This window comes from Erwinia sp. Eh17-17 (assembly GCF_039675725.1).
In the GTDB taxonomy this organism is placed as follows: Bacteria; Pseudomonadota; Gammaproteobacteria; order Enterobacterales; family Enterobacteriaceae; genus Erwinia.
In genome coordinates this window covers 856,335-911,154 of sequence record NZ_JBDFQT010000002.1, presented here as the reverse complement: position 1 = coordinate 911,154, position 54,820 = coordinate 856,335, and the positions used below count along the sequence as shown (strand labels likewise).

Annotated in this window: 58 protein-coding genes, 1 pseudogene and 1 riboswitch (2 of these 60 only partly in view); of the genes and pseudogenes, 27 read left to right on the top strand and 32 right to left on the bottom strand. The window is 56.0% G+C overall.

Annotation, left to right across the window (positions count from 1 at the left end):
• On the top strand, positions 1–263 hold the 3' portion of the coding sequence (uraH, locus tag ABEH87_RS09765) for a hydroxyisourate hydrolase (protein WP_346576088.1). Its footprint begins 70 nt before the window's first position; only the last 263 of its 333 coding nucleotides appear in the window; its start codon lies beyond the left edge, outside the window; the stop codon is at positions 261–263.
• Positions 264–284: 21 nt separating this feature from the next.
• On the opposite strand, the gene ABEH87_RS09760 is transcribed toward uraH, so the two are convergent.
• Positions 285–1,055, bottom strand: a complete 771-nt coding sequence (locus ABEH87_RS09760) for an amidohydrolase (RefSeq protein WP_346576086.1) — start codon at positions 1,053–1,055, stop codon at positions 285–287.
• Positions 1,043–2,203 carry a pyridoxal phosphate-dependent aminotransferase gene (locus tag ABEH87_RS09755; RefSeq protein WP_346576084.1) on the bottom strand — a complete coding sequence of 387 codons (1,161 nt, stop codon included), beginning with the start codon at positions 2,201–2,203 and terminating at the stop codon, positions 1,043–1,045. The genes ABEH87_RS09760 and ABEH87_RS09755 overlap by 13 nt, the downstream gene beginning before the upstream one ends.
• Before the next feature lie 139 nt (positions 2,204–2,342).
• On the opposite strand from ABEH87_RS09755, the gene ABEH87_RS09750 reads away from it, so the two are divergent.
• From ABEH87_RS09750 to ABEH87_RS09740, 3 genes are read left to right on the top strand one after another with little or no spacing between them, the layout of a single operon-like run.
• Complete coding sequence (locus tag ABEH87_RS09750) at positions 2,343–2,957, top strand: methylthioribulose 1-phosphate dehydratase (protein WP_346576082.1); 615 nt, start codon at positions 2,343–2,345, stop codon at positions 2,955–2,957.
• Entirely contained in the window at positions 2,954–3,643 is a 690-nt protein-coding gene (gene mtnC, locus ABEH87_RS09745) for an acireductone synthase (RefSeq protein ID WP_346576081.1), read from the top strand. Before ABEH87_RS09750 ends, mtnC begins: the two co-directional genes overlap by 4 nt.
• Positions 3,640–4,182, top strand: a complete 543-nt coding sequence (locus ABEH87_RS09740) for an acireductone dioxygenase (protein WP_346576080.1) — start codon at positions 3,640–3,642, stop codon at positions 4,180–4,182. The genes mtnC and ABEH87_RS09740 overlap by 4 nt, the downstream gene beginning before the upstream one ends.
• Before the next feature lie 94 nt (positions 4,183–4,276).
• Here ABEH87_RS09740 and mtnA read toward each other — a convergent pair whose 3' ends face one another.
• Positions 4,277–5,302, bottom strand: coding sequence for an S-methyl-5-thioribose-1-phosphate isomerase (gene mtnA, locus ABEH87_RS09735; protein ID WP_346576078.1), 1,026 nt, complete (start codon positions 5,300–5,302; stop codon positions 4,277–4,279).
• A gap of 114 nt (positions 5,303–5,416) precedes the next feature.
• Here mtnA and mtnK point away from each other — a divergent pair, with 114 nt between their 5' ends.
• Positions 5,417–6,616 (top strand): S-methyl-5-thioribose kinase, encoded by a 1,200-nt coding sequence (mtnK, locus tag ABEH87_RS09730; protein ID WP_346576076.1) that lies wholly within the window; start codon positions 5,417–5,419, stop codon positions 6,614–6,616.
• A 38-nt stretch (positions 6,617–6,654) separates the two neighbouring features.
• Here the strand turns inward: mtnK and fadE are convergent, their stop codons facing one another.
• Positions 6,655–9,099, bottom strand: coding sequence for an acyl-CoA dehydrogenase FadE (gene fadE / locus ABEH87_RS09725; protein ID WP_346576074.1), 2,445 nt, complete (start codon positions 9,097–9,099; stop codon positions 6,655–6,657).
• Positions 9,100–9,317: 218 nt separating this feature from the next.
• On the opposite strand from fadE, the gene lpcA reads away from it, so the two are divergent.
• Together lpcA and ABEH87_RS09715 are read left to right on the top strand one after the other, a co-directional pair.
• The gene (gene lpcA, locus ABEH87_RS09720) at positions 9,318–9,899 is read left to right on the top strand and encodes a D-sedoheptulose 7-phosphate isomerase (RefSeq protein WP_346576073.1); all 582 of its coding nucleotides are present in this window, start codon (positions 9,318–9,320) and stop codon (positions 9,897–9,899) included.
• Positions 9,900–9,943: 44 nt separating this feature from the next.
• Positions 9,944–10,711 (top strand): class II glutamine amidotransferase, encoded by a 768-nt coding sequence (locus tag ABEH87_RS09715; protein WP_346576071.1) that lies wholly within the window; start codon positions 9,944–9,946, stop codon positions 10,709–10,711.
• Here the strand turns inward: ABEH87_RS09715 and dpaA are convergent.
• Entirely contained in the window at positions 10,682–11,416 is a 735-nt protein-coding gene (gene dpaA / locus ABEH87_RS09710) for a peptidoglycan meso-diaminopimelic acid protein amidase (protein WP_346576070.1), read from the bottom strand. The genes ABEH87_RS09715 and dpaA overlap by 30 nt on opposite strands.
• 213 nt (positions 11,417–11,629) lie before the next feature.
• Here dpaA and dinB point away from each other — a divergent pair, with 213 nt between their 5' ends.
• Positions 11,630–12,685, top strand: a complete 1,056-nt coding sequence (dinB, locus tag ABEH87_RS09705) for a DNA polymerase IV (protein ID WP_346576068.1) — start codon at positions 11,630–11,632, stop codon at positions 12,683–12,685.
• Between the two features lie 71 nt (positions 12,686–12,756).
• Here the strand turns inward: dinB and pepD are convergent, their stop codons facing one another.
• Positions 12,757–14,214, bottom strand: a complete 1,458-nt coding sequence (pepD, locus tag ABEH87_RS09700) for a beta-Ala-His dipeptidase (protein ID WP_346576066.1) — start codon at positions 14,212–14,214, stop codon at positions 12,757–12,759.
• Between the two features lie 263 nt (positions 14,215–14,477).
• On the opposite strand from pepD, the gene gpt reads away from it, so the two are divergent.
• The 3 genes from gpt to crl all read left to right on the top strand — a co-directional run bounded on the left by gpt (position 14,478) and on the right by crl (position 16,792).
• Positions 14,478–14,936 (top strand): xanthine phosphoribosyltransferase, encoded by a 459-nt coding sequence (gene gpt / locus ABEH87_RS09695; RefSeq protein ID WP_346576064.1) that lies wholly within the window; start codon positions 14,478–14,480, stop codon positions 14,934–14,936.
• Between the two features lie 147 nt (positions 14,937–15,083).
• Positions 15,084–16,334 carry an esterase FrsA gene (gene frsA / locus ABEH87_RS09690; protein WP_346576062.1) on the top strand — a complete coding sequence of 417 codons (1,251 nt, stop codon included), beginning with the start codon at positions 15,084–15,086 and terminating at the stop codon, positions 16,332–16,334.
• Positions 16,335–16,390: 56 nt separating this feature from the next.
• The gene (gene crl / locus ABEH87_RS09685; RefSeq protein WP_346576060.1) at positions 16,391–16,792 is read left to right on the top strand and encodes a sigma factor-binding protein Crl; all 402 of its coding nucleotides are present in this window, start codon (positions 16,391–16,393) and stop codon (positions 16,790–16,792) included.
• A gap of 115 nt (positions 16,793–16,907) precedes the next feature.
• Here the strand turns inward: crl and ABEH87_RS09680 are convergent, their stop codons facing one another.
• Positions 16,908–18,032, bottom strand: coding sequence for a porin (locus ABEH87_RS09680; protein WP_346576058.1), 1,125 nt, complete (start codon positions 18,030–18,032; stop codon positions 16,908–16,910).
• A gap of 246 nt (positions 18,033–18,278) precedes the next feature.
• Between ABEH87_RS09680 and proB the strand changes: the two genes are divergently transcribed.
• From proB to ABEH87_RS09665, 3 genes are read left to right on the top strand one after another with little or no spacing between them, the layout of a single operon-like run.
• A complete protein-coding gene (gene proB, locus ABEH87_RS09675; RefSeq protein ID WP_346576056.1) occupies positions 18,279–19,382 on the top strand; it encodes a glutamate 5-kinase in 1,104 nt (367 codons plus the stop codon).
• A gap of 11 nt (positions 19,383–19,393) precedes the next feature.
• Positions 19,394–20,647, top strand: a complete 1,254-nt coding sequence (gene proA, locus ABEH87_RS09670; protein WP_346576054.1) for a glutamate-5-semialdehyde dehydrogenase — start codon at positions 19,394–19,396, stop codon at positions 20,645–20,647.
• A 20-nt stretch (positions 20,648–20,667) separates the two neighbouring features.
• Positions 20,668–21,294 carry a LysE family translocator gene (locus tag ABEH87_RS09665; RefSeq protein WP_346576052.1) on the top strand — a complete coding sequence of 209 codons (627 nt, stop codon included), beginning with the start codon at positions 20,668–20,670 and terminating at the stop codon, positions 21,292–21,294.
• 41 nt (positions 21,295–21,335) lie between these two features.
• On the opposite strand, the gene hisS is transcribed toward ABEH87_RS09665, so the two are convergent.
• From hisS to hdcC, 3 genes are all read right to left on the bottom strand, one after another.
• Positions 21,336–22,592, bottom strand: a complete 1,257-nt coding sequence (hisS, locus tag ABEH87_RS09660; protein WP_346576050.1) for a histidine--tRNA ligase — start codon at positions 22,590–22,592, stop codon at positions 21,336–21,338.
• Between the two features lie 77 nt (positions 22,593–22,669).
• Entirely contained in the window at positions 22,670–23,806 is a 1,137-nt protein-coding gene (locus ABEH87_RS09655) for a histidine decarboxylase (protein WP_346576048.1), read from the bottom strand.
• Positions 23,807–23,847: 41 nt separating this feature from the next.
• Entirely contained in the window at positions 23,848–25,197 is a 1,350-nt protein-coding gene (gene hdcC, locus ABEH87_RS09650) for a histidine-histamine antiporter (protein WP_346576046.1), read from the bottom strand.
• Positions 25,198–25,604: 407 nt separating this feature from the next.
• On the opposite strand from hdcC, the gene ABEH87_RS09645 reads away from it, so the two are divergent.
• Positions 25,605–27,491 carry an ATP phosphoribosyltransferase regulatory subunit gene (locus ABEH87_RS09645; protein ID WP_346576044.1) on the top strand — a complete coding sequence of 629 codons (1,887 nt, stop codon included), beginning with the start codon at positions 25,605–25,607 and terminating at the stop codon, positions 27,489–27,491.
• A 41-nt stretch (positions 27,492–27,532) separates the two neighbouring features.
• Here the strand turns inward: ABEH87_RS09645 and ABEH87_RS09640 are convergent, their stop codons facing one another.
• The 3 genes from ABEH87_RS09640 to ABEH87_RS09630 all read right to left on the bottom strand — a co-directional run bounded on the left by ABEH87_RS09640 (position 27,533) and on the right by ABEH87_RS09630 (position 30,100).
• Positions 27,533–28,351 carry a shikimate 5-dehydrogenase gene (locus ABEH87_RS09640; RefSeq protein WP_346576042.1) on the bottom strand — a complete coding sequence of 273 codons (819 nt, stop codon included), beginning with the start codon at positions 28,349–28,351 and terminating at the stop codon, positions 27,533–27,535.
• 115 nt (positions 28,352–28,466) lie between these two features.
• Positions 28,467–29,390, bottom strand: a complete 924-nt coding sequence (locus tag ABEH87_RS09635) for a pyridoxal-phosphate dependent enzyme (protein WP_346576040.1) — start codon at positions 29,388–29,390, stop codon at positions 28,467–28,469.
• On the bottom strand, positions 29,387–30,100 hold the full coding sequence (locus tag ABEH87_RS09630) for a PAS domain-containing protein (protein ID WP_346576038.1): 714 nt from the start codon (positions 30,098–30,100) through the stop codon (positions 29,387–29,389). The genes ABEH87_RS09635 and ABEH87_RS09630 overlap by 4 nt, the downstream gene beginning before the upstream one ends.
• Positions 30,101–30,236: 136 nt before the next feature.
• A riboswitch (Fluoride riboswitch) is annotated at positions 30,237–30,309 on the top strand.
• Between the two features lie 81 nt (positions 30,310–30,390).
• On the opposite strand from ABEH87_RS09630, the gene crcB reads away from it, so the two are divergent.
• Positions 30,391–30,768 carry a fluoride efflux transporter CrcB gene (crcB, locus tag ABEH87_RS09625; protein ID WP_346576037.1) on the top strand — a complete coding sequence of 126 codons (378 nt, stop codon included), beginning with the start codon at positions 30,391–30,393 and terminating at the stop codon, positions 30,766–30,768.
• 2 nt (positions 30,769–30,770) lie between these two features.
• Here crcB and ABEH87_RS09620 read toward each other — a convergent pair whose 3' ends face one another.
• Positions 30,771–31,520, bottom strand: coding sequence for a hypothetical protein (locus ABEH87_RS09620; protein WP_346576036.1), 750 nt, complete (start codon positions 31,518–31,520; stop codon positions 30,771–30,773).
• A gap of 1 nt (position 31,521) precedes the next feature.
• Positions 31,522–31,719, bottom strand: coding sequence for a hypothetical protein (locus ABEH87_RS09615; RefSeq protein WP_346576034.1), 198 nt, complete (start codon positions 31,717–31,719; stop codon positions 31,522–31,524).
• A gap of 281 nt (positions 31,720–32,000) precedes the next feature.
• Between ABEH87_RS09615 and iraP (ABEH87_RS09610) the strand changes: the two genes are divergently transcribed.
• Complete coding sequence (gene iraP / locus ABEH87_RS09610) at positions 32,001–32,294, top strand: anti-adapter protein IraP (RefSeq protein ID WP_346576032.1); 294 nt, start codon at positions 32,001–32,003, stop codon at positions 32,292–32,294.
• Here the strand turns inward: iraP (ABEH87_RS09610) and ABEH87_RS09605 are convergent.
• Positions 32,291–32,461: a hypothetical protein gene (locus ABEH87_RS09605; RefSeq protein WP_346576030.1), complete on the bottom strand. Its 171-nt coding sequence runs from the start codon at positions 32,459–32,461 to the stop codon at positions 32,291–32,293. The two genes, iraP (ABEH87_RS09610) and ABEH87_RS09605, sit on opposite strands and share 4 nt — an antisense overlap.
• A gap of 140 nt (positions 32,462–32,601) precedes the next feature.
• Between ABEH87_RS09605 and ABEH87_RS09600 the strand changes: the two genes are divergently transcribed.
• On the top strand, positions 32,602–33,492 hold the full coding sequence (locus tag ABEH87_RS09600; protein WP_346576028.1) for a dihydrodipicolinate synthase family protein: 891 nt from the start codon (positions 32,602–32,604) through the stop codon (positions 33,490–33,492).
• 63 nt (positions 33,493–33,555) lie between these two features.
• Here ABEH87_RS09600 and yjbE read toward each other — a convergent pair whose 3' ends face one another.
• A complete protein-coding gene (gene yjbE / locus ABEH87_RS09595) occupies positions 33,556–33,798 on the bottom strand; it encodes an exopolysaccharide production protein YjbE (RefSeq protein WP_346576026.1) in 243 nt (80 codons plus the stop codon).
• 426 nt (positions 33,799–34,224) lie between these two features.
• Between yjbE and ABEH87_RS09590 the strand changes: the two genes are divergently transcribed.
• Complete coding sequence (locus tag ABEH87_RS09590) at positions 34,225–34,809, top strand: methyltransferase (RefSeq protein ID WP_346576024.1); 585 nt, start codon at positions 34,225–34,227, stop codon at positions 34,807–34,809.
• A gap of 75 nt (positions 34,810–34,884) precedes the next feature.
• Positions 34,885–35,115 (top strand): hypothetical protein, encoded by a 231-nt coding sequence (locus ABEH87_RS09585; protein WP_346576022.1) that lies wholly within the window; start codon positions 34,885–34,887, stop codon positions 35,113–35,115.
• Positions 35,116–35,189: 74 nt separating this feature from the next.
• Here ABEH87_RS09585 and ABEH87_RS09580 read toward each other — a convergent pair whose 3' ends face one another.
• The 3 genes from ABEH87_RS09580 to ABEH87_RS09570 form a co-directional block, all read right to left on the bottom strand.
• Entirely contained in the window at positions 35,190–36,242 is a 1,053-nt protein-coding gene (locus tag ABEH87_RS09580; RefSeq protein WP_346576020.1) for an acyltransferase family protein, read from the bottom strand.
• A 77-nt stretch (positions 36,243–36,319) separates the two neighbouring features.
• A complete protein-coding gene (locus ABEH87_RS09575) occupies positions 36,320–36,565 on the bottom strand; it encodes a hypothetical protein (RefSeq protein WP_346576019.1) in 246 nt (81 codons plus the stop codon).
• 196 nt (positions 36,566–36,761) lie between these two features.
• Entirely contained in the window at positions 36,762–36,965 is a 204-nt protein-coding gene (locus ABEH87_RS09570) for a KTSC domain-containing protein (protein ID WP_346576017.1), read from the bottom strand.
• Positions 36,966–37,308: 343 nt separating this feature from the next.
• Here ABEH87_RS09570 and ABEH87_RS09565 point away from each other — a divergent pair, with 343 nt between their 5' ends.
• Positions 37,309–37,503 (top strand): hypothetical protein, encoded by a 195-nt coding sequence (locus tag ABEH87_RS09565; RefSeq protein WP_346576015.1) that lies wholly within the window; start codon positions 37,309–37,311, stop codon positions 37,501–37,503.
• A 58-nt stretch (positions 37,504–37,561) separates the two neighbouring features.
• Here the strand turns inward: ABEH87_RS09565 and ABEH87_RS09560 are convergent, their stop codons facing one another.
• From ABEH87_RS09560 to ABEH87_RS09530, 7 genes are all read right to left on the bottom strand, one after another.
• The gene (locus ABEH87_RS09560) at positions 37,562–39,139 is read right to left on the bottom strand and encodes an ABC transporter substrate-binding protein (protein WP_346576013.1); all 1,578 of its coding nucleotides are present in this window, start codon (positions 39,137–39,139) and stop codon (positions 37,562–37,564) included.
• 135 nt (positions 39,140–39,274) lie between these two features.
• Positions 39,275–39,940: an ATP-binding cassette domain-containing protein gene (locus ABEH87_RS09555; RefSeq protein WP_346576011.1), complete on the bottom strand. Its 666-nt coding sequence runs from the start codon at positions 39,938–39,940 to the stop codon at positions 39,275–39,277.
• Positions 39,933–40,781, bottom strand: a complete 849-nt coding sequence (locus tag ABEH87_RS09550) for an ABC transporter ATP-binding protein (RefSeq protein ID WP_346576010.1) — start codon at positions 40,779–40,781, stop codon at positions 39,933–39,935. The genes ABEH87_RS09555 and ABEH87_RS09550 overlap by 8 nt, the downstream gene beginning before the upstream one ends.
• Complete coding sequence (locus tag ABEH87_RS09545) at positions 40,771–41,631, bottom strand: ABC transporter permease (protein ID WP_346576008.1); 861 nt, start codon at positions 41,629–41,631, stop codon at positions 40,771–40,773. The genes ABEH87_RS09550 and ABEH87_RS09545 overlap by 11 nt, the downstream gene beginning before the upstream one ends.
• Positions 41,628–42,683, bottom strand: coding sequence for an ABC transporter permease (locus ABEH87_RS09540; RefSeq protein ID WP_346576006.1), 1,056 nt, complete (start codon positions 42,681–42,683; stop codon positions 41,628–41,630). The genes ABEH87_RS09545 and ABEH87_RS09540 overlap by 4 nt, the downstream gene beginning before the upstream one ends.
• Positions 42,683–44,251, bottom strand: coding sequence for an ABC transporter substrate-binding protein (locus ABEH87_RS09535; protein ID WP_346576004.1), 1,569 nt, complete (start codon positions 44,249–44,251; stop codon positions 42,683–42,685). Before ABEH87_RS09535 ends, ABEH87_RS09540 begins: the two co-directional genes overlap by 1 nt.
• Positions 44,252–44,371: 120 nt before the next feature.
• Positions 44,372–45,046 carry a CPBP family intramembrane glutamic endopeptidase gene (locus ABEH87_RS09530; protein WP_346576002.1) on the bottom strand — a complete coding sequence of 225 codons (675 nt, stop codon included), beginning with the start codon at positions 45,044–45,046 and terminating at the stop codon, positions 44,372–44,374.
• 391 nt (positions 45,047–45,437) lie between these two features.
• Here ABEH87_RS09530 and ABEH87_RS09525 point away from each other — a divergent pair, with 391 nt between their 5' ends.
• Positions 45,438–45,734 carry an I78 family peptidase inhibitor gene (locus ABEH87_RS09525; protein ID WP_346576000.1) on the top strand — a complete coding sequence of 99 codons (297 nt, stop codon included), beginning with the start codon at positions 45,438–45,440 and terminating at the stop codon, positions 45,732–45,734.
• 53 nt (positions 45,735–45,787) lie between these two features.
• On the opposite strand, the gene ABEH87_RS09520 is transcribed toward ABEH87_RS09525, so the two are convergent.
• The 3 genes from ABEH87_RS09520 to ABEH87_RS09510 all read right to left on the bottom strand — a co-directional run bounded on the left by ABEH87_RS09520 (position 45,788) and on the right by ABEH87_RS09510 (position 47,706).
• Positions 45,788–46,321 carry a thioredoxin domain-containing protein gene (locus tag ABEH87_RS09520; protein ID WP_346575998.1) on the bottom strand — a complete coding sequence of 178 codons (534 nt, stop codon included), beginning with the start codon at positions 46,319–46,321 and terminating at the stop codon, positions 45,788–45,790.
• A gap of 258 nt (positions 46,322–46,579) precedes the next feature.
• Positions 46,580–46,825: a biofilm development regulator YmgB/AriR family protein gene (locus ABEH87_RS09515; RefSeq protein ID WP_346575996.1), complete on the bottom strand. Its 246-nt coding sequence runs from the start codon at positions 46,823–46,825 to the stop codon at positions 46,580–46,582.
• A gap of 212 nt (positions 46,826–47,037) precedes the next feature.
• Positions 47,038–47,706, bottom strand: a complete 669-nt coding sequence (locus ABEH87_RS09510; RefSeq protein WP_346575995.1) for a MarC family NAAT transporter — start codon at positions 47,704–47,706, stop codon at positions 47,038–47,040.
• A gap of 433 nt (positions 47,707–48,139) precedes the next feature.
• Here ABEH87_RS09510 and cspA point away from each other — a divergent pair, with 433 nt between their 5' ends.
• On the top strand, positions 48,140–48,346 hold the full coding sequence (gene cspA / locus ABEH87_RS09505; protein ID WP_062747873.1) for an RNA chaperone/antiterminator CspA: 207 nt from the start codon (positions 48,140–48,142) through the stop codon (positions 48,344–48,346).
• Between the two features lie 209 nt (positions 48,347–48,555).
• The gene (locus tag ABEH87_RS09500; RefSeq protein WP_346575993.1) at positions 48,556–49,776 is read left to right on the top strand and encodes a multidrug efflux MFS transporter; all 1,221 of its coding nucleotides are present in this window, start codon (positions 48,556–48,558) and stop codon (positions 49,774–49,776) included.
• Here ABEH87_RS09500 and ABEH87_RS09495 read toward each other — a convergent pair.
• Positions 49,767–52,856: a beta-galactosidase gene (locus ABEH87_RS09495; protein ID WP_346575991.1), complete on the bottom strand. Its 3,090-nt coding sequence runs from the start codon at positions 52,854–52,856 to the stop codon at positions 49,767–49,769. The genes ABEH87_RS09500 and ABEH87_RS09495 overlap by 10 nt on opposite strands.
• 361 nt (positions 52,857–53,217) lie before the next feature.
• Between ABEH87_RS09495 and iraP (ABEH87_RS09490) the strand changes: the two genes are divergently transcribed.
• The 3 genes and pseudogenes from iraP (ABEH87_RS09490) to ABEH87_RS09480 form a co-directional block, all read left to right on the top strand.
• Positions 53,218–53,481 (top strand): anti-adapter protein IraP, encoded by a 264-nt coding sequence (gene iraP / locus ABEH87_RS09490; RefSeq protein WP_346575989.1) that lies wholly within the window; start codon positions 53,218–53,220, stop codon positions 53,479–53,481.
• Between the two features lie 152 nt (positions 53,482–53,633).
• Positions 53,634–53,939, top strand: a complete 306-nt coding sequence (locus ABEH87_RS09485; RefSeq protein WP_346575987.1) for a PsiF family protein — start codon at positions 53,634–53,636, stop codon at positions 53,937–53,939.
• A gap of 43 nt (positions 53,940–53,982) precedes the next feature.
• A pseudogene (locus tag ABEH87_RS09480) lies at positions 53,983–54,078 on the top strand (lipid A hydroxylase LpxO); the annotation flags it as partial.
• Between the two features lie 82 nt (positions 54,079–54,160).
• On the opposite strand, the gene proC reads toward ABEH87_RS09480, so the two are convergent.
• A protein-coding gene (gene proC / locus ABEH87_RS09475; RefSeq protein ID WP_346575985.1) for a pyrroline-5-carboxylate reductase crosses the window boundary here: on the bottom strand, positions 54,161–54,820 show its 3' portion. The gene runs 150 nt beyond the window's last position; only the last 660 of its 810 coding nucleotides appear in the window; the start codon falls outside the window, past its right edge; its stop codon occupies positions 54,161–54,163.

Genomic DNA, 54,820 nt, shown 5'->3' with positions numbered 1-54,820 from the left:
TTGAGCAGAATGACGGCCAGGGCTGGCAGCCGCTGGCCTCCGGCGTGACCAATGGCGATGGCCGTATCAGCGACCTGACGTCACAGCCGCTGGCCGCCGGGCACTACCGCCTGACGGCAGCCATCGGCAACTATTTTGCCGCTGACGGGCGCGAAACCCTGTACGTTAACGCGCAGATCGACGTCCGGATTGCCGCCAGTGGCCACTATCATCTTCCCTTTTTGATTACCCCGTGGTCGTGGTCGACCTATCGCGGTTCATAACCGGTAGCGCTAACGCCTGCGCTAGCAAAAATGAAAACGGTCCGCATCACGCCACGCCGGGAACTTGTCGCGATACTCGCGCAGGCTTTCCAGCGACAGTGCGGCATCAAGGCGCGCAGGCTGGTAAGGTTCAGCCTCTGCCAGAATCTCACCCTGTGGGCTGATTATCAGGCTGTTACCGCTGTACTGATGGCCGTTGCCGTCGCTGCCTGTGCGGTTGCATCCGGCGACATACGCCTGGTTCTCAATGGCGCGCGCCTGTAACAGCGTCTGCCAGTGCAGCGCCCGCGGCGCAGGCCAGTTCGCCACGTAAAGTGCCAGGTCATAATCATTCTGATTGCGGGAGAACACCGGGAAGCGCAGGTCATAGCAGACCTGTGGCAGGATACGCCAGCCGCGCCACTCAATCACCTCACGACGCTCGCCTGCCAGATAGTGTTGATGCTCCCCGGCCATGCGGAACAGGTGGCGCTTGTCATAGAAGTGTACTTTGCCCTCCGGTTCGACGAGAAAGAAGCGGTTCACCGCCCCTTTCTCGACCTGAATCGCGGCGCTGCCGGCGACCATCGCCTGCGCCGCCCTGGCTTTCGCCTGTAGCCAGGCAATCACGTCACTTTCTGGCAGCGAACGGGTTGCCGCCTCCATGGCGAATCCGGTGGTAAACATTTCCGGCAGAATAATCAGATCGCGGCCCCGCACGTCGCCCAGCAGGTCGTCGAAAAATTGCAGGTTAGCCGGGCCATCCATCCACACCAGCGGCTGCTGAAGAACAGTCATGTTTAAAGTTGACACAGGCGCTCCGCAGCAGCGTCCAGCGTGGCTTCCTGTTTGGCGAAGCACAGGCGGATCAGTTTATGGGGGAAGGCGTCAGCGCAGAACACCGACAGCGGGATAGCCGCGACGCCGACTTCTCTGGTCAGCCACTGGCAGAATGCCACGTCATCAAGATCGGAGATGGCGCTGTAATCGGCCAGCAGGAAATAGGTGCCTTCACACGGCAAAATTTCAAAGCGGCTGTCGGACAGCGCATTGACGAAGCGGTCGCGGCGCGCCCGGTAGAATTCCGGCAGTGCGCGGTAGTGCTGCGGTTCCTGCTCCAGCATATCGGCCATCGCCAGCTGCGCCGGGGTATTGACTGAGAAGGTCAGATACTGATGCACCTTACGCACTTCGGCGCTCAGCGCGGGCGGTGCCACGCAGTAGCCCACCTTCCAGCCGGTCATATGGAAAGTCTTACCGAATGAAGAGACGGCAATCGCACGCGCACGCAGCTGTGGGTGGGCCAGTACGCTGGCATGGCCGCTGGCGTCGAAGCAGATGTGTTCATACACTTCGTCGCTCAGCACATAGATCTCCTGCCGGGCAATCGCCTGCCACAGTTGGGCGAAGTCACTCTGCTGCCAGACGGTGGCCGTCGGGTTGTGTGGCGTATTGAGGATCACCAGCCGGGTGCGCGGTGACAGCAGGGCAGAAAAGGCCTGCCAGTCGGGGCGGAAGCCCGGCGGCTGCAAGGCAATTCGTTTCAGCACCCCACCCGCCAGCGTAACCGCCGGGGCGTAGCTGTCGTAGCTCGGGTCGAAGCAGATCACTTCATCACCGGGACGCACCAGCGCAGTAATGGCCGCAAACAGGGCTTCGGTGGCGCCCGAAGTGATGGTGACCTCGGTGTTGGCATCGGGGGCGTAGCCGTAAAGTTCAGCTGTTTTTTTCGCAATCGCCTCGCGCAGCGGGGCCACGCCGGTCATCGGGGCATACTGGTTCGCGCCCTGGCTGACGTGATGGGCCAGACGCTGTTGCAGATACTGCGGGCCGTCAAAGTCAGGAAAACCCTGTGACAGATTAATGGCGTTGTGCTGCTGTGCCAGCGCGCTCATCTGGGTAAAAATAGTGGTGCCCAGGGCGGGCAGTTTGCTCTCTGGGGTGAACGACGTCTGGCTCATAAATCTCAACCCTTGCGAATGCGGTTTTATGATGTTGGACTCTGAATATAACACGGTGATAGTATTTGGCAATCAAGACGCTTAGACGTCTATACCCTTCATCTTTTGGGTATACCTCCCTATGGATAAAAGGAAAGAGATGACGCAACGCTCTCAGTTAGACCAATTAGTTGAAGCCTGTCACTGGATTGGTGCCCGCGGCTGGGCACCTGCCACCGGTGGCAATATGTCGGTACGCCAGGATGGACAGTTCTGCCTGCTGAGCGAATCTGGCAAAGATAAAGGCGGCCTGACGCGTGACGACTTTATCCAGGTTGAGATTGCCAGTAACCGCGTACCTTCCGGCCGTAAACCGTCGGCGGAAACCGGGCTGCACACGCTGATTTACCGTCTGTTCCCGGAGGCCGGAGCCGTGCTTCATACCCACACGGTGAACTCCACCGTGCTGTCGCGGGTGGAGAAAAGCGCGGTGCTGTCGCTGCAGGGCTATGAGATGCAGAAGACGCTGGCCGGGCAGACCTCGCACCTGGACAGCGTGGCGATTGCGCTGTTTGATAACGATCAGGATATTGACGGACTGGCGCAGCGTATTGAACAGTTTGCCGGGCATACGCCCCTGCGTTATGGTTTTCTGCTGCGCGGCCACGGGCTGACCTGCTGGGGTCAGGATGTCAGTGAGGCGCGCCGCCATCTTGAAGGGCTGGAATTCCTCTTCCAGTGTGAATTACAACGCCGCGTTCTGGAGAAATCATGATCCGCGCTATCGTCACCGATATTGAAGGGACTACCAGCGATATTCGCTTTGTCCATAACGTCCTGTTCCCGTATGCGCGTCAGCATCTGCCGGGCTTTATTGCTGAACATCAGCGGCAACCCGCCGTGGCGCAGGCCCTCGACGATCTGCGCGCGGAGATTAATCACCCGCAGGCAACGCCAGACGAGCTGGTGGATGTCCTGTTCGGGTTTATGGATCAGGACCGCAAATCCACCGCCCTGAAGGCGCTGCAGGGCATGATCTGGCGCGCGGGCTATGAGCAGGGCAACTTTACCGGCCATCTTTATGCCGACGTGCTGCCGGCGTTAAAACAGTGGCAGCAGCAGGGGCTGGCGCTGTATGTTTATTCATCTGGCTCCGTAGCTGCGCAGAAATTGTTATTTGGCTACAGCGACGCCGGTGATATCACTGAACTGTTTAGTGGCTACTTTGACACCCACGTCGGGGCCAAGCGCGAAGTGGAAGCTTACCGCACCATTGCCAGCCAGATTGGTTTACCCGCAGAGGAACTGCTGTTCTTATCCGATATTCATCAGGAGCTGGACGCGGCACAGGATGCTGGCTGGAACACCGTGCAGTTAATACGCGGCGAAGCGGATACTGAAAGCCGTCATCGCCAGGTGTCAGGTTTTGATCAGATTAACCAGGAACTGTTGAACTCATGAGTGCACTGACGATTTTTACCGATAGCGAAGCAACCACCCCGGTCTGGCACAGCACCGATGCCTCAGAGATTGCTGACAAACTGAAGGCGAAAGAGGTGCGCTTCGAGCGCTGGGAAGCGGACCGCGAACTGGGGGAAAACCCGGATGCTGACACGGTAATCAAAGCCTACCAGCACGCGATTGACCGCCTGGTGGCAGAGAAGGGCTATCAGAGCTGGGATGTCATCAGCATGCGTGCTGACAATCCGCAGAAAGAGGTGCTGCGCAGCAAATTTCTCTCTGAACATACTCACGGTGAAGATGAAGTGCGTTTCTTTGTCGAAGGCGCGGGGCTGTTCTGTCTGCATCTGGACGGGCATATCTTCCAGATCCTGTGCGAGAAGAACGACCTGATTTCTGTCCCGGCGGGCACCCCGCACTGGTTCGATATGGGGTCGTCGCCGAACTTTACCGCCATCCGTATTTTCGACAACCAGGAAGGTTGGGTGGCGAAGTTTACCGGCGATACCATCGCCGATGCCTATCCGCGTTTGCCATAATCGCCGTTATTCTTGCGGGCTGACCGAAAAGAAGGTCAGCCCCTACAATACCTGTAGGGGGCGACCCTTTTTTACGGTCGACCCGTGTCGTAAATTAACGCCGTGGCTGGAAAACGCCCGCTATCACATCCTCCGGTGTCACCACGCCGGTATCCAGTACCCAACCGCTAATCAGTGACGCTGGCGTGACGTCAAACGCCGGGTTATACACCTGCGCCTCTTCCGGTGCCCACTGCACGTCACCGAAGCTACCGGCCACGCCCATCACTTCCCGGGCGGCGCGCTGTTCAATCGGGATGGCGTCGCCGTCCGGGCATTCGCGATCCAGAGTGGTGTGAGGTGCCGCCACGTAGAAAGGAATGTGGTGATGCTTCGCCAGCACCGCCAGACTGTAAGTGCCAATTTTGTTTGCCACGTCACCGTTGGCCGCAATGCGGTCGGCACCGACCCATACAGCGTCCACCTCTCCTCTGGCCATCAGACTGGCGGCCATCGAATCGCAGATCAGCTGATAAGGAACACCCAGTTCTCCCAGCTCCCATGCCGTCAGACGGCCACCCTGCAACAGTGGGCGGGTTTCACCGACCCAGACGCTGCTGACCGTGCCCTCCGTCCAGCCGCGAGCGATCGCGCCCAGCGCGGTGCCGACGCCTGCGGTGGCCAGCCCGCCGGTATTGCAATGGGTCAGCAGACGACTGCCGGGGGCGATTAGCGCACTTCCGGCGGCGGCAATGCTGTCGCACAGGGCTTTATCTTCGTCGATTAACCGCAGCGCTTCCGCACCCAGCGCGCTGACGAAATCCTCCTGCGCCAGCGCCAGCTTCATACGGTCCAGATTATTCATCAGGTTAACCGCTGTCGGTCGTGAAGCCCGCAGCACCTCCAGCGCCTCTGCCAGCGCGGGTTTTGCCATGCCGTTTTCAGCCAGCAGCGCCAGCAGCAGGCTGGCTGACAGCCCAATCAGCGGCGCACCGCGCACGCGCAGCGCTTTGATGTGACCCACCAGTTCGGCAACGTCCGGCGTCGGGCACCAGATTTTCTGCTGCGGCAGGGCCTGCTGGTCGAGGATCCAGAGCTGATTGTCACGAACCTGTAAGCTGGTGGTGCTGAGTGTTTGCATAAGTTAAATCCTGGTTGCTTTAATGCGTCATATTGTGCCAACATGGCTGACGGATGTATAGACGTCTGAACGGCTTATTATATCGAAACATGTCTTATTTTGGGGGGCAGGTCAATGTCGCAATACCGTACGTTCACCGCAGCGGATGCCGTGGAATATGCTCGCCAGTTTGGCGGCGTGGATAATCCCGAGACGCTGGTTGATTCGCAGGAAGTGGGCGATGGTAACCTCAACCTGGTGTTCAAAATTTTCGATACCTCAGGCGTCAGCCGGATTATTGTGAAACAGGCGCTGCCCTACGTTCGCTGTGTGGGCGAGTCCTGGCCTCTGACCCTCGACCGTGCGCGGCTGGAAGCAGAAGTGCTGATCGAACACGGCAAAGTCTGCCCGCAGCATACGGTTAATATCCTGCACTATGATCCGGAACTGGCGGTGATGGTGATGGAAGACCTCTCCGATCATGCTATCTGGCGCAGCGAGCTGGTGCGCGGCGTTGAATATCCACAGGCGGCAGCCCAGTTGGGTGAATACCTGGCCCAGACCCTGTTTCATACCTCCGACTTCTTCCAGCATCCGTACCAGAAAAAAGCGGATGTGATCCGTTTTACCAATCCGGAGCTGTGCGATATCACCGAAGAGCTGTTCTTCAATGAGCCGTATGAAATCCACGAGCGTAATGCCTATCCGCGCGATCTGGAACCGCTGGCGGCCTCTCTGCGCGATGACGCTGAGCTGCGTGTGGCCGTGGGAGGGCTGAAGCACCGTTTCTACTCTCACGCCGAAGCGCTGCTGCATGGTGACGTCCACAGCGGTTCGATCTTTGTGGCGGAAAATCGTCTGAAGGTGATTGATGCGGAATTCGGTTTCTACGGTCCGATAGGCTTTGATATCGGCAGTGCGCTGGGCAATCTGCTGATCGGCTACTGCGCGGCACCGGGGCTGCTGCCTCCGCGTGAGGCGGCGGCCGCGCGCGAAAATCGGCTTAACGATGTGCGTGAAGTGTGGTTGAGCTTCAGCCAGCGTTTTCTGGCGCTGGCGGCAGAAAAGAGCCGCGATCGGGCCCTGGCGGTATCCGGTTATTCGCATGAGTTTCTGCGTAAGGTGTGGCGCGATACCATCGGCTACTGCGGCACCGAACTGATTCGCCGTACCGTGGGCATGTCGCAGGTGGCGGATATCAAGACGATTGCAGATGAAGCGATGCGTATTGAATGCGTGCGTCAGGCCATCACGCTGGGGCGCAGTCTGATCCTGCTGGCTGACCATATCCCGGATAGTGACGCGCTGATTGCGCGTATCCGCCAGAACGGCTGAATGTAAAACGGGGCGACCAGATGGTCGCCCCGTTTGTTTTAGGCCGCTTCAACCTTTCGCTGCGGCGGCTGCTCTTTTACCGGCTGAGTCGCCAGCGCATCGGCAGCAAATTCATCGACGTTAATAGAGCGCAGACGACTGGCTTCGGCACGGATCAGCACGTCGGCCTCTTCCTGTGTCACCCAGCCTTCCTGTAACCCTTCGACGGCCAGTGCATCCAGGCGGGTAAAGGACAGATGTTTTTTCTGCTGCTTACACAGGCGATCGTGAATCGCCTCTGCGGCCATCACATGCTGTAATGCCTCCTCCATCTGACCTGCCGGGTTATGCTCGCTCGGTGTCAGATACTGGCCGCGTCCCAGGCGGGTACGCGTTGCCGACGGCACCTGCAGAATATGCGCCAGCTGATGGTCGAGTCTGTCGGACGGCGCGCGGCTGTGACGACCGGTCGGGAACACCATGACGCGTACCAGACCCGCCACCAGGCGATTCGGGAAGTTACGCAGCAGATCGTCCATCGCCGTTTCTGCCTGATTCAGTGCGTCCTGCACGCCCCAGTGCAGCAGCGGCAGATCGGCTTCGTTACGGCCTTCATCTTCGTAGCGTTTCAGCGCAGCCGACGCCAGATAGAGCTGGCTGAGGATGTCACCCAGACGCGCAGAGATGCGCTCACGGCGTTTCAGACTGCCGCCCAGCACCGACATCGAGACGTCCGACAGTAGCGCAAGGTTGGCACTGATACGGTTGAGATGCTGGTAGTAACGACGGGTAGCATCGCGGGTTGGCGAGGCGCTGGTCAGCCCGCCGGTTAACCCCAGCCACAGGCTGCGCATGGTATTGCTGCCGACATGGCCAATATGGCTGAACAGTGCCTTGTCAAAGGCCGCCAGATTATTACTCTGCGCCGCCGCCATCTCCTCCAGTACGTAAGGATGGCAACGGATTGCCCCCTGACCGAAGATAATCATGCTACGGGTGAGAATGTTTGCCCCTTCCACGGTAATAGCAATGGGTGCGCCCTGATAAGCACGGGCGAGGAAGTTGCTGTTACCGAGCATAATGCCTTTACCCCCGGCAATATCCATGGCATCGACAATCGCCCGCTGGCCGCGATGGGTACAGTGATATTTCACGATAGCCGACAGCACCGCCGGTTTTTCACCGAGCATAATGCCGCTGGTGATAAGCGTGGCGGCGGCATCCATGACGTAGGCATTACCGGCAATACGCGCCAGCGGCTCCTCAATACCTTCCATTTTGCCAATTGGCAGGCGGAACTGACGGCGAATATGAGCATAGGCGCCAATCGCCAGCGCGATGCTTTTCAGGCTGCCGGTAGAGTTGGACGGCAGGGTGATCCCGCGGCCAACAGACAGGCACTCAACCAGCATGCGCCAGCCCTGACCGGCCATTTCCGGACCGCCGATGATATAGTCAATCGGTACAAAGATATCCTTGCCGCGCGTCGGGCCGTTCTGGAACGGTACGTTGAGCGGGAAGTGGCGCTGACCAATTTCGACGCCCGGCGTCTGCGTAGGGATCAGCGCACAGGTAATACCCAGCTCTTCGGTGTCACCCAGCAGGTGGTCAGGATCGGAGAGTTTAAACGCCAGGCCGAGCACGGTAGCGATAGGCGCCAGGGTAATATAGCGTTTGTTCCAGGTGAGACGCATACCCAGCACCTGCTGACCCTGCCACTCGCCCATACAGACGACGCCGACATCCGGAATAGCCCCCGCATCCGAGCCTGCTTCCGGGCTGGTCAGTGCAAAGCAGGGGATCTCCTGACCTCTGGCCAGACGCGGCAGGTAGTGATTTTTCTGCGCTTCGGTGCCGTAGTGTTGTAACAGCTCACCGGGGCCGAGGGAGTTAGGTACGCCCACGGTGATAGCCAGAATACCGGAAACACCCGCCAGTTTTTGCAACACGCGCGCCTGAGCGTAAGCCGAGAACTCCAGGCCACCGTACTCTTTCTTAATGATCATAGCGAAGAAGCGATGCTGTTTCAGATACGCCCACAGCTCCGGCGGCAGATCGGCCATTTCATGGGTGATCTGGAAATCATTTGCCATGCGGCAGGCTTCTTCGACCGGACCGTCAATAAACGCCTGTTCTTCCGGCGTCAGGCGCGGCTGCGGATAGGCGTGCAGTTTTTTCCAGTCCGGGGTGCCGCGGAACAGATCGCCTTCCCACCAGGTGGTCCCGGCGTCGATGGCTTCTTTCTCCGTGCGTGACATCGGCGGCATCACCTTGCGGAAGGTGGCCAGCGTCGGTTTTGACATCAGCGAACGACGCAGCGAGGTCAGCGTAAACGGCAGCAGGATAAGCACCAGCGGCACCAGCATCCATAACGTCCACAGCCCGGCAACGCCGAGAGCAGCCGTCCAGATTAACAGCACTGCGCTGGAGGCCAGCAGGTTTACGCGGTGATAAAACAGGGCGCCGATCAGCACGATCGTCGCCACAATACTGAGAACCATCATAACGTGTGCTCCGTAAGTAGTAAGAGGTCCGACCTGTTGGTATATGTTTAGATTACCACAGCGTTTGGTGCAATCTGTTTACATAATAATTACAACCTGGCTCACAAAGCGGGGGCACCAGGCGTTAATCCCTCTGTCCCTCCGGGAGATCGCTTCCCGGCTCTGCGGCAAGTTGATAAACTCCGTCGGTAACTCTTTCCTACAAAGGACATCCCTCTATGTATCAGGACATCATTCGCGCCGAGCTGAACGAAGCGGCAGACACGCTGAATAAATTTCTAAGTGAAGAGGCAAACATCGACGCTATCCAGCGTGCGGCTGTTTTACTGGCTGATTCATTCAAAGCGGGCGGGAAGGTACTCTCCTGTGGTAATGGCGGATCACACTGCGATGCGATGCATTTTGCTGAAGAGCTGACCGGCCGTTACCGTGAAAACCGTCCGGGCTACCCGGCGATTGCTATTTCCGATGTCAGCCACCTGTCCTGCGTCAGCAACGACTTCGGCTACGATTTCGTGTTCTCACGCTATATTGAAGCCGTGGGCAGTGCCGGGGATGTTCTGCTGGGGATCTCCACCTCAGGCAACTCCGCCAACATCATTAAAGCCGTGGAAGCCGCGCGCGCGAAAGGGATGAAAGTGATCACCCTGACCGGTAAAGACGGTGGGAAAATGGACGGCGTGGCCGACGTGGAAATCCGCGTACCGCACTTTGGCTATGCAGACCGCATTCAGGAAATTCACATTAAAGTCATCCATATCTTAATGTTGCTCATCGAAAAAGAGATGATTAAAGCCTAATCCTGCCGGGCCATCATACGGTGGCCCCCTAATGAGGTAATCCTGTGTGCGAACTACTGGGGATGAGCGCGAACGTCCCGACGGATATCTGTTTTAGCTTTACCGGGCTGGTGCAGCGCGGTGGCGGAACGGGCCCGCATAAAGATGGCTGGGGTATTACCTTTTACGAAGGGAAGGGCTGCCGTACTTTTAAAGATCCGCAACCCAGTTATCAGTCTCCGATTGCCCGTCTGGTGCAGGAATACCCGATCAAATCCTGTTCGGTGGTGGCGCATATCCGCCAGGCGAACCGGGGCGAAGTGTCGCTGGAAAATACCCATCCCTTTACCCGCGAACTGTGGGGGCGTAACTGGACTTACGCGCATAATGGTCAGCTGAAAGGCTATAAAAATCTTGATACCGGCCCGTTCCGGCCAATTGGTGAAACCGACAGTGAACTGGCGTTCTGCTGGCTGTTACATAAGCTGACAACGCGTTACCCGCGCACGCCCGGTAACTGGCCTGCGGTGTTCCGCTATATTGCTGAACTGGCGTCAGAGATGCGTGAGAAAGGGGTGTTTAACATGCTGCTGTCAGACGGTCGTTATCTGATGGCGTTCTGTTCGACCAATCTGTTCTGGATCACCCGGCGCGCGCCGTTCGGCAAAGCCAAGCTGCTGGATCAGGATGTGGAAATTGATTTTCAGAAACAGACCACGCCCAATGACGTGGTGACTGTCGTGGCCACTCAGCCGCTGACGGCGAATGAAACCTGGCACAAGATTGAGCCAGGTGAATGGGCGTTATTTTGCCTGGGTGAGCGCCAGAGCTGAATCGGGTGCACCTGAGTTGCCCGCCAGCGGGCGGCTCAAAACGTACTTGCCATCGCTGACGCTGACCGCCGGTGGCTGCTTAGTCTGTACGAACTGGGTATAACCGGGCTGCAGCTGTTTCCAGAAATTAATGTAAGTCGAGTAACGGTGACGCTGCATGTTGCTTTCGGTCATGCGGAACGGATAAATACTCACCTCAACGCGCGGCTGGCCGTTGCGCAGCGCGGCTTCCACATAGTGATAAATTTCGTCCATATAGGCATCGGTCATTGCATAGCAGCCGATTGACACGCAGTTGCCGTGGATCATCAGATACTTGCCCTGATACCCCTGCTGACGATCGTATTCGTTAGGAAAACCGACGTTAATCGCACGGTAAAAACGACTGTCAGGCTTCAGCTGAGAAAGCCCCACGTTATAAAACCCTTCCGGGCTTTTAAAATCGCCCTGAACGCGCTTAGGCCCAAGCCCGCCAGAGAAGTTACAGATGCGGTAACTGTTGAGCAGGCGGAACTCATTGCCGATTTTGCCGTACAGCTCCAGCGTGCGCTCTTCTTTGAAGATTTGCAGATACACGGGAGTGCCGAGTAATTGTTTCTTTAACTCTTTGCTTACCGGGGCCAGGGGTGTAACCGAATCCGGTACGCTGGCAAAAACAACGGCTGGCAGAAAAATCATCGCAAACAGCAGTGCGATTTTGCCCATTCTGGTTCCCTTGAAATGTAGGGGTTGGAAGCAACGCCGTCAGGCGTCTGTTACTTGCAATATAGGACGATTCCGCTATCGCTGCGTCACCTTAGCATTGTCTATTTTTTTATCAAGACGGTGAAGGATAAAAACCTCATTTAATGCACGTTTTCTGGCGTATTGAACTCTGATAATTTGACTGTATACTTATCCAGTATTGTCGGAGGGGTTATGCGTAAAATCATTCACGTTGATATGGACTGCTTCTTTGCCGCAGTGGAAATGCGCGATAATCCCAGCCTGCGCGATATCCCGATCGCGATTGGCGGCAGTGAAAAGCAGCGCGGTGTGATTAGCACGGCCAACTATCCGGCACGAAAATTTGGCGTACACAGCGCGATGTCTACCGCCATGGCGCTCAAGCTCTGCCCGCATCTGACGGTCATTCCCGGCCGCTATGAAGCCTATAAAGAAGCCAGCGCCCATATCCGTGAAATCTTCACCCGTTTTACCTCTCTGATTGAACCCCTGTCGCTCGATGAGGCCTATCTGGATGTGACAGACAGCCAGCACTGCCACGGGTCGGCGACGTTAATCGCACGCGAGATCCGCGATACGATTCAGCGGGAGCTGAATCTCACCGCGTCGGCCGGGGTGGCTCCGATCAAATTTCTGGCAAAAATCGCCTCCGATATCAATAAGCCCAACGGCCAGTTTGTCATCACCCCGCCGGAGATGGCTGATTTCCTCACCGGCCTGCCGCTGGCAAAGATCCCCGGCGTGGGAAAAGTCACGGCCAGAAAGTTAGAAGAGCTGGGGCTGACCACCTGCGCTGACGTGCAGAAAACCGACCTGGCAACGCTGTTAAAACGCTTTGGCAAATTCGGACGTGTTTTATGGGAACGCTGTAATGGCATCGATGACCGTGCCGTTATCACCAGTCGCGAGCGTAAATCGCTCGGCGTGGAGCGCACCCTGTCGGAGGATATCCATCAGTGGGAAGAGTGCCTGGAGATTATCGACAGATTATATGATGAGCTGGACAGGCGGCTGAGTAAAATCAAGCCGGACCGGCAGATCGCCCGCCAGGGGGTAAAGCTGAAATTTACTGATTTCCAGCAGACCACTCAGGAACATGTCTGGCCGATGCTGAATAAAGCGGACCTGATTGAGGTGGCGCGTAAAAGCTGGGACGAAAGGCGCGCCGGACGCGGCGTCAGGCTGGTGGGGCTGCACGTTACGCTGCTGGACCCGCAGCTGGAGCGGCAGCTGTTGCTGGGGTTGTAAAAGGAGCGAATGGGTCATTCGGGCCGATCGAAAAAAATGATCGGCCCCTACAGTCCGCCCGTTGCGTCGGGTTATTTAACCGGAATGGCCTTCAGCAGAGCGGTCAGCAGCTGCCAGTAAAGACCGACGCTGGCAATGTGCACCTGCTCATCCGGCGAGTGTGGTCCGGTGATGGTCGGCCCAATCGACACCATATCCATCTGCGGGTACGGCTCTTTAAACAGCCCGCACTCCAGACCGGCGTGGATCACCTGAATGTTCGGCGTCTTATTAAACAGTGTTTCATAGGTTTCACGCACCAGCGCCATGACCGGCGAGCTGGCGTCCGGCTGCCAGCCAGGATAGCTGCCTTTAGCGAGGGTTTTTGCCCCGGCAAGCTGGCCGAGCGCGGTGAGCATTTCCACCACAGAGTCTTTGCCGCTGTCGATCAGGGAACGGATCAGGCAGTTAATCTTCGCCTCATTACCGTCAATGCTGACCACTCCGACATTCAGAGAGGTTTCCACCACGCCTTTCATCACGTCAGAGTTGCGGATCACGCCATTCGGGGTGCTGTTCAGCAGAGCGATGAAGGTATCGCGGCTGGCAGCACTCAGCGCCTGCTCCGCGTGGGCGAGGTCTTCCACAACGACGGCGATGTTCTTCTCTTTCAGGCTCAGTTCATTTTGCAGCGTCAACAGATAGCCTGCCGCCAGTGACTTCAGCTTGTCGAGACTGGCTGCCGGAACGGCCAGCGTGGCGAAGGCTTCGCGCGGGATCGCATTACGCAGCGTACCGCCGGTAAAGTCGACCAGACGCAGGTCAAGTTCGCGGGCGTGGCTGAACAGGAAACGCGCCAGCAGCTTGTTGGCGTTGCCCAGACCGACGTGAATATCACAGCCGGAGTGCCCGCCTTTCAGACCTTTCAGGGTCAGTTTTACCGTCTGATAGCCTGCCGGAACCGCTTCACGGGTCAGCGCCAGGGTGCTGGTAAAGTCGATGCCACCGGCACAGCCCATGTAGATCTCACCTTCTTCTTCCGAATCGGTGTTGATCAAAATATCGGCCTGAAGCCAGCCCGCCTGTAAACCGAATGCCCCGGCCATACCGGTTTCTTCGGTCATGGTCAGCAGCACTTCCAGCGGACCATGTTCCAGGCTGTTGTCGGCCAGCACCGCCAGCGCAGAGGCCATACCAATGCCGTTATCAGCCCCCAGCGTGGTGCCACGGGCTTTCACCCATTCGCCATCTACCCACGGCTGGATCGGGTCTTTAGTGAAGTCGTGAACCGTATCGTTATTTTTCTGCGGGACCATATCCAGGTGCGCCTGGAGAGCCACCGGTTTACGGTTTTCATAACCCGGCGTGGCCGGTTTACGAATCAGGATGTTGCCCACCTCGTCGCGTTCGTTCCAGAGACCCTGTTCTGTTGCCCAGGCAATGATATGGGCAGCCAGCTGCTCTTCATGATAAGAAGGGTGGGGAATAGAGCAGATTTTGGCAAAAATATCCCACAGCGGCTGCGGGGATAACTGGGATAATTCGGACACGATCACTCTCCTGTGTCAGCATCACCTTTCTGCCGCGCAGGCAGCAGGCATGCATTGATATCGATTGGAAAATTCCCGCCAGCGAATCTGACGCGATGGCAAAAGAATATCACCGTTTTCAGGCTGATGCTCACGCTGTGCCACGAAAAAAGGGGGCGACAGGGCCAGGCGGGCTGGTTTTTAGTGCCTCAGATCACTATAATTCCGCGCAACCGCTCCCCTTGCACATTTTTAAGCCAATATAGTTGGCCGGGATTCTTTTAATGAGTGAAAAATACGTCGTCACCTGGGACATGCTGCAAATCCATGCCCGTAAACTGGCCGCGCGCCTGCTGCCAGCCGATCAGTGGAAAGGCATTATTGCCGTCAGTCGTGGTGGCCTGGTGCCTGCTGCACTGCTGGCGCGCGAGCTGTGTATCCGCCATGTGGATACCGTTTGTATCTCCAGCTATGACCATGATAATCAGCGCGAGATGACCGTGCTGAAGCGTGCAGAAGGCGACGGTGAAGGTTTTATCGTTATCGACGATCTGGTGGATACCGGCGGCACCGCGCAGGCGATCCGCGATATGTACCCTAAAGCGCGCTTTGTCACTATCTTCGCGAAACCGGCTGGTCGCCCGCTGGTGGATGATTATGTCATCGATATTCCGCAGAACACCTGGATCGAACAGCCATGGGATATGGGCATTGCCTATCTGCCACCGCTGGTGAAAGGCTGATTTTTTCTGCCGCCAATCAGCGCTAATTAGCCTGTTCAGATCAAAACGTGCCCGATTCTGTCGGGCACGTCTGTTTTTACCCTTCGCGTGAACCCCCCTGCTACGGTAGACTCAAATGCTACCCGTACGCCGGAGGACCTCCCAGTTATGTCGCCGAAAAATCTCAGCGAAGAACTTTTCAAGCCGCGTTTTAAACATCCGGAAACCTCATCGCTGGTGCGACGTGTGCATCACCACCGCCCGTTAAGCATCCACTCCACGCTGGACGGTGAAACCCATGCTGGCTGGTATCGCATGATCAACCGCCTGTTGTGGTCCTGGCGTGGCCTGACACCACAGGAGGTGAGCGAGGTGCTGGCGCGTATTGCCGCCTGTACCGTTGAGCATACCGATGACCAGCTGCTGGATACGGTGATTGGCTATCGTGGCGGCAACTGGATTTACGAGTGGTCAAAGCAGGCTGCACTGTGGCAGCAGAAGGCCAGTGAATGCCAGGATGATGCGCTGGCGGGGGAGCACTGGCTGCACGCGGCACATCTCTACAGCGTGGCGGGTTATCCGCATCTCAAAGAAGATGAGCTGGCTGAGCAGGCACAGCTGCTGGCCAGCCGTGCCTATCAGGAGGCGACGAACCGCCTGCCCGGTGAGCTGAAAGAGCTGGAGTTTGCCATTCCCGGCGGCAGCCCGGTAACCGGGTTCCTGCATATGCCGCCTGAGGTCAAAGCGCCGTACCCGACCGTTTTGCTGTGTGGCAGCCTTGATGCTCTGCAAAGCGACCATTACCGTCTGTTCCACGACTATCTCGCCCCGCGCGGCATTGCCATGCTGACGCTGGATATGCCATCAGTGGGCTTTTCTGCCAAATGGAAGCTGACCCAGGACTCCAGCTTTCTGCATCAGCAGGTGCTGCGTCAGCTGGAAAATATTGCCTGGGTGGATCATACCCGCGTGGCCGCCTTTGGTTTCCGTTTTGGAGCCAATGTGGCCGTCAGGCTGGCGTATCTGGAGAGTCATCGCCTGCGCGGCGTTGCCTGCCTGGGGCCAGTGGTCCACAGCCTGCTGAGCGATACGACTTTGCAGGATCGCGTACCTGAGATGTATATGGACATGCTGGCCAGCCGGCTGGGGATGTCCGGCACCTCTGACAGCGCGCTGCGTATTGAACTGAGCCGTTTTTCACTGAAGATTCAGGGGTTGCTGGGCCGCCGCTGTCCGACGCCAATGCTGTCCGGCTACTGGGCCCATGATCCCTTCAGCCCGGAGGAGGAGTCGCGTCTTATCACCCGCTCTTCCAGCGCCGGACGGCTGTTAAAAATTAATACTTCGCCTGCAATGGCGAATTTTGACCAGGGTCTGCGTGATATCTGCGACTGGCTGGCAAAACAATTAGAGACCTGAGTTGCTAAAATTCAATAGTTTGCTACACCTATAGGCTCAACTTAAGGAGTTAAACGATGACGTTACCGAGTGGACATCCTAAGGGGCGGCTGATTAAGCGCTTTCACTCTTTAGGTCCTTACATCCGTGAAGGAAAGTGTGAAGGCAACCGCTTCTTTTTCGACTGCCTGGCCGTTTGCGTCAATGTGAAACCCGAGCCGGAACTGCGTGAGTTCTGGGGCTGGTGGATGGAACTGGAAGCCCAGAGCGACCATTTCACCTATGAATACCATTTTGGCCTGTTCGACAAAGAGGGCAACTGGAAGCCGAGTACGGTGAAGGGTAAGGATAACAATGCCCGTCTTGAAGAGACGTTACGTAATTTTCATGTGCGTTTGAAAGCGCAGCTGGCAGAGATTGAGCTGGGTCTGATCCCGGCTGAGGGATTTGCCGATCAGCCGGTCAAGCTGACCGATTAACAGCGGGTGCGGAATAAAGGAAAAGGCTGGATTGCTCCAGCCTTTTTTTTAGACACATAACGAGGGGTAAATCAGTTATCGCTGCAGCAGTGGCGTGTTACAGCGTTAAAACAGATTAGAACTGGTACATCATGCCAACGGCAACGATGTCGTCGGTGTTCACAGCCAGTTTATTGTCATCATTCAGCAGGTTGATTTTGTAATCCACGAAGGTCGACATGTTTTTGTTGAAGTAGTAAGTCGCACCCACATCGACAAATTTCACCATATCCGCATCACCGACACCGTTCTCAACATCTTTGGCTTTGGTCTGCACGTAGGCGAGGGACGGACGCAGGCCGAAATCGAACTGATACTGCGCAACCACTTCAATGTTCTGTACTTTGTTAGCATAACCGTTCTGGCTTGTTGCGCTGCCGCTGAAGCTGCCCGGTACGGAAATCGGGTTCATATTGCGGGTTTCAGCATAGGTGGTGGCCAGGTAAACACCGTTGTTGTCATATTTCAGACCGGTTGCCCAGGCTTCAGCTTTGTCACCTGAACCGTACTGGTTATCTTTCTGAGACGTACCAATCAGGCGATTAGAAGAAGACACCGCACCGTTAATGCTCAGGCCATCAATGATGGTATAGGCCACAGAGGCGCCATAGCCGTCACCGTTAGACACGTTGCCGTTACGCGTTGTGGAGGCATCGTTTTTACCCTGATACTGCAAGGCAAACTTCAGGCCATCAACCATGCCGAAGAAGTCGTTATTGCGGTAGGTCAGCATGCCGTTACCGCGGGTCAGCATATAGGTGTCAGCGCGGGTATAACCGGTGCCGCCGAACTCAGGCATCATATCGGTCCAGGCTTCCACATCATAAATCACACCGTAGTTACGGCCGTAGTCGATGGAGCCAAAATCTTTCAGTTTCAGACCGGCAAAGCCCAGACGGGTTTTGTTGCCTGACTGAGCGTCAGCGCTTTCGGAGTTGCTCAGGCTGAAGTTGTATTCCCACTGGCCGTAACCGGTCAGCTGGTCGTTAATCTGGGTCTGACCTTTGAAGCCGATACGGGTGTAAGATTTGTCAGCGTTGTTGCTGGCATTGGTATCTGCATCGCTCAAATAACGCATTGCTTTAACTTTGCCGTAGAAATCCAGCTTATTGCCGTCTTTGTTATAGACTTCTGCGGCTTGTGCAGCGGTGGACAGAGCCAGAGCTGCGGTTAAGATTGCCAGTGCGCTTTTCTTCATCATTTTCAATCAATCCCGAAAGAGTAAAATTTATGAACGGCCCGAAGGCTCTGTTCGAAGCACGGACTTTTTACCCTTTTGGTATTAAACTTTTATTACACTTTTCAACATTTATTGTTAATTGCGAACTTTTAGACTAGCAAGTGGTCACGGCTTTTTCGTCCTTTTCCCTTACTGGCTGTTGGCTTCAGCCACCACACCTGCTAAAACGTTTCTTTGTACTCTTTTTTTACGACATGGCAGGAAATAATGAGCAGCAGCCAGACCCTGGTGGTAAAACTGGGGACCAGCGTACTGACCGGCGGATCGCGTCGGCTGAATCGGGCCCATATTGTGGAGCTGGTGCGTCAGTGCGCCCAGCAACACGCTGCGGGACACCGCATAGTGATTGTGACCTCGGGCGCGATGGCGGCCGGGCGTGAACATCTCGGCTATCCCGAACTGCCCCCGACCATCGCCTCAAAGCAGCTGCTGGCTGCGGTGGGGCAGAGCCGTCTGATCCAACTGTGGGAACAGCTGTTTTCCATCTACGGTATTCACATCGGCCAGATGCTGCTGACCCGCGCTGACCTGGAAGATCGTGAGCGTTTTCTTAACGCCCGCGACACCATGCGCGCGCTGCTGGACAACCATATTGTTCCTGTCATCAACGAGAATGACGCGGTAGCCACCGCCGAAATTAAGGTGGGTGATAACGATAACCTGTCGGCGCTGGCGGCGATCCTTGCCGGAGCCGATAAACTGCTGCTGCTGACCGACCAGCCGGGGCTGTTTACCGCCGATCCGCGCAATAACCCTGACGCGGAGCTGATCCGCGATGTACACGGTATTGACGATGCGCTGCGCGCGCTTGCCGGTGACAGTGTTTCCGGCCTGGGGACTGGCGGGATGGCGACCAAGCTGCAGGCGGCCGATGTCGCCTGCCGTGCTGGTATTGAAACGATTATTGCAGCGGGCAGCCGTCCCGGTGTGATTGGCGATGTGATTGCCGCCAACCCGGTAGGGACACGCTTCCATGCCTTTGAGACTCCGCTTGAGAACCGCAAACGCTGGATCTTTGGCGCACCTCCGGCCGGTGAGCTGGTGGTGGATGACGGGGCGCTCTCGGCCATTCTCGAGCGCGGCAGCTCGCTGTTGCCTAAAGGGATTCGTGAGATCAGCGGTAATTTCTCCAGGGGCGAGGTGATCCGTATTCGCAGCCTGCAGGGGCGCGATGTCGCCCACGGCGTCTCGCGCTATAACAGCGATGCCATGCGTATGATCGCCGGGCATCACTCCCAGCAGATCGGTGAAATTTTAGGTTATGAATATGGTCCGGTGGCGATCCACCGTGACGATATGATTGTTTCTTAAGGACAGAGTTCATGCTTGAACAAATGGGTAAGGCGGCAAAAGCCGCTTCGTATCAGCTGTCGGTGCTTTCCACCGCGCAGAAAAACCAGGTACTGATGACCATTGCCGACCGTCTGGAAGCGCAGAGTGCGTCAATCCTTGCGGCCAACGAACGTGATCTTGCCGATGCGCGCCAGAACGGCATGAGTGCGGCGCTGCTCGATCGTCTGATGCTGGATCAGGCCCGCCTGAAAGGGATCGCTGATGACGTGCGTCAGGTGTGCCGTCTGGCCGATCCGGTGGGCGTGTTGATCGACGGCGGTAAGCTGGACAGCGGGTTGCGTATTGAACGCCGCCGGGTGCCGCTGGGCGTGGTCGGGGTGATTTATGAAGCGCGGCCCAATGTGACCGTTGATGTCGCCAGCCTGTGCCTGAAAACCGGTAATGCCGTGATCCTGCGCGGCGGCAAAGAGACGTATCGTACCAACGCTGCAACGGTTCGCGTCATTCAGGACGCGCTGCAACAGCACGGCCTGCCTGCGGGTGCGGTGCAGGCGATAGAAAGCCCGGACCGTGAGCTGGTGAACCAGCTGCTGAAGCTCGACCGCTATGTCGATATGCTGATCCCACGCGGTGGGGCAGGGCTGCACAAGCTGTGCCGCGAGCAGTCTACTATTCCGGTGATCACCGGCGGTATCGGCGTCTGCCATATCTACGTGGATCGCAGCATTGAGCTGGAAGCGGCACTGCGCGTGATCGTTAACGCCAAGAAGCAGCGTCCGAGCGCCTGTAACTCGGTGGAAACGCTGCTGATCGACGCGGCCATTGCCGATACCTTCCTGCCTGCACTCAGCGCCCGCATGGCGGCTGAAGGTATCGCGCTGCATGCCGATCCGCGCTCCCTGCCGCTGTTGCAGGCTGGCCCGGCCAGCGTCAGTGCGGTCACCGAAGAGCAGTACCGCGATGAGTGGCTGGCGCTCGACCTCAACGTCAGGCTGGTGGACTCGCTGGATGAGGGCATTGCCCATATTCGTGAGTACGGTACTCAACACTCGGACGCGATCCTGACGCGCACCATCGGGAACGCTGACCGTTTCGTTAACGAAGTCGATTCCTCTGCAGTCTATGTGAATGCCAGCACCCGCTTTACCGACGGCGGCCAGTTTGGCCTCGGCGCGGAAGTGGCGGTCAGTACCCAGAAGCTGCACGCGCGCGGCCCGATGGGGCTTGAGGCCCTGACCACCTATAAGTGGGTGGCTTACGGTGACGATACGCTACGCGTTTAACAACTTAACAGGCGGTTGAAATGGTCACGCTCTCTCAGCTTTTACCCTTTGCCGCCGTTGCTCTTGGCATGGTGCTGACACCCGGCCCGAATATGATTTACCTGATCTCGCGCTCCCTTTGTCAGGGGCGCAAAGCCGGGTACATCTCACTGTGTGGGGTGGCGCTGGGCTTTATGTTTTATATGCTGTGCGCGGCGCTGGGGATTACCGCGCTGCTGATGGCGGTGCCGCTGGCGTATGACGCGCTGCGTATTGCCGGAGCCGCGTATCTGCTGTGGATGGCATGGCAGGCGATCTTCGGCGGAAAATCGCCCTTCCAGCTGCGCGACCTGCCGCCGGACAGCCCGCGCAAGCTGTTTTCCATGGGGCTACTGACCAACCTGCTCAATCCAAAAACGGCGGTGATCTATCTGACGCTGCTGCCGCAGTTTATCCATCCCGAACAGGGCAACGTGCTGGCGCAGTCGCTGACGCTGGGCTTTACCCAGATTGCCACCAGCATGCTGGTGAACGCGATGATTGTGTTTGCGGCTGGCACTATCGCGACTTTCCTCGCCACCCGTCCCGGCTGGCAGAAAGCCCAGCGCTGGCTGATGGGTACGGTACTGGCCGGCCTGGCGGTGAAAATGGTGGTGGATAAGCGTTAAACACCGTGGGCGAGGCATGCCCCGCCCACGGTGGCTGACGCTTAATGCTGTCGGTTAATGGTCTGCCAGATCTCATCCGCAGGCAGTATCTGATGGCTGTCGCCCTTCAGGTCCCACAGCCCGATGTGCTGGTCAGCGTTCAGGGTGACAATATAGCGACAGCCGCTTTTCAGGGCATTGCTGTGCTGGCGTTTGAGCCGTAGTCCACTGAAGTCACTAAGTATTTTCTGTCCAGGAAGATGCTGGCGTAAGGTATTTGCCAGCAGAAGGGCATCAATATTCTGCTCAGGATTTTCACAGGTGACGACAATATCAGGGTGATTATGCACCGGGCTGTTACCTCCCGTGGACTGTATCAGCAGCAGCAGCCGCTCAATGCCGATCGCGAAGCCGGAGGCGGGGAGCTTCTTGTCACTGAACAGTTCAACTAAGCCATCGTAGCGCCCGCCGCCACAGACCGTTCCCTGTGAACCCAGTTCGTCAGTTATCCATTCGAATACCGTTCGGGTGTAATAGTCCAGCCCCCTGACCAGGCGCGGGTTCACGATATATTCAATTCCTGCGTTATCTAACAACGTGCGCAGGGTGTCGAAATGCTGGCGGGATTCTTCACCCAGGAAATCCAGCAGGCGCGGCGCGCCTTCAATCATCTCCTGCATCTCCGGATTTTTGCTGTCCAGAATACGCAGTGGATTGGTTTCCAGCCGGCGCAGGCTGTCTTCATCCAGCAGGGCGCGATGCTGATTAAACCAGCTCACCAACTCCACACGATGTTCTTTACGTTCGGGCAGGGTGCCCAGCGAGTTAATTTCCAGGCGGATAACACGGTCCACATTGAGCGCCTTGAAAATATCCCAGGTCATGTAGATCAGTTCTGCGTCAATATCGGCACCGGGCATACCGAAGGTTTCAACGCCAAACTGTGTAAACTGGCGCAGGCGTCCTTTTTGCGGTCGCTCGTAGCGGAACATAGGGCCCTGATACCACAGTCGCTGCGTGGTGTTGTAACACATGTTATTTTCCACCACGGCGCGAACACAGCCGCTGGTGCCCTCCGGTCTGAGGGTGATGTGCTCCCCGCTTTTATCAAGGAAGTTATACATCTCTTTCGACACGATATCGGTCGCCTCACCGACGGCGCGTTCAAACAGTGAGACGGGTTCCAGAATCGGCAGGCGAACCTCCTGATAGCCGTAGCGCCAGGTGATGGCCCTGACTTTACTTTCCAGCCACTGCCATATCGGCGTTTCCTCCGGGAGAATGCTGCGCATCCCCCTGATGGACTGAATCTTGCTCATGGTAAATCCTTACGTGTATCCGGATAACATCTTCATCCCCCTGCTGCCAGCGTTCTCCAGCAGGGGGAAGGCCGTCTTTAAGCCGCACTCATTACGTTGTCAGCGATCACATCGTTAATCAGAGCGTCAATTTTGCTGGTGTCGAAGTGATGAGCGGTGGTGATCAAATGAGCAACATCGCCGGAGGTGGCCAGGCAGTGTTTTTTCCATACGGCTTCTGACGGGCAGGGGAAGACAACCGTAATCGAGTTTTTGTTGCACCAGGCGTCGATCCCGGCTTCCTGCAGACGGCTGACGGCGTATTGCGCCATTGTCAGGCTGTGTTCGATGCGGCGTGTCCAGTCGGCACGGCTGTGGCTGCGGATGGCCTCCCACATCATCATTGGCGTGTGGCCATTACGCGAGCCGGTGATGGTTTTATCGTGGCCGGAGATATAGTCAATTTCGACAGAAATGCGGTCAACATTGGCTTTTTTAGCCACAACAATGCCGCAGGGGATCGGGGAACCGATCATTTTGTGGCCGGAAACACCGATGGAGTCGATGCCGTCAGCAAAGGTGAAGCCCTGAGGTTCGTCGACAAACGGCAGGATCATCCCACTCAGTGCCGCATCAGCATGTAAATAGTAATCTTCACGCTTAAAGCCGGCGTCTTTCAGCCGTTGCTGAATGATGGCGATGTCATCAATGGCGCCACGAACGGTAGTACCAATATTGGCGAAAATAATCGGATGCTTTTCATTATCCAGCGCGATTTTTTTCATCAAATCATCGTAATCAACTTCTCCGTTCGGTAAGGATTCAACCAGACGAGACTTGATACGCAGCAGCTTAACGATTTTAGCAACGGAGTAATGGGTGTCTTTAGAATAATAGAGTGTGCCGTCCGGGAATATTTCACGTCCCAGATAGCAGCCAAACATATTGCCTTCAGTCCCGCCATTGGTTACGTAGCCCCAGCTCTGTTCAAAAGGAATTTTGAAAAGATCTGCGAAGTATTCCATCACTTCTCTCTCGAAATCAAAAGAGTTAAGCAGGTAATTACAATACTCGCTCCAGTCACCACAGTTATTGATTGAAAAACGCATAAAGCGTTCGAGGTTGGTATAGTTAAAATCTGCTGACTCTGGATAGCCAATATTAAAGTATTGATTTTTTACGCAGTGAGACCAAAAAGCATCAAGTTTGTTTTGATCTTCAATAGATAAAGTCATTTTTATATTCCTTCTTTCGGTTAACGGATAAATTAATGCTGCTATTTTTCGTCCAGATAAAGGATCTCTACTCCTTTCTTGTTGCGACCTGCAGCGACGAAACAATAGAGGGGAATAGTGAGCATAATCATGACGACGCCCCAGAACATTGAGTCAGTACCCGACCCCAACATGGCAAAGATGCTGTAAATCATGCCGATAACGACCATAACGGTGTAAAACATAAAGCTGCGGCCCCGATTCATTTTTCTGGCAACCATAATGATCGGGAGAGCAATCAGCGCGTACATATAAGGTAATAGCGAAGCAAAGACCGACATTAAAATGACTGCCTCAAACTGTTTCGCCAGATTCGGTGACGCCGTCATTAATAGCACCAGCGTCATTAATACACCGGTGAATATCAGGCTTTTCATCGGGACGTCATTTTTATTCACATCAGAGAAGAATTTAGGGAACAGCCCCTGCTGCGCACCCGCGCGTGGTCCTTCTGACTGTAGAATTAACCAGCCGGAGATAGATCCGAAGCAGGCGATAATACTTAATGCCGAGGCGATATTACCGGCGGTTTTCCCAAACATATAGCGAGCGGCATCGGCAAAAGGAGCGGCAGAATTAACCAGCTCTTCGTGCGGTACCAGTCCCATAATAACGGTACAGCTGCCCACATAACAGACAGAGGCAATTAACAGCCCGTAGACCGTGGCGCGCGGAACGGTATATTCGGGTTTTTCCACCTGGCCGCTGGAGACCACCGCAGATTCGACGCCAAGAAAGCCCCAGAGAGCAATGGAGGCGGCGGTGATAATCGCTGAGGTGTCGCTTTTTCCCGTGCCGTTATACACCTGGGTGAACATGGCCGGGTCAAACCAGAACCAGCCGACCACGCCGATACCCAGCACCACCAGCAGCATACAGCTGGCGGTAAAGGACTGTGCGCGGCCTGCCACGCGGGCACCAAAGCTGGCGAGTGTAATGAATCCCCAGCGAATAACGATCGCGACGACGCTGCCGATTGACGGGTTCTTCAGCTCAGGGAAGAAGTAACTCAGATAGCCGACCCCGGCCACCAGCAAAGCCACGTTGCCGATCCAGGCACTGATCCAGTAGCAGACCGTGGTCTGAAAACCGATAAAAGGGCCGAAGGCATCACTGGCATAGGCGACGATGCCACCCGTGCGCGGAGTAATCAGGCTGGTTTTGGCAAACACCAGCGCTAACGCAATGACGCCAATAATGGTGAAGAGCCATCCCCAGAGCGAAATATAGCCGACCCCTGCCAGGTTGGTGGGTAACATAAATACACCTGAGCCCATCATATTTGATGCGGTAACAAGTGTCAGTGCCACAACCCCCATTTTATGAGCAGTACCTGCACTCACGGTTCCCATATTTAATGTCCTTTCGTCGTTGCCATAAAAAAAGTGATGTCCATGCGATATCACCGATATGAAATTGATTCTACGAATCAGGATTGGCAATTTTTAGAGGGGGGTGAGATGAAATGGCACGTTATGCATTTAATTGGCGAAAAAAAATGAAATTTTCAGGCGATAACTTAATTAATTACCCCGTCCCCTTTTTTATTTACCTTTTTTTCATGGTGGGGGAGATAAAGGTTTTTTATTTTTACTTGAATTAACAATATATTTACATGATTTAATCAACGTTGAATTTCTTTCAGTATGATTGACAACCAGGTTGTTTTTCATGCACCCTTTGATAAAAATGAATATCACCAAATGTCGATGGAATGACCGGGCTCATGTAATTTTTTATTTCTTAATGTCAGGATGATATGGTGAGAAAAGAGCGTATTTATATCCAGGGGTTACCACTGATTATTCAGTTAAAAGGGCATAATCATGACGCCATCTTTATTGATGAGGAAGACTGTGATGTTTTCCTTAACAGCCTGGACAGGGCAATAGCTCATAATCCGGCTGAGCTGCATGCTTACTCACTTCATCCGCAACAGTTTTATCTTCTATTAACCCCACAAACTAAACATGATCTCAGCGGTCTGGTTCAGCATATCGGGCGTAGCTACGTGCGCTATTTCAATAAAAAGTATCAACGCAGTGGCGCACTGTGGGAAGACCGTTATAACAGCTGCCTGATTGAACCGGGGGCCTATTTTTTATTCGCTCAGCAATTTGTCGATACCTGGGGTAAAGATAAGCCAGACTTATCGAAATGGTGTAGCTACCGACATAATACCGGCGAAGAAAATATCGCGCGTATCACCTCCCATGAGGAATTTATCAAATTAGGAAAGACGGCCGCTGAGCGGGCGTTACATTACCGTCGTTTTATTCAGGCTTCACTCAGCCCGGCGATATTGCAAAAAGTTGAAAGCTGTCTCAGTCAGAACTGTGTGCTGGGAACGCCCGCATACTGTCAGCAGCTGGAGATGTCACTGCATCGCCGGGTCAGACCCCGGCACTGTGGCCGGCCACGAAAATACTATTACAACCGGGTCATGGACTGGACGTGGCTCGAAAGTCAGGCTTCGCAGCTGTTGCAGCGCTACTGCTATCAGGAGATTCGCCTGCCGATACTGGAGCGATGGGCGGCGTCGTTGACCCCTGCAGAGGAATTTACCGGGGAAGATGCGGGCGAGTACTCACGCTCTGCTGAGCACTCAACCTTGTTACGACGTGAGGGAACCATGGGCTGTTTGTGTGCTATCGGGGAGCATCAGGACCTGCAGTCAACCAGCAAGCTCTGGTACCTGGGCACGATGTTTCGTGCGCCCAAGGCACAGCAGGCGCATATTGAACCCTTCCAGCAGCTCGGCGTGGAGGCTTTCGGCTATCCGCGTGTGGATATCGAGCTGGAGCAGTTCATCCTGCAGTATGATCTTTTCAAATCACTGCGCCTGGAAAGCCATGTTGAGCTGAGAATTAACACGTTGGGCACGACGCAGGAATTTTATGCCTTTCGCCAGGCGCTACGTCAGTTCTACCAGCCCTTTATCCCCTTTTTCAGACAGCAGTGGACAGACGGGCTGGCCAGCAAGCCAGAAAAGCTGCTGCAGTCAACGGATAACCTGCTGGTTACCCTGCGCAGCAAAGCCCCACGGCGCGAGGACTTTATCTCTGCGGCGTCACGCCAGCGCTTCGACGCATTGCTGGATGCTCTGACCCGCGCCGGGATCCCTTTTGCGGTGGATAATGCGCTGTATCCGGCTAATGCCTACTGTCACACCCTGTTTGAGTGGCACAGTGATGTGCTGGAAGAGGGGGGACTGCTGTGCCGGGGGGGGCGCTATGATGACAGCGCCAGCCTGTTACTGGGGCGTGAGATCTTCGCCTACGGCTTTGCGTTTATGCTGGAACCGCTGATGCGACTCCAGCAGTTAACCCGTAAAGGAATGCTGAAGCCGCGCATGACCGATGTGGTGATTATTTCACGCTCCAGAGCGGCGCGGGAGCATGCGCTGGGCATGGGGCGGATGCTGAGAACGGCCTTTCCTCAGCTGAGTATTATCAACGACTGTTCAGAAATGCGTATCAGCGCTTCTAAACGTAATGCAGAGCGTCAGGGAGGGCGATTTATTATCATTGTGCCGCAGGAGAACCCCGAGGTGCAGATGGAGATCTACGATCGGGACCGGGAGCTTAAACAGGTCGGTAACGTGAATACGATGATCGGCATTCTCAGCCGCAGCCTCAACCAGTAAGCGGGCGCTGAAACGGGCCGCCTGGCAGCCCGTCGTTTCACTTACTGCCGCGCATACTCCGCCGCTTTGCGGAACAGCTCATCGTCCGGGCGTACCCCGGTATAAAGGGCAAATTGTTCAACCGCCTGGATGGCGAAAACCTCAGAGCCGGTGATGGTGGTTTTCCCCTGACTGCGGGCATAACGTACCAGCGGCGTCAGTTCCGGCAGTGCCACCACTTCAAAGATCACGCTGGCGGCATCAATCGCCGCTTCACTAAACGACAGCGCTTCGGCCCCGGCACCGCCTGCCATGCCGGTAGGGGTAGCGTTAATCAGCAGCCCCGGCTGGAGTCCTGCCATGTCGGCGCGCCACTCAAAACCGTAGAGGCTGGCCAGCTCACGCCCGCGGGCTTCATTACGCGCCACGATCGTCCCCTGATGAAATCCGCTGTCTTTTAAGGCGCAGGCAACCGCTTTTGCCATGCCGCCGCTGCCGCGCAGGGCAAAAGTCAGACCGGTCGGCACCTGGTACTGCCTCAGCAGGCTGGCGATGGCGATATAGTCGGTGTTATAGGCTTTCAGGTAACCGTCGGTGTTGACGATGGTATTCACCGAATCGATAGCTTTCGCAGAGGCATCCAGCTCATCCAGCAGAGGGATGCAGGCTTCTTTAAACGGCATCGAGATAGCACAGCCGCGGATCCCCAGCGCCCGCACACCGCCGATAGCGGCCGTCAGATCGGTGGTGGTAAACGCTTTGTAGAGGTAGTCGAGATCGAGGGCGTCATACAGATAGTTATGGAAACGGGTGCCAAAATTTCCGGGCCGTGCGGCCAGCGACATACAGACCTGGGTGTCTTTGTTCAGATTTTTAGTCATCGGGTTATCTCTGATCGAAAAAGTGTGACCAGCATGGACTAAAACCACGAGATAAAAAACTGCCGGATGGCCCGGCAAATTTCCTCTTTTAACGCGGAAGCCCTCAGCGGAAAGCTTAGCTCCGCAGCGCAGCGGCCATACTTTGCAGGTTTTCCACGCTGCTGGTGGCTCCGCCGCAGACAATCACCAGCAAGGTTTGATAAGCGGCGATCTGCGGATGCGCGTCATACAGCGCCGCAAGACTGGCGCCGCACGCGGGCTCGACCAGGATCCGGTGATCGTCAAGAAAGCGTTCACAGGCCGTGACCGCCGCGAGATCGGACACCAGTACGCTGTGAATGGTATGTTCACTGGCGCATTTCAGCGCCTGGTCGCACACCCGTTTGGCGCCCAGGGACGATGCAATGCTGCGGATTTCCGCCAGTTCGACGCTGTGCCCGGCGGCCTGCGCCGCGTGGAATGATGCCGCGCCTTGTGTTTCAACGGCCAGCACCGGTACGTCCTGCCAGTGGTTGCGCTGTAACCCGGCTACCACGCCGGCCAGCAGACCTCCGCCTCCGACCGACAGCACCACGGCATCCGGCCTGATGCCGCTCTGCGCAACTTCATCAATCATTGTGGCATGTCCCTGCCAGAGCAGCGGGTCGTCAAACGGATGCAGAAACGCGTCCTCTGGGCCGAGCAGTGACTGTGCATGCTGATTGGCTTCCTGCCAGGAACTGCCGTGGACGATCACCTCTGCCTGCTCCTGACGCAGCAGCGCCTGCGCCCGTAACGACGTGGTTTCCGGCACCACAACCGTTACAGTCACGCCGAGCCGACGCCCGGCCCAGGCCACGGCCAGCCCGGCATTACCACCGGAAGAGGAAACAAAACGCTGCGCGCCCTGGCGCTGATAGGTTTCACAGGCCAGACCTATCCCGCGCAGCTTAAAGGAACCCGGCGGCTGTAGGGCTTCCATTTTCAGCATCACATTTCTGCCTGTCAGCAGGCTCAGCGGGTGGGAAGAAACAAGTGGCGTGGCAATATGCAGGCTCATGAGGGGTTCTCCGGTGGCTGTTCGTTGCGGATTTCATCCAGATAGTTGTAGATGGTGTAGCGGGTGACACCGAGCGCCGCAGCGGCTTTTTCAATCCCGCCTTTAACGATAAACATGCCGCGATCCTGCATCTTACGCACGGCTGCCAGCTTGGCCTGCTTGCGTGGGAGGCGCTGATTACCCTGTAAATCACTCAATGAGTCAGCAATGATATCGGCCATCAGCTGCGTCATATCGGCGCTCTCTTCTGCTACCGGAACCTCGCTATCGCCAGGGCTGAGCAGGCGGTCAAGGCACTGTCTGGCCGCCAGCAGGTCGCTGTTATCGGTATTGATGCACAGCGCAGCAAACGGTTTACCGTTGCTGTCGCGATACAGCGCGGTCGCACTGCGCAGCGACTGGCCGTTTTTCCCGCTGGTAAGATAATCAGGGATCACCGTCGGGGTAGTGTCTCCTGCCTGGCCGCGATCGTTAAGCAAGGCGCGCAGCCCCTGATCCTGAGCAGGTACGGCGAGCACCGGGCTGCCCGGCACGCGGCCCGTGATATGACCGTTGGCGATGGCCAGCACCGACTTTTCAGGGTGCTCAAGGTCGTGCAGTACGATCTCAGTATGGCGCCCGATGACGCTCTTCAGCGCGCTGATAGCGGCACGCAACGTTTGCAGGATCAGAGCGCGTTCGCGGGCAATAGCGGAAGAACTGACAGGCATAATGACTCGACGCTGATAAGAAAGAGTAAGTGAAGCAAGGTATCAACAGAAAGTGTATTTATCAACATTGTGTTGATTTTATCCGTGGCGGCACACAACGGTCACTTGCAAAAAAACCGGTGGCTGATTATCTTAAGCGCGATAAGGTGATGGTGTTCCACCTTTCCCAACCGCCCTGAATTGCAGGGGCTGATGACGCCTGATAATCCTGACTCTGTTTAATTACAGGTTGGTGCATCAGGCTGTGCATGAATGGCCTGCCGGCACCTTCCTTACACCCTGAGGACCTTATGTTGAAACCCCTGATGGCTGTCATGATTGGTGGCTGTGCCGGCTGTGTGATCCGCTGGTTACTGGCCGTGCGCCTTAATTCCCTGTTTCCCAACCTGCCGCCGGGTACGCTGCTGGTAAATCTGCTGGGTGGTTTTATTATCGGCGCAACCGTGGCGTGGTTTGTGCGTCACCCCGGTATTGACCCGGCCTGGAAGCTGCTGATCACCACCGGGTTGTGCGGCGGGATGACCACTTTTTCGACCTTTTCACTGGAAGTGGTCACGCTGTTACAGTCGGGCAATACCCTGTGGGCCATGGCCTCGATTCTGGTGCATGTTATCGGCTCACTGCTGATGACCTTTGCCGGTTTCTGGCTGATATCCGTGCTGTTCTAGCACTACTGATCCAGCGCACTGGCGCTGGCCGGATCGAACAGCGACAGGCTTTCTATCTGATCGAGCATAATCACTTTACGAAACGCCATGGCAGATTTCGGTTCTGAATCCAGCGTGATGTTGTGTTCGGCATACCAGCGGCTGTAGTTGTGCTCGATGCATAAGTTCAGGTTCTTGCCATCGCGGTAGCCGCTTAGCATTGGGATCAGCACCACATTGGCCGTCGCAACGTTGTCGTAGGAAGCGGTGTGGATCATGCCGATATAGATGCGCCGCGATTTCAGTGTGATCCACGCCAGCTCACCTTCTTCCATGCACTGAAACAGCAACCCTTCAACGCCATTGGCGCGTGACAGCTTTTTATACAGTTTTTTCCGGCTTTTGCTGTCCAGACCGGCGCTGCCCGACCAGCTGGAACGGTACAGGCAAAAGGTCACGGCAAAGGCCAGCATAATGACTACCGGTGCCTGGATGCCGAGAAAACTCCAGTTCATAAATTCGATTTGCCACTGATGGTGCAGGCCATCAGCCAGTGACGGAATGGCGTTGAACGTCGACGAGATGGCGAGTAACAGCAGCCAGATCAGCGCGGTGGCGAGTACGCCCTGCAGGACGAAGATACAGCCATACAGTGCGACCAGGAAGTAGACGTCCCAGCCAAATGAACGTTTGATTTTGAAACGGGTGGACAGGTCGCGGCTGGTATACCAATAGCCGCACACCATCAGCACCATAAATATTGCGGTTCCCATATCAGGCCTTTTTCAGTGAACTAACGTGACGGGCAAAATCCGCATGGACTTCTGAGCTGGAAAAATTGACCATCGCGCAGCCGTCTTCGTCAATCAGAATGCGTTCTCCTTCTTCAATCGACTCAGCAATCCCGCGCTGACTCATGGCCTGCAGCAGGGATTCCGGGCTGGAAAACAGCGAGCAAATAAAACGGAACATGGTTTCTCCTCGTTAAGCGTTGCAGAAGCCTGGCATCCGGCAGGCGATTAGGCCAACGGATAAAAGCGAAAGTCCTGGTCGGTTGGTTATCTGTAAATCTGAAAAGTCAGTGAGAGCTGCTGGCGTAAAAAAGCTGCTTTCAGAAATAAATGGATGAAAAACAATAAGTAATCTGCGGAGGAGGTCGGCCGGATATTGACGCGCAACCAGAGAAATCCTGTTTACCCGGATGGGGGAGAATGGTAATTTTATACGAATAAACTGATGAGGGTATGAGTAAAATGAAGCAACTGGTCATCGATATTTTAATGAAGCTTGCCAAGATGGATGTCGATACAAAAGAACTGACTGCTCAGGTTGAAGCGCAGTCACTGCTGATTGCAGCGCTGCTGCTAACCGCCGGCAAAGAGGGATCGTCTTCAATCGCGGAAAATATTCAAAATGCCGTGATGACCGCCTCGCGCAGCGGCGACGGTTTCTTACAGACAGACGTGGACCTGCTGTTGACTCACGTTAACCGTCTGCTGGCGGTCACCCGCTATGTGGATGACGTGGCCTCAACGGAAGACAGCTAACGGTAGACTTCGCCGCAGAGCAACACCACGCCGGGGCGACGTTCCAGAATGCGCTCCGCCATCTGTTCACAGGCGTAACGGGTGGGATAGATATGCTCAGAAACCGGCAGTGCGTCACAAGCATCATATCCACAGGCGCTGACGAGTAATACGAAGCCAATTAACATCACTCACTCCTTTGACCGGTTAGAGATTCTGCTAAGTATAGGTGACAAGTTCGGGGGAGTGTAATCCGCGTGTGCTGACCATTTTGGTTTTTATTACAGACCGTTGCCGCTTTCCGTCAGTTAACTCAGGAGCTGTTGTCATGCTGTTTCATGGACTTTCTGCTTTCCCGATCACCCCCACTGACGCCAGGGGCGTGGTGGATATCCCGGCGCTGGAAAAAGTGCTGCTGCGGCTGAAGCAGGCCGGGGTCGATTCCGTCGGGCTGCCCGGCAGTACCGGGTTGTATGCTTATCTGTCGCGGGAAGAGAAGCGGCGGGCGATTGAGGCTGCCGTGGCCTGCCTGGGGCCGGATATTCCGGTGGTTGCCAGCGCCGGGGCGTTACGTACTGACGAGGCCTGCCAGTTAGCCGAAGATGCCGAGCGCGCCGGTGCTCAGGGTATTTTACTGGCGCCGGTTTCCTATACGCCCCTGCGCGATGAGGAGGCTTTCCAGCATTATGCTGCGGTGGCGCAGTCAGTCAGCCTGCCTGTCTGTATCTATAACAATCCTGGCACCACCCATTTTGACTTCAGCCCCGCGCTATTCCAGCGGCTGGGTACACTGCCGCAGATTGCCGCGCTCAAGCAGCCCGCTAAGGCGGAGATGCAGAAAGGCGATGTGGCGGCGTTACGCGCGCTGTTTCCAGCGAAATTTGCCGTTGGCTTCAGCGGCGACTGGCATGCTGGTGGTGCACTGCTGGCCGGGGCTGACCTGTGGTTCAGCGTCGTCGGGGGGCTATTGCCAAAGCTGGCCATGGCGCTGACGCGTGCAGGACGGGCAGGGGAAAGCGATCGGGTAGCTGAACTTAATCAGCAGCTGGAGCCGCTATGGCAGCTTTTCCAGAGCCTGAGCAGTCTGCGTGTAATGTATGCCGCTGCGGATATTCTGGGGATTTGTCAGCCGGTACTGCCACGCCCGCTGCTGGGGCTGGACAAGGCAGAATCACAGCGCGTTGAGCAGGTACTGAAAGCAATGCCTGACCTGGAGTAAGCGGGCAGAAATGGCCCTGCCAGGCGGCAGGGCCATTAAGTGCTGTGTGTTTAAGAGAAAAATTTAACGCGGAACTGTCGCTGTAGTGGTGGTGGTGGTTCCGGTGTTGGAGCCATCACCGCCGCCTGATGTCGCCAGGGCCACGCCCAACAGAGCAGCGACTGCGCCCACGCCGATAGCATCTGAAGTGCCGTCTGACATGGATGATGCACTACTGCCTGCTGCCTCTCCCGCACCGGTGACGGCCCAGGTGTTGGCGCTGCCTGCCAGCATGGCCAGCAGAAAAACTGATTTAACGACTTTCATTTTATTATCCTCGGACATGGAGACAGCAGGTGCTGCAAGCGCAGAATAATGAGAATTATTGTTTTGTGATATGCCCATCTCACGGCCGATTCAGGCTGGCTCCAGTCGGGGTGGACGGAAAAAAGATCCAGTTAAAACTGGCCCTTTTTACCGTCACAATAGTGTCATAGTCGGCGCCAGCGCCGCATCGCCACCAGGATAAGAACTTTCGCGGGTGGAGTGTGGTTAACACTGGTTGTTAAACGTGGCCGCGCGTGGCTGGAATCCCCGTCTCATTTTCAGAATATCCTTTTACCCTCCCTTACTCTGCTCAGGTGTCGCTGAGCTTTGCGATTAATCCTGGTTTTCGTCAAAAACCGTAGGTTTTAAGAACTTGTTAAGTCAGTTATGGCCTACTGAAGTCTGCCGTGTTGAACTGAGGGGAATATGTTGCTATCCGCACTGACGTATATCAAAGATAAGACCGGGTATCTCCAGGAATTTATTGCCGACCCCCGCAAGACGGGAACCATTGCGCCTTCCTCTAAAGCTCTGTGCAAGGCGATGTCTGATGCTGTGGACTGGGAGCAGAGTTTGCGTATTGCTGAGCTGGGGGCCGGGGACGGTGTGTTAACCCGGCATCTGCTAACCTGCATGCGCCCGGAGGCCAGCCTGCTGACGTTTGAAACCAATCCACGCTTTCACCCACGGCTGGCCGCACTTCAGGATGCGCGTTTGCAGGTCAGTGGGGAATCGGCGGAAACGCTGAGCGGAGAGTTTGATGCGATTTTTTCCGGTCTGCCACTGTTGTCGCTGCCCCACGATGTTCGTCACCGCATCCTGCGCTGCGCGTCTGAGCAACTGAGCGAGAACGGGGTATTTGTGCAGTTCCAGTACACCTCTCTCTGCGAGCCGCTGCTGTCAGGCTATTTTGCCTGGAACCGCACGCGCGTGCTGGCCAATCTGCCGCCGGCATGGGTTTATCGCGGGCATTCGCTGGCGCAGCTGCCGTGGGCTCAGCGCCGACGTTGATAGGATAGATCCGACTCTGGCTGGCAAATAGCTCAGATTTGCTATGCTTAATCTTTAACCCAAGAGGAGGACACGATGATCAGCGAAGCAGATGTACCCGTTTCAAGTGAAGATGAAGTGTGCAATATCATCGGTAAAGCCGTGGTTGACCTGAGTATTACAGGACAGCCGGTGAATAAATCGACGCTCGGTTTAAAGCTGTTGGCGATGGCCGATCAGGATCAGGATGACGAACGTATTCTGCTGTACTGGATTGCCCGGAGGGCAATTAATCAACCGCACAAATTTGCGGAGGCACGGTTCTGATAACCGGCCTGTGACCGGTAAGTCTGTTACCGGCAATCAGCGGCCGTTCAGAACCATACTGAACGGCCATTGCTTTATGTCAGACGCTTCAGCCCCGGAATACGATCCAGCACGGCAACCACCATCGCAGACAGTGCATAGCAGATCAGCGCCAGCAGCGGAATGGTCAATGCCGAGAAGTAGCTATTGAAGCTGAACGGCCAGACGCGTAATACCGTCTCCAGAATCAGCATATGAACAAAAAACACGCCAACGCTCAGTCTGGCCAGATTACGAATGGCGAGGTTAATCCGTTTTGAAAAACGCAGCGGCGCGTTGAGCAGCATAAAGAAGCAGGCCAGCGCCAGCGTCACGATGGTCGGCGCGGAATAGAACAGGAAGATATCGTTGGGTTCGCCAATACTCTTCGACAGAGAATATCCCATCACTGCGGTTAATACCGCGCTCAGAATGAAAATAATGCTGGCGATAGTGACTTTTGGCGACAGTTTATAGCGACGGACTGCGCCGCCAATAATATAAAAGCCTGAAAGATAAACCACCATGTCAATATTGCTGGGCGTTGTGGCCGGATGATTTTCCAGCACGTACTCTTTGAAATTATCAAACAGCATATATACCGACGCAATGGCAAACCACACGGTAATAATGTAGTTGATTCGCTGACGGCTACCGTGCTGAATAAAGGTATTGAGTAACGGGGTTACCAGAAATAGCAGGATCAGGGTATAGATAAACCACAGGTGTTCATAGGCCGGGGTGCTGAGAAGATCCAGCAGGCTGAAGGTCGTGGTGCTGTCGTTAATCGTGCGGTTATAAATAAAATAAATCACGGTCCATGCGATTAATGGCAGCAACATATCAAGGACACGGGTTCTCAGCGTACTCAACAGCGACTCGTTTTTATTGAGAGAAATGTAGCCGGCAATCAGCAGAAATAATGGGAAAGAAATTCGCCCCAGTACGTCGTACATCACGGCAACGGACCAGGCGCTATGAAATGTGCTGAACGGTATTGCTGCGGTATGCAGCAGAATCACCAGATAGGTAGCGATAATCGTTAACAGCTTAATATTCAGGGTTTTCAAAAACAGATTCCTTTGCCAGAGGGCGACACTGCACAGCATCTGCAGGTGTTATTTGCCCTAAAGGTAACATATCTCCGATAAAGTCCGATGTATTACCTGCAAAATTTATCTCCGTTTTAACCCCGCTGGGTATCGATGGTAATCTGAGGAGCGCAGAGCTCGCCGGGTTTCACGATGCGATACTCCGCTTTACCCTGATAAACATAGATACAGGCGCGGCCGGCATCACCGCCGTCCTGTTCCTGTGATAGCGAGATCGCGGTGGTTTCTGCCGCACAGACCGACGTGAACAAACACAGACCAAGTCGCAGGAACCATGAGCAGGTGTCCTTCAGTTGAGCTGCGCCGCTAAATGGCGACATAGTGTGCCCTCCCTTTGCCTTTTAATGCCATCGTTAATCCATTCAGACCACCTGACCCGTTGCGTCATGGCGCTCCTGTAATAAAGCTGGGGCAATATCGGGGTTAACGGGGGGCTGCTCTATGGGAATGCTCTTAAATATCCTGGATCTGATGTAAAGGCGGAAACAATCATGTCTCCGCCAGACTTTTCAGACGTTAATGCTGTAAAAACCGATGCTTGATGTGCTGATAGAAAAACGACCCTTTTGAAGGCGCCGCCATAAAAAAGTGCCAGGTCGTCAGTGGAACATTGCAGTAGGTGCGGGTTTGACGATCTAAAAGTTCGACTTCGAGGAGACGTTTTTCGGCGTCGTAACCCACAGAGTGAATGGCAGATGAGGCAACGGCATGTCGTTTCATATTCCCTCCTTTTTCCAACAGGCATGATTAAAATTTAGCCTGTTTGTGGAGGTTTACTTTGTCGAAAATCAAACAAATTTAGTTTATGGCACAGAAAGACAAACGAGGGGGGAGGACGAAGGGGGAGTAAAAAATGAGCCTCGGGAAGTGGGAAACCCAGCAACACTTCCCGAAGCCATGCAAATGCATAATTCGTTACAGGGCTAATGTACCTGCTTCCATAAACTTGTACAACAATATTTTACACTGTACAGGTTTGTGGTTTTATCTCAGGGCAAAAAGGGTGACGTCAGTCGGGCAAACTTGCTAGAGTGCGGGTCTCACTGATTTAGCGGAATTTGATATGTCGAATGAAATTGCACACCCGTCCAACAGCCCAAAGCAGGCCGCCCTTCAGCTGGTCATTGAACTGGTTCGCGCAGGAAAACTGAGCCCATTACAGGGCGACGCGGCGAATATGATCTCGATCTACGAACAGTTCAAGACGCACTTTGAAGCGGAAAAACATAAAAACGCTTCTGATTCAGCCATTTCCTGAACTGCCCTGCCAAAGACGTATGACTTCGCTACGGGCGCCAGCCCGTAGCGAAGGGGCGCTATTTTTTACTCACCAGATCGAAATAGAGCAGGCTGACGCCAACCCCCTGATAGTCGCCCTGGATATTGTTGGCTAATCCCACCTGTTTTTGCCCCTGTAACGTCACCACGTAAGGCGAGTTCTGCTGCACGTCCGTCTGTAGCTGCTGATAAAGCGCAGTTCGTTTTTTTACGTTACTTTCTGCCGCGGCGGCGCGCGTTTTGCCACTCAGATCGGGAATGTTCCAGCCAACGCGCCAGGCCAGCGTTTTGGGGCCACCCTCCACGTTATAGGCGAAGGCGCTGGCGTTGCTGTTAGCATCCACATAGTCCGCACCCCAGTAGATAAAGATCGACTGGAAATGACGCCCGCGCATTTTGCTCCACAGCTCGGACTCTGCCACCGGCTGGATATCAAGCTGGATATCGGCTTTGGCAAAGCTGGCCTGAAGGGCCTGCGCCACATCGCTGTAGGGGGGTTGATTCACAATTGTCAGAGAGAAGCGGGTGCCGGGTTTGATCCCGCCTTTTGCCAGAATCGCTTTGGCCTTAGCCAGGTCGTAATGGAACGGCTGGTGAGTCAGTGCGCCGTCAAAACCGGCGGGCAGGAAGGTCTGGTGGACCTGATACTGGCCTTTTAGCAGCTGGGTGGACAGGCTGTTGTAATCGACCAGCCAGCGCGCGGCCTGCCACAGCGCCGGGTTGCCCAGTGCCGGCTGTTGCTTATCCTGGGTATTAAAACCCAGGTAGTAAATCAGGCTGGACGGATAGCTGGCGACGCGCACATTGGTCTGTTTTTTCAGAGTGGCGAACTGGTCGGCTCCCAGGTCATAGGCGACATCTGCATCACCCTTTTCCAGCAGCAGGCGGCGCGATCCGGCATCGGTCACGCTTTTCAGCAGGATGCGCTTCAGGTGAGGCGCGGGCCGGGCATGGGGATTCTGTTCCAGTACCAGCGCCTGCTGCGGCACGTACTTACTGATGGTATAGGCTCCGCTGCCTGCCGAGTGCGTACGCAGCCAGCCGTTGCCGTAATCCTGCTGGCTGACGTGCTGCTGCACCAGTTTACTGTCTACCGTTGAGGCGACAGGCGAGGTGAGCAGGCGCAGCGCCAGATCCTGACCGATGGCGGACTGCCAGCGCAGTTCAAACTGGGTATCGCTAATCCTGGTAAACTGCGCATCGATATTTTCCGGATTCCAGCCAAATTCGCCGAGGATAAAGACCGGCGTTTTATTCAGCTTTACCGCCCGCGTCAGTGAGTAAATCACATCGTCGCTGGTGACCGGGTTACCGCTGGCGAATTGTTGCCCGGATTTAAGCGTAAACCGCAGGCTGTGCTCGGTGCTGCCTGTCTGCCACTTGCTGGCCAGCGTCGGTGACAGGGTGCGTTCATTGCGGATCTCCGGCGAGACCAGCGTCTGATAGACATTGCGCAGGCTGCTGTTGCTGACGGTTTCAAAACTCTCCGCCGGGTCGAAGCTGATGATGCCGTCAAGCGAGAGGGCCACCACCAGCGTATCGGCAGGCGTGGCGGCCTGAGCACCGTGGGCTAATGCCAGCGTGCTGACAAGCAGGAGAGGAACAATTTTATGCATGAACAGAGTCCTGAATCGGGAGAGATATCAGGACTATAGGCGCATATGGGGCGATCAGAAATGCCGGTTCTGACTATGGTTAGCTGTTAAAAACACAACCGCCGGGGAAGATCGCCCCGGCGGTTGTGTTGGCGGTCAGGCGACGATCCGCCCCTGAGCCATCTGCACCGCACGATCGCACATATGATCGATCACGTCGGGATCGTGACTGACCAGCACCATCGTCAGGTTATCCTGCTGCTTGAGCTGATTGAGCAGGTTAAGGATCTCCGCCTGCACTGACATATCCAGCGCAGAGGTGGGTTCATCCAGCAGCAGAATTTTTGGCTCCAGCAGCAGGGCGCGCACGATGGCCACGCGCTGGCGCTGTCCGCCAGACAACTGATGCGGGTAGCGATCTGCCAGCGCCGGATCCAGCCCGACGTGGCGGAATCCCCGATCGATACGGTCATTGATATTGTCGGCTTTAATCAGCTTCAGCGGCTCGGCCAGCGTGCGGCGCAGACGATGGCGCGGATGCAGCGAGGCGTAGGGATCCTGAAACACCATCTGGATATCGCGCCTGAGCTGACCGGTAAACGGCTTGCCGGGCTGCGCCTGATGCCCCGCCAGCTGCATTTCACCCTGCCAGTGTGGATTCAGACCGGCCATCACCCACAGCAGCGATGACTTGCCGCAGCCTGAGGGGCCGACCAGGCCAAAACATTCGCCGGGATTCACCGACAGCGTCACATCGTGTACCACGGTACGCAGCTCGTAGCCCTGCTTGTGGGCTACGCTCAGCTGGGATAACTCAATCATGCTGTAACCCTCTGGCCAGGGCCGCGCGGTCCAGCACCGGCAGCGGTTTGCCGTGGGTCGATTTATTCGGACGACAGGACCACAGCGTGCGGGTGTAAGGGTGCGTGGCGTTCGGCAGCTCTGCTGCTGCCAGCGTGTCGAGCACTTCGCCCTGGTACATCACCATCACGCGTTCACAGTGTTCGGACACCTGTTGCAGATCGTGGCTGATCAACAGCAGCCCCATATCACGCTGTTCCACCAGGCTGCGGATTAACCCCAGTACCTGATCGCGCATGGCGTGATCGAGCGCCGAGGTGGGTTCATCGGCGATGAGAAAACGGGGTTCAGCGATCAGTGCCATCGCCAGCATCACGCGCTGGCCCATTCCGCCGGAGAGCTGATGCGGGTAACGCTTCATCTGCTCTGCGGGCTGGGGCAGCCCCACGGCATCAAGCATGTCACACACTTTCTCTTTGATTTCGGCACGGCTGAAACGGCCATGCAGCTTCAGCGGTTCGGCGACCTGCCAGCCGATGGTGCGCAGCGGGTTCAGCGCATATTTCGGATCCTGCATGACCATGCCAATCTGACTGCCACGCAGCTGGCTCCAGCGGCGTTCGTTCAGCGTCAGGGCATTCTCTCCGGCGATGCTCAGGGTCGAGGCCTGAAGCTGTAAGGATGGGGCCAGCAGACCCATCAGCGCCCGGGCGGTAAGCGACTTACCGGAACCCGACTCGCCGACCAGCGCAACGCGTTCGCGGCCCAGGGTAAAGCTGATATTTTTTACCAGCGCCTTACCGTCGGCGCTGCTAATCGTTAAACCATCTGCCACGATTGGGGCAGAAGAATCAGTTGCCATTTCGGGTATCCAGTCGGTCACGCAGGCCATCGCCTGTCAGGTTAAAAGCCAGGCTGGCAAACAGGATTGCTCCGCCGGGAACGGCAGCCACCCACCACTGATCAAAGATCACCTTACTGCCTTCCGCTACCATCGACCCCCATTCGGCGGTCGGCGGCTGAATGCCCATGCCGAGGAAGCCCAGGCCCGCAGCCGAGAGGATAATCCCGCCCAGGCTGAGGGCGGCACGCACCACGGCGGTCGGCAGACACAGCGGCAGAATATGCCCGAACATCAGGCGCAGGCCGTTAATTCCCTGCATACGGGCGGCGGCAAGATAGTCACTGCGGCGCAGCGCCAGCGTCTCGGCACGCGCCTGGCGGGCAAACGGCGGCCAGCTGGTCAGCGCCAGTGCCAGCGCGCCGTTCATCAGTCCTGGCCCCATCATTGCCACCAGCGCCAGCGCAATCACCAGATTAGGCAGCGAGAGGAAAATATCGGTGATGCGCATCAGCACGCGCTCGCTCCAGCCGCCGAGATAACCGGCGCTGATGCCAATCAGCATCCCGACCGGAATCGTCAGCACCAGAATCAGCGATACCAGCAGCAGGGTGGGGCGGGCCCCGTAAATAACCCTGGAGAGCAGGTCGCGGCCAAAGCCATCGGTGCCCAGCCAGTGGCTGGCCGACGGCGGCATCAGGCGCACGGCCATCTGCTGGGCGTTGGGATCGAAGGGGGCCAGCAGCGGCGCAAACAGGGCGGCGAAAATCAGCAGTCCCACCAGGCTCAGGCCGATGGTCAGCGTGATATTGCGGCGCGCCCGGCGCGCACGCGGTTTGACGCTTGCAGCATCAGTCAGAGATTGCGTCATCGGGTTCTCGGGTCGGTCAGATAAGTTAACGCATCCGCCAGTGCATTGATGGCGATAAAGCAGCCGCCAATCAGCAGGGTGGAGCCGAGGATCGCCGGGGTATCGGAGGCGAACAGCGCGGTAGTCATATAGCGCCCGACGCCGGGCCAGGCGAAGACGGTTTCGGTCAGTACCGATCCCTCCAGCAGCGTGGCATAGGAGAGCGCGAGCACGGTAATCAGCGTTCCGCGCACGTTGGGGAAAATATGCAACAGCAGAATACGCCCGCGGCTGGCCCCTTTGGCCCGCGCCAGTGTGACATACTCTTTACTGCTCTCTTCCAGCAGCGCGGCGCGCAGCAGGCGGGTAATGGTGGCCATCGACAGCAGCCCCAGCACTACCACCGGCAGCCAGAGATGCGCAATCGCATTGCGGAACATCTCCATATCACCCGACAGCCAGCTGTCGATCAGCACCAGTCCGGTCTTCGGTTCGAGAGTATAGATCCAGATATCATCCAGACGCCCCGGACCGGCAGACCAGTGCAGTACCGCATAAAACAGCAGCAGGCCCAGCAGTCCGAGCCAGAATACCGGCACCGAATAACCGAGCAGTGAGATCATGCGGGCCACGTTATCCAGCACGCTGCCGGGCTTCCAGGCGGCCAGCAGCGCCAGCAGAATGCCGAACACCGCGCCAAAAATCATCGCGCAGGTCGCCAGCTCAATCGTCGCCGGGAAGGTGCGCAGCAGGTCGCTGGCCACCGGCTGATTGGTAATGCTGGAGATGCCGAGATCGCCGCGCACTAAATGTTCCAGATAGTGCCAGAACTGAAGCGGTAGCGGCTGATCCAGACCCAGACTGGCCCTCACCTGGGCATAGGTGGATTCACTGGCGTGATCGCCGGCAATTTGCAGCACCGGGTCCACCGGCGACATATGGGACAGCGCAAAGGTAAACACCAGCAGCCCAAGCAGCGTTACGACCAGCGAAAGCAGGGCACTGAGTGCCCCGCCGCTGCGCCGCCAGAAAAGCCGGGCAGACTGCCCGGCGCTGTTTTCGGCAGCTGCCATTACTTAGTGACCTGGCTGTAGTAGACCATATCCGGGTTAATCCCCTGCACGTAGCCTTTCAGGTTATCGCGCATTGCCACCAGATTACGCGCCTGCATACCGACGACATACGGCGAGCTTTTCTGCACTTCGCGCTGCATGTTCTCATACAGCTCAACGCGCTTCGCTTTGTCGGTTTCCGCCGTGGCGGCCAGCGTCTGCTTGCTCAGTTCCGGGATATGCCAGTTGGAGCGCCACGCCAGCGTTTTACTGCCATCTTCAGGATTGTAGGCAAAGGCGGCGGCATTGGTGTTCGGGTCGAAGTAGTCGGCACCCCAGGCGTTCAGGGTAGCTTCGTACTGGTGTGCCTTCACGCGGGTAGCGACTTCGGAACTGATCCCCGGCTGAACTTCCACTTTCACGCCGCCTTTCGCAAAGCTGGCCTGCAGTGCCTGCGCAATATCCAGATACGGAGGCTGATTGCTGACCGCCAGCTTGAAGCTGACGTTGGTCAGGCCGGCTTTTTTCAGGATAGCTTTGGCTTTTTCCGGGTCGTAGCTGAACGGATTGTCATTCAGCGCGCCGAGGAAACCTTCCGGCAGGAACGACTGATGTACCTGGAACTGCCCTTTCAGCAGGTCATTAGCAATGCCTTTATAGTCGAACAGATAGCGTGAAGCTTCCCACAGTGCCGGGTTCTTCAGTACCGGGTTGGCATCAATATTGAACTGAATGTAGTACAGGGAGGCCATCGGTACGGCGAGGGTTTTCACGCCCGGCTTGCCTTTCAGGGAGGCCATCTGGTCGGCACCCAGGTTACGGGCGATATCGGCATCCCCCTGTTCCAGCAGCAGGCGACGGGCCGCCGGTTCCGGCACGTTTTTGATCAGCACGTTTTTCAGCTTAGGCGCACCGGCCGGAGAGGTCGGGTTGGCGCTGAACAGTACCACTTCGTGTGGGATGTATTTACGGATTTGGTACGGGCCGCTGCCTGCGGAATGCAGGGCCAGCCACTTGTTGCCGAAATCGCCATTTTGCGCGTTCGCCATCACGGTTTTTTCATCAACGATGGACGACACCGGGGCGGCCAGCAGGCTGAGTACATAAGTCGGGCTGACGTTGGCACTCCAGCTGATCTGGACATGGCTATCGTCGATTTTCTTAAACTGAGCGTCGACATTCTCTTTGGTCCAGCCAAGCTGAGTCAGAATGAACGACGGGTCAAGGTTCAGCTTCACCACGCGCGACAGCGAGAAGATCACATCTTCCGGGCGTACCGGGTTACCCGAAGCGAATTTTGCCCCGTCGCGCAGGGTGAACGTCATACTGCGGTTGTCGCTGCCCGGCGTCCAACTGGTCGCCAGCGTGGGCTTCAGATCGATAGGGTTTTGCGGGTCAGACTGGACCAGACGCTGATAGAGGTTGGTAAAGGCCTGAACCGAGGTCAGTTCAAAGCCGTCTGCCGGGTCGAAGCTTTTGGCGTCGTCGATAGACTGGGCGATCACCAGCGTATCCGCCGGGGTCGCGGCTGACGCAGCAAAGGACGCAGCCAGAGCCAGAGCGATAACAGAAGGGACTGCAATTTTCATGTCGTATCCTGAAGTGACGTTTTTTCGCGAGTGTAAGGGAACTGATGGTAAGAACAATAGTAGATTATTCGCTATCGTTATGCTTACAAGTTATAAGCTGGAGGAAACAGTTATAAATTCTTACCAGACGCTGACGGCCTGGCGGCTGAAATGGTTCCACAGTAGCGGGCTGATACTCAGCAGATTGTTGAGCATATGCAGCATCACAGGCAGCTTCAGCCCGCCAGAGACAAAGCGGGCGGCGCAAAGCAGCAGTGAGAGTACCGTCAGGGCGATGATGGTTTGCAGGTGAGCGTACTGGGTGTGCATCGCGGCAAAGATGATCGACGCCAGCAGAGCACAGCCCGCGCGCTGCCGCGGTGCCCACAGCAGGAAAGCCTGCAAAATAAAGCCGCGAAACAGGATTTCCTCAAACACCGGAGCCAGCACCACGACCGCGAGGGCAAACCCGACCAGGCTCAGGGTGGTGGTGGTGAGCTGTTCTCCTGCCCAGCCCTCCTGACGCAGATAAAGTGACTGACTGGCGATGACCGCCAGCAGCAGCCCCGTAAAAAGCAGCGCCTGACGCAGGCGCAGCTGGCCCTGTGCGATATCCGCATAGTGGCGTGAATACCAGCGATAGAGCGGCACCAGCGCGCAGAACTCCAGCAGACATAAGAGCGGCATCAGCAGCCCGTTGCTTTTCAGCATCGCGATATGCGGAAAATTGCCGACCAGTACCGTAATGGCATACCACACCATAAAGACGCCAGCGCAGAGCAGGGTCTGACTGGCCCGGTCGGTGGATGGAGTCATGGTGCTGAAGCCCGGTAGCAGAGGAAGGAGTGCGATGTTAGCAAGCGTCACTGCGGCTGTCGAGATAAGGGCGGGGCAGGAAAGGTGGAAGGGAGAGCAGATGCGCTTCTGGGGTCAGAAGCGCAGACAGAGTTTATCTGACTCTTACCGCCACCAGGGTCATGATGACTGCAAACGTGACAAAAATAGCCAGTGCCATAAGAATATCCTCTATGGGGATTAGTCCTAAAATTATAGTGTGCTGCGGGTTTAATTTTGTACGATATGTGCGCAGGAATGGTCTGGCGGCAGCCGATGGTTGGGGAGGGATTTTGGCTGCGCAATGATGGTTTAATCTGTTACCCTTTTAGCGGCATTGCCGAATATCTACGCAAAGAGAGGAGAAATAACAGTGAAATATTATGGGAAAATGGCCGTGATTGCTGCATTAATGGCGCTGTCGGGCTGTCAGTCGTCCAGTAATAACAGCGCATCCGCTGCGCCGGTCGATCCGGAGATGGATCGCTGTGGCGCATCACAGTATCAACAGTACGTGGGAAAACCCCTGACGGCCGTTGAGTCTCTGCGTTTCGAACATGCCGTCCGCGTCATACCCTACAACTCTGCCGTCACGATGGATTTCAATCTGAATCGCATTAACTTCATGGGCGATCAGCAGGGCAACATCACCAGGGTGTACTGCGGCTAATCACCGCGTCACGCTGAGCAGCCTTTCCGGGACGTCCGCTGCGCGGCCGTCCCTCAGTAGTGCCACTTTTTTATCCACCACAGACGTAGCCAGATGCCCGGTGCGCTGGTCCAGCCGCTGGTGGTCGCCACCACTTCCCCTTTAGCCACAATCAGCAACGTCGGTGTCGCCGTGATATCCCAGCGCCCGGCCAGTTCTCCGCGACTGTCGTTCACCACCGGGAGCGTCAGATGGTGCCCGTTCAGATAACGCACAATATTGATATCGCTGCCCGAACGATGGGCAATCGTCAGCACGCTGGTACGTTTGTCATTGAGCTGCATCAGAACGGGGAGCGTGTCCTGACAGGCACCGCACCAGCGGTCCCAGAACCAGACCAGCAGGGGCTTTTTTTCGCTCAGGTCGGCCAGCGTCAGATCCTGACCATCAATGGTATGCAGAGCCTGCGTGGCGATATCAGAGGGAAGATCCGGCGCGCGAAAACCGTCAACCAGACGAAGAAACAGAATCAGTAACAAGACCGGTAGCAGCAGATAGAGGCTAACGTTTTTAAATTGCGCGATTAGTGTGTGGTGCCAGTTACGCATTAGCCGTCTCCCCCTGCGTCTGGCGCTTATCTTAACGAGGTCATGGCGAATGGCAATCGTCTGACGTGTAAACATTCGTATAGGGAATAATGACGCTCAAAAAAGCCGTGATGCTGTCATCTGGCTGCAACTTCAACAGGATAGGGTATGGCGGTAATCAAGTGATTTCCTCGTCACTCTGAAAAATATGCAATGCTCGTCTTCTCCCGCCTCGTGCGGGATTTTTTTTATCTGTCCGCGGCCCGTCGTCGGGTGACGTTATTTATTCCCTTCGAGAATCTGCGCCAGCAGGTTGCGATAACCGTCCAGAACCGATTTATCGGTTTCCCTCTCCAGCCGGGCAATGACATTGGCAATAATAGATTTATTGCTGGGGGATTTTCCGGACTGCATCAGCTCCAGCATAATGGCTTCCAGCAGTTCACTCTCTTTTGGTGCATGAAACGACGGGCTGTTAAAGTAATCGGTGATGGCGCGCCCGGCGCCGGGTAATTGCTGACTCATGGCGAACCTCCGCAAACACGCCATCGGCGGCCTTTGAGGCCACTGAGGGATCAGGATGAAGACACTAATGACGATGATGCGGGCTGTCAGAACAGCAGCCCGCCAGTTGCCTGAAAAATAAACAGGTAAATAGTGATTATTACTCTAGATGGCGCAGGGGGGAATGCCAGTAACAAACAGAAATATTTTCAATTCTGCTGTTAGGCCGCCGGTTAAGCGTGGTAGGTGGAGATCACTTCCAGTATTCCGTTGATCATAAACTGCACGCCCATACACACCAGCAAAAAGCCCATCAGACGTGAAATGGCCTCAATGCCACCTTTCCCGACGAGGCGCATGATTGTCCCGGAGCTGCGCAGACACCCCCAGAGAATAATGCCGATGCTGAGAAAGGTGAGCGGCGGGGCCAGCATAATGACCCAGGGCTCGAAGGGGGTGCCACTATGGATGGTAGACGCGGTGCTGATGATCATCGCAATCGTCCCCGGACCCGCAGTGCTCGGCATGGCCAGCGGGACAAAGGCAATATTGACCGACTGGCGTTCGCTCATTTCATCCATTTTATGGTCTGCCTCTACCGATTGTCCCGCCTGCTGCTGCGGAAACAGCATGCGGAAACCGATGAAGGCGACAATCAGCCCCCCGGCAATACGCAGGCCCGGAATGGAGATGCCAAAGGTGTCCATCACCACATTGCCGGCGTAATAGGCAACGGCCATGATAATCACAACATAGACCGAGGCCTGTAGCGACTGACGATTTCGTTCCTGGTAGTTCATATCGCCCGCAAGGCCGAGAAACAGCGCCACGGTAGTTAATGGGTTCGCCAGCGGTAACAACACCACCAGGCCCAGGCTAACGGCTTTTATCAGTTCTAACATCACAGGGATCCTTGCGTAAGCAGAAAAGGTTATCTCATCATGCATTATCCCCTAAGGGAGGCGAAGTGTAGCTGAAGCAATAAGGTTGAAATTAGGCCTTATGTGGCTCCTCTCAGGACAATGCCTGAAATGTAAAACGGACCTCTGCACAATGACAGATAAAAATTTAAAATAATTAATGATTAAAATCAGCATCTTATGCTTTTTATCGTTTTTTTATGTTGTCAGCTCTTGTACTCAGACCGGGGTTATGAGTAAATGCACTCGTTGGTTTTGATACAGACCCACGTATGCGAGCAATTTTAGTAAAGCAGTCTTCAGTTCAAGCGTTATTTCAAGCTTCTTCCTGACTTCCTTCTGAGTGCCTCATAGTAATCCCTGTTGACGAACCCTGTGCCCACTGTGGCTTACTACAATTTTGAAGGAAAGACCCATGTCAATGACTGGTTTAGTAAAATGGTTTAACGCTGAGAAAGGTTTCGGCTTCATTTCCCCAACTGACGGCAGCAAAGATGTATTCGTACACTTCTCTGCAATCCAGAACGGCGGCTTCAAGACGCTGGAAGAAGGTCAGAAAGTATCTTTCACTATCGAAAATGGCCAGAAAGGCCCAGCAGCTGCTAACGTAACTGCTATCTAAGTTTGCTCTCCGCTCCGGCGGGAACAAACGAAGTTCGATGTGAATTAAAACCCGCCCTCGTGGCGGGTTTTTTGCGTTTATCGCCGCTGAAAAGACGCCTTTGCTAACAATATTCTGCCCTTCAACTTTCTGGAAGTGACTGACGCCTGCGGTGAGTGTTGCTACACTCGGATTTTGCTTACCTTGCAACAGGTCATACGCACAGCACGATGGAATCCTGGAAAGTTAACCTCATCTCCGTCTGGTTCGGTTGTTTATTCACCGGGCTGGCAATCAGCCAGATTATTCCGTTTCTCCCCCTGTATGTGGAACAGCTTGGTGTCACTGACCCCGGTGCGCTGACGCTCTGGTCCGGTCTGATCTTCAGTATCACTTTCCTGGTTTCCGCTATTGTCTCTCCCATGTGGGGCAGCCTGGCCGACCGCAAAGGGCGCAAGCTGATGCTGCTGCGCGCTTCGCTGGGGATGGGCGTAGTGATCCTGCTGCAGGCCTTTGTGACTAATGTCTGGCAGCTGCTGGCACTGCGTGCGCTGATGGGGCTGACCTCCGGTTATATTCCCAATGCCATGGCGCTGGTGGCGGCACAGGTCCCGCGTGAACGCAGCGGCTGGGCGCTGAGCATGGTCAGTACCGCGCAGATCTGCGGGGTGATTATGGGACCGCTGATGGGAGGACTGCTGGCGGACTGGGTCGGACTGCGGGCGGTATTTCTGATTACCTCCGGCCTGCTGCTGATCAGTTTCCTGATCACACTGTTCCTGATCAAAGAGGGCGGCCCGCCACGGGTGAAGAAAGAGGACAAACTGAGCGGCAGCATGGTGTTTCATACCCTCAGCCGGCCGGGTTTAGTCATCAGCCTGTTTGTCACTACGCTGGTGATCCAGCTGTGCAATGGTTCCGTCAGTCCCATTCTGACGCTATTTGTGCGCGAACTGGAGCCAGACGTACAGAATATTGCCTTTATCAGCGGAATGGTGGCGGCAATACCCGGCGTGTCGGCGCTGCTCTCAGCGCCGACGCTGGGCAAGCTCGGGGATCGTATTGGTGCTGAACGAATTTTATTTGCTGCGCTGATTTTTTCCGTGCTGCTGTTTGTCGGAATGTCGTGGGCCGACAGCGCCGTGGAGCTGGGGATATTCCGTTTTCTGCTTGGTTTTGCCGACGGAGCGATGATGCCTGCGGTGCAGACCCTGCTGCTGCGTTATTCCAGTGACCAGGTCACCGGGCGGATTTTCGGTTACAACCAGTCCTTTATGTACCTCGGCAATGTGATCGGGCCGCTGATGGGCTCTGCAATCTCCGCCGTGGCTGGCTTTCGCTGGGTATTTGCCGCCACGGCGGTGGTGATTCTGGTTAACAGCGTGCAGCTGATCTGGGTTTATCGTCAGTCCCGGCGCAATGCCGCATTGCGCCGGGATGGTCAGGCCTGACGCGACCGCGACAGGCTGATCTGATAGCGGTACTGGCGCTGAGACAGCAGGAAGTCCGGGCTGACGCTCGGGCTCCATGAGTCATCGCCACCGACGCCCATATGATAGCCATCAACAATCAGCCAGCATCCCGGTTCATCGCGCAGCAGGTGGCGGTGTGACGTCTCGCGCAGCTGCTCCACGCTGTGGCGGCTCAGCGAGAAGTGGAACTCGCCGTTAACCTGCCAGTCGCCAAAGGTCAGCTGCTGAGTGCCGCAGCGCAGACCATTCTCGCCGGGGAACACATACGGCGTGCTTAACGACTCCAGCGGCAGGTGCCAACGCGAAAACTCGGCTGCCAGCTGACGGTCCGGGTAGTTTTCATGCGGGCCCAGCCCCAGCCAGCTGGCGCTTTCCGCCGCCTCGTTAAACTGAGCGCGCAGGCCAATTCGTGCGGGTTCCGGCTGTCCGGCGGCGATATCCACTTCCACCTCAATGTGCATCTCCCCACGGGCGTCAATCCGGTAGCATTTACGGCTGAGGAAGCGCAGCGCTTCACCAGCAAGCCAGGCGTGCTCGGTACGGATCTGCACGCCGTCGCTGAGCGCATCGGCCTGCAGCCGCAGCAGCTGGCTTTCCAGCTGATAGTGTCCGGCACGTTTCCAGCGTTCCACCCAGGCGTGAGGATCGATGCGCGTCGCTTCGCTGATGCCGATATCATTATCGATTGGCGCGCGGGCAAACAGATCGCGCAGCGGCGAAAGCAGTTGGGGATCGTTGCCCTGCAGCCACTGTATCAGTTCGCCGCTCTGGCGGCAGAAGTGCCAGCGCTGATCGCCGTGCTGGACCTCAATCCACTGCGGCTGCTCATTCAGCTGTGGTACGGACTCGCCTGATGCCTGGCGGGGCAGTGGCAATGCAGCAGGCAGTCGCCAGCTGTCCCAGGCCACGCGCTGACCGGCGGGTGACCACGCAGTGGCCAGCGGCTGAACCACTTCAACCCGCAGCCACAGCTCGCCCGCCAGCGACGGCAGGGCACCCAGCGTCAACTCAACGCTGCCTTCCGCTGCCAGGCTCAGCGTGTGCTGGCCTTCCGCCACCAGCTCACCCTGATGCTCAATGCGCCAGTGCAGATGCTCATTGTCACTGTGGCGGAACAGGTACTCGCTGGTGATGCGCACGGTTAATGGCGAAGTGTCGGTGAGTGCGAACTGGAAGAACTGCTGCGCTCGCTGGGCTTCATACAGCGCCGGATGAGGCGAGCGGTCGGCAAACACCAGGCCGTTCATACAGAACTGACGGTCATTCGGCGTGTCGCCGAAGTCACCGCCGTAGGCCTGCCAGGTGGTCCCGTTTTCATCGCGACGCGTCAGGCTCTGGTCCACCCAGTCCCAGACGAAGCCACCCTGCAGACGCGGGAACTGGCGGAAGGCCTGCCAGTAGCGATCGAAGCCCCCAAAGCTGTTGCCCATTGAATGGGCATATTCACAGAGGATCAGCGGACGCGTTTCTTCCGGCAGCCCGATCCACTTCTTGATCGACCACTTTGGCACGGCCTCAAACGGCTGATCCTGATCGACCCTGGCATACATCGGGCAGATAATATCGGTGGCGGCAGTATCGGCTCCCCCGCCTTCGTACTGAACCGGGCGGCTGGGATCGTGGCTCTTTATCCAGCGGTAGAGAGCATCATGCGTGCTGCCGTGACCGGATTCGTTGCCCAGTGACCAGATAATAATGCAGGCGTGATTGCGGTCGCGCTGCACCATGCGGGTAACACGCTCGCTGAATGCGTTGAACCAGGCAGGATCGTCCGACAGTCGGTTCATTGGCTGCATGCCGTGGGTTTCAATATTCGCTTCATCCACCACGTACAGGCCGAAACGATCGCACAGGCGATACCACAGCGGATGGTTAGGATAGTGGGAGCAGCGCACCGCGTTAAAGTTATGCTGCTTCATCAGCAGGATATCTTCGATCATGGTTGCTTCGTCCATCACCTGGCCGCGATCCGGATGATGCTCATGGCGGTTAGTACCGCGGATCAGCAGCGCCTTGCCGTTGAGCTTCAGTAAGCCATCGCTGACCTCCACCTGGCGGAAACCAACGTCAAAGGCCTCCGCTTCAATCAGCGTACCGCTGGCATCCAGCAGTGAAACTACCACGCGATAGAGATGGGGCGTTTCTGCGCTCCACAGTAACGGCTGGTCAACGTGCAGCGCCAGACGCGTGCGGTCAAGGTAGCGCCCGCGCTCGTCGATAACCGATGTGCCGAACGGCTGGCGCTGGCGGGCAATCTCATCGCCTTCACGCCACAGCGTCACCTCCAGCTGGAAGTCGCTGGCATCCGTCAGGTTGGTGAGGGCCATGACATTCAGCTGCGCAGAGCGGAATTCCGGGCTGAGCTGCGTTCCGATCTGGACGTCACACAGCTGTACCGCCGGTTTATGCAGCAGCGTGACGTCGCGGAAAATACCGCTCATCCGCCACATATCCTGGTCTTCCAGATAGCTGCCGTCGCACCAGCGCAGTACCATCACCGCAATACGGTTTTCACCGGCGTGCAGGCGGTGGCTGAGGTCAAACTCTGCCGGCAGGCGGCTGTCCTGTGAGTAACCCACAAATTCGCCGTTACACCACAGATAAAAGGCGGAGTTCACGCCGTCAAAGATGATGCGTGTCTGCCCGCCGTCCAGCCAGTCAGACTGACATTCGAATGTGAGCGAGTAACATCCCGTGGGGTTATCGGCGGGAACGCGCGGCGGATCGACCGGGATCGGATACTGTACGTTGGTATAGATCGGGGCATCATACCCGGCGAGCTGCCAGTTAGACGGCACGGCCAGGCGATCGGCCGTTGGCAGGTCGTTGCAAATCCACTCATCCGGCACGGCTTCGGGACGGGGGTAATAGCTAAACAGCCACTCTCCATTCAGCGACTGAAGGCTGTCGCTGTCAAGATCGTCGCGCGCTGCATCGGCGCTACGCCAGCTGGCAAACGGCGGGTGAGCAGGCAGGCGGTTCAGCTGCGTGATGGCCGGGTTTTCCCAGTGGCGCAGTGACAGTTGCTGTTGCAGGGTGAGTGGGGTTGAATCTGCCATGCCAAAATCCTCATGATTGTTATGCGCTCACATTGAGGCTCAACGGCATTTCTGTAAAGCGAAAAGAGTGTGGGATGCGATATCTGTCGCAAGATTGACGGGTGCAAAACCGGTAAACCCGCGCGCTGGCTTTACCGGGCAGGAGCGCTAAAGGCTGACCGCGCTGGGGCGATAGTCAGCCCCCACAATAATGAGTGGCCGCTTTTTTTATCCGGGTTGCCATCAGCGAAACGTTTCGAAAAAAAACAGGTGTTTTGTTGCTCTCTTTTGGGGCATAAGTCACGAAAATATATAGCAAATATGAGTTTTCTTTTTACTGTGCGGGTGATACCTTCTTGCTTTAACTCGCTGAGACAGTCGCATGAAAAACCTCATTGCTGAATTACTGGTCAGGCTGGCGGAAAAAGAAGAAGAGTCGAAGGAACTGGTCGCCCAGGTTGAAGCCCTGGAGATCGTGGTTACCGCGCTGCTGCGCAAGCTGGATAGCGAACAGCTTCAGCAAATCAACGTCAGTATTTCTGACGCCATGCAGACGGCATCATCGTCAATGGCAGCAGACTTTACCCAAGATGCTTCACTGCTGGAAAATTACATCCAGCGCCTGTTAAACCATCCCCGGCAGTAATTCGCTCTACCAAAAAACGCGCGTCGGACTCACATGTATGTGGCGATGGGCTGTTTTTCCCCCCGAACCTAAAATTTCTCGCTGCGTCATTCGCTGAAAATAAAACCCGTGCCACACTTAACAGTGTACTTATCACAATAATGGGATGGGATATGAAAATTCAGTTAGTGATCGCCGCAGCCTTGCTGTCGTTAACGGCCGCCGGTTATGCGGGGGCTGCCGAGAAAACCGCTCAGCAGCAGAAAATGACCGTCTGTAATCAACAGGCGGGAGAGAAAGCGCTGAAAGGGGATGAACGCAAAACCTTTATGAGTAGCTGCCTCAAAAAGGACAGTAAAATCGACGGCATGACGCCACAGCAGATGAAGATGAAGACCTGTAATGCACAGGCCGGTGAAAAGATGCTGAAGGGCGATGACCGTAAAGCCTTTATGAGCAACTGCCTGAAAAAAAGCTAACCCCGCGTGGGCCAGCCGGCCCACCGTTTTAAACTGCGCCTGAATTAAAAAGCTGACCGACAGCGGGCAGGTCATTTGTGAAAGGGCATTGCGTTTACAGGGGCATATTAACGCGGCACAGGCGCATAATGACGCCGGAATTAAGGCGCGACGGCGAGGCTGTGTTTTTTGATGAAACCTGTTTTCGCGGTGCCGCATCCGCCGCTGCGGCACCGGGGAGTTTACTGCTTACTCATCTGCTCGGATTTGTGCATGCAGTGTTGCATCGCTTCAATCACCGCTGAGCGGAAACCTTTCTGCTCCAGCACTTTTACCGCTTCAATGGTGGTGCCGCCTGGCGAACAGACCATATCCTTCAGTTCACCCGGATGTTTGCCTGTCTCCAGCACCATCTGCGCCGCGCCTTTTACGGCCTGGGCGGCAAACTGATAGGCCTGTGCCCGTGGCATACCACCTAGCACGGCGGCATCGGCCATCGCTTCAATAAACATAAAGACGTAAGCCGGAGCAGAGCCGCTCACGCCGACCACCGCGTGAATCAGATATTCAGGTACCAGAGCGGCTTTACCGAAACCGCTAAAAATTTGTACCACGCTGTCGGCTTCTTCGGCAGTGACTAACACATTTGGCGTAACCGAGGTCATCCCTTCATTCACCAGTGCGGGGGTGTTGGGCATTACACGTACGATTTTACGGTCGTGGCCCAGAACGGATGCGAGGGACTCCAGCGTGATGCCTGCCGCGATAGAGACAATCAGCGTCTCTTTATTGAGACTGCCCGCAATGTCCTTCAGCACGGACAGGATGACATTAGGTTTCACCGCACCAAACAGGATATCAGACTGGCGGGCGACCTCTTCGGCGCTGTCGGCCGGGGTGAT

Bases quoted from the DNA above. Each gene is read 5' to 3' on its own strand.
- ABEH87_RS09755 (WP_346576084.1), bottom strand. From the start codon at position 2,203: ATGAGCCAGACGTCGTTCACCCCAGAGAGCAAACTGCCCGCCCTGGGC.
- ABEH87_RS09750 (WP_346576082.1), top strand. From the start codon at position 2,343: ATGACGCAACGCTCTCAGTTAGACCAATTAGTTGAAGCCTGTCACTGG.
- mtnC (WP_346576081.1), top strand. From the start codon at position 2,954: ATGATCCGCGCTATCGTCACCGATATTGAAGGGACTACCAGCGATATT.
- ABEH87_RS09740 (WP_346576080.1), top strand. From the start codon at position 3,640: ATGAGTGCACTGACGATTTTTACCGATAGCGAAGCAACCACCCCGGTC.
- mtnA (WP_346576078.1), bottom strand. From the start codon at position 5,302: ATGCAAACACTCAGCACCACCAGCTTACAGGTTCGTGACAATCAGCTC.
- mtnK (WP_346576076.1), top strand. From the start codon at position 5,417: ATGTCGCAATACCGTACGTTCACCGCAGCGGATGCCGTGGAATATGCT.
- fadE (WP_346576074.1), bottom strand. From the start codon at position 9,099: ATGATGGTTCTCAGTATTGTGGCGACGATCGTGCTGATCGGCGCCCTG.
- lpcA (WP_346576073.1), top strand. From the start codon at position 9,318: ATGTATCAGGACATCATTCGCGCCGAGCTGAACGAAGCGGCAGACACG.
- dpaA (WP_346576070.1), bottom strand. From the start codon at position 11,416: ATGGGCAAAATCGCACTGCTGTTTGCGATGATTTTTCTGCCAGCCGTT.
- dinB (WP_346576068.1), top strand. From the start codon at position 11,630: ATGCGTAAAATCATTCACGTTGATATGGACTGCTTCTTTGCCGCAGTG.
- gpt (WP_346576064.1), top strand. From the start codon at position 14,478: ATGAGTGAAAAATACGTCGTCACCTGGGACATGCTGCAAATCCATGCC.
- frsA (WP_346576062.1), top strand. From the start codon at position 15,084: ATGTCGCCGAAAAATCTCAGCGAAGAACTTTTCAAGCCGCGTTTTAAA.
- crl (WP_346576060.1), top strand. From the start codon at position 16,391: ATGACGTTACCGAGTGGACATCCTAAGGGGCGGCTGATTAAGCGCTTT.
- ABEH87_RS09680 (WP_346576058.1), bottom strand. From the start codon at position 18,032: ATGATGAAGAAAAGCGCACTGGCAATCTTAACCGCAGCTCTGGCTCTG.
- proB (WP_346576056.1), top strand. From the start codon at position 18,279: ATGAGCAGCAGCCAGACCCTGGTGGTAAAACTGGGGACCAGCGTACTG.
- proA (WP_346576054.1), top strand. From the start codon at position 19,394: ATGCTTGAACAAATGGGTAAGGCGGCAAAAGCCGCTTCGTATCAGCTG.
- ABEH87_RS09665 (WP_346576052.1), top strand. From the start codon at position 20,668: ATGGTCACGCTCTCTCAGCTTTTACCCTTTGCCGCCGTTGCTCTTGGC.
- hisS (WP_346576050.1), bottom strand. From the start codon at position 22,592: ATGAGCAAGATTCAGTCCATCAGGGGGATGCGCAGCATTCTCCCGGAG.
- ABEH87_RS09655 (WP_346576048.1), bottom strand. From the start codon at position 23,806: ATGACTTTATCTATTGAAGATCAAAACAAACTTGATGCTTTTTGGTCT.
- hdcC (WP_346576046.1), bottom strand. From the start codon at position 25,197: ATGGGAACCGTGAGTGCAGGTACTGCTCATAAAATGGGGGTTGTGGCA.
- ABEH87_RS09645 (WP_346576044.1), top strand. From the start codon at position 25,605: ATGGTGAGAAAAGAGCGTATTTATATCCAGGGGTTACCACTGATTATT.
- ABEH87_RS09640 (WP_346576042.1), bottom strand. From the start codon at position 28,351: ATGACTAAAAATCTGAACAAAGACACCCAGGTCTGTATGTCGCTGGCC.
- ABEH87_RS09635 (WP_346576040.1), bottom strand. From the start codon at position 29,390: ATGAGCCTGCATATTGCCACGCCACTTGTTTCTTCCCACCCGCTGAGC.
- ABEH87_RS09630 (WP_346576038.1), bottom strand. From the start codon at position 30,100: ATGCCTGTCAGTTCTTCCGCTATTGCCCGCGAACGCGCTCTGATCCTG.
- crcB (WP_346576037.1), top strand. From the start codon at position 30,391: ATGTTGAAACCCCTGATGGCTGTCATGATTGGTGGCTGTGCCGGCTGT.
- ABEH87_RS09620 (WP_346576036.1), bottom strand. From the start codon at position 31,520: ATGGGAACCGCAATATTTATGGTGCTGATGGTGTGCGGCTATTGGTAT.
- ABEH87_RS09615 (WP_346576034.1), bottom strand. From the start codon at position 31,719: ATGTTCCGTTTTATTTGCTCGCTGTTTTCCAGCCCGGAATCCCTGCTG.
- iraP (WP_346576032.1), top strand. From the start codon at position 32,001: ATGAAGCAACTGGTCATCGATATTTTAATGAAGCTTGCCAAGATGGAT.
- ABEH87_RS09605 (WP_346576030.1), bottom strand. From the start codon at position 32,461: ATGTTAATTGGCTTCGTATTACTCGTCAGCGCCTGTGGATATGATGCT.
- ABEH87_RS09600 (WP_346576028.1), top strand. From the start codon at position 32,602: ATGCTGTTTCATGGACTTTCTGCTTTCCCGATCACCCCCACTGACGCC.
- yjbE (WP_346576026.1), bottom strand. From the start codon at position 33,798: ATGAAAGTCGTTAAATCAGTTTTTCTGCTGGCCATGCTGGCAGGCAGC.
- ABEH87_RS09590 (WP_346576024.1), top strand. From the start codon at position 34,225: ATGTTGCTATCCGCACTGACGTATATCAAAGATAAGACCGGGTATCTC.
- ABEH87_RS09585 (WP_346576022.1), top strand. From the start codon at position 34,885: ATGATCAGCGAAGCAGATGTACCCGTTTCAAGTGAAGATGAAGTGTGC.
- ABEH87_RS09580 (WP_346576020.1), bottom strand. From the start codon at position 36,242: ATGCTGTGCAGTGTCGCCCTCTGGCAAAGGAATCTGTTTTTGAAAACC.
- ABEH87_RS09575 (WP_346576019.1), bottom strand. From the start codon at position 36,565: ATGTCGCCATTTAGCGGCGCAGCTCAACTGAAGGACACCTGCTCATGG.
- ABEH87_RS09570 (WP_346576017.1), bottom strand. From the start codon at position 36,965: ATGAAACGACATGCCGTTGCCTCATCTGCCATTCACTCTGTGGGTTAC.
- ABEH87_RS09565 (WP_346576015.1), top strand. From the start codon at position 37,309: ATGTCGAATGAAATTGCACACCCGTCCAACAGCCCAAAGCAGGCCGCC.
- ABEH87_RS09560 (WP_346576013.1), bottom strand. From the start codon at position 39,139: ATGCATAAAATTGTTCCTCTCCTGCTTGTCAGCACGCTGGCATTAGCC.
- ABEH87_RS09555 (WP_346576011.1), bottom strand. From the start codon at position 39,940: ATGATTGAGTTATCCCAGCTGAGCGTAGCCCACAAGCAGGGCTACGAG.
- ABEH87_RS09550 (WP_346576010.1), bottom strand. From the start codon at position 40,781: ATGGCAACTGATTCTTCTGCCCCAATCGTGGCAGATGGTTTAACGATT.
- ABEH87_RS09545 (WP_346576008.1), bottom strand. From the start codon at position 41,631: ATGACGCAATCTCTGACTGATGCTGCAAGCGTCAAACCGCGTGCGCGC.
- ABEH87_RS09540 (WP_346576006.1), bottom strand. From the start codon at position 42,683: ATGGCAGCTGCCGAAAACAGCGCCGGGCAGTCTGCCCGGCTTTTCTGG.
- ABEH87_RS09535 (WP_346576004.1), bottom strand. From the start codon at position 44,251: ATGAAAATTGCAGTCCCTTCTGTTATCGCTCTGGCTCTGGCTGCGTCC.
- ABEH87_RS09530 (WP_346576002.1), bottom strand. From the start codon at position 45,046: ATGACTCCATCCACCGACCGGGCCAGTCAGACCCTGCTCTGCGCTGGC.
- ABEH87_RS09520 (WP_346575998.1), bottom strand. From the start codon at position 46,321: ATGCGTAACTGGCACCACACACTAATCGCGCAATTTAAAAACGTTAGC.
- ABEH87_RS09515 (WP_346575996.1), bottom strand. From the start codon at position 46,825: ATGAGTCAGCAATTACCCGGCGCCGGGCGCGCCATCACCGATTACTTT.
- ABEH87_RS09510 (WP_346575995.1), bottom strand. From the start codon at position 47,706: ATGTTAGAACTGATAAAAGCCGTTAGCCTGGGCCTGGTGGTGTTGTTA.
- cspA (WP_062747873.1), top strand. From the start codon at position 48,140: ATGTCAATGACTGGTTTAGTAAAATGGTTTAACGCTGAGAAAGGTTTC.
- ABEH87_RS09500 (WP_346575993.1), top strand. From the start codon at position 48,556: ATGGAATCCTGGAAAGTTAACCTCATCTCCGTCTGGTTCGGTTGTTTA.
- ABEH87_RS09495 (WP_346575991.1), bottom strand. From the start codon at position 52,856: ATGGCAGATTCAACCCCACTCACCCTGCAACAGCAACTGTCACTGCGC.
- iraP (WP_346575989.1), top strand. From the start codon at position 53,218: ATGAAAAACCTCATTGCTGAATTACTGGTCAGGCTGGCGGAAAAAGAA.
- ABEH87_RS09485 (WP_346575987.1), top strand. From the start codon at position 53,634: ATGAAAATTCAGTTAGTGATCGCCGCAGCCTTGCTGTCGTTAACGGCC.